The sequence below is a fragment of the Ideonella sp. FW305-24 genome, assembly GCF_058788035.1.
This window is the reverse complement of the sequence record NZ_JBYTAI010000001.1, coordinates 1,227,570-1,284,785: the sequence shown is the minus strand read 5'-3', so window position 1 is coordinate 1,284,785 and position 57,216 is coordinate 1,227,570. Positions and strand designations below refer to the sequence as shown.

Genomic DNA, 57,216 nt, shown 5'->3' with positions numbered 1-57,216 from the left:
CCACCGGCTTGATGGCGACCTCCACCACCCGACGTGCCAAGCCACTCACCAGGGCGTAGCCCAGCAAAACGTGCAGCACGATCACCACCATCAGCCCCACAGGGTGCTTGCGGGGGCTGCGCTGCGATTCAGCGAAATCCACTCATTCCTCCAGTCGCCCTCGAAGGACGCTGTCTTTCTCATCGGCAACGGCCTTTTGGGCCGCGAAAAACGCCACTATAGCGGGCAATTTCTGCCTGCCATTACAGGCTTGACCCTAATGATTCACGGCAAAACCGGCTTCAGCCCTTGTAACCAGCCGGTTGAAAGGGCTGTTTGCCGAGTGTTGCAGTGCTTCAGTCGCGGTCAGCCGCAGCACTTGGACAAAGCGGATCCTGGAAGCGATTTTTGTGCCAGTGCTCCTTCCCAACCGGGCACCAACTTGGCGCATTTGCCGCTTTGACTCGGGACAAGAGGCAAACCGCGTGCCGCGGCGCGTGGCGCAGAAAGGGAATTCCCCCTGCAGGTGCAAGGAGGCGTGACCAGACGCGGCTGCGCGCTAAATTGCCTGATCGTCGCCAACGGCGCCGGAAGAGTTTGACAGCCTCGAACCACAGCAGGCCCGGCCTGGCCATGCAGGCTGCCGCCAGCAGCGCCGCAGTAGCGGGCGCCGAGAACGAGAGTGGTCCGCTGTAGGCGGTAATGGGCATACGGTACCCAGTACCGCGAGCGTGCCCGTCACGACCCGGCCGAACCGGCGCTTGGACGCGGCGTTGCCGAGCATGGCACGCGCACCCAGACCCTGGCGCCCGCATGCACCGCGAGCAAGGGCAGCCACATCGGTTCAGATGCCACCTCGCGTGCCGGCTTCAGCACGCTGCGCAGCTTGCGCACCGCTGATTCGTTCGGCCCGTCGCGGGCCAGGCGCAGGCGAGCCTTGGCCTCCCTCAGCCGGTCGTCACCGACGGGCCAGTTGCCGCCTGCGTTCGGGATCGGCGGCGAAGACGCGGCGGGTCACTTCACAAGCACGACAGGCATTTCGGCGGTCGCCAGCACGCGCTGCGCGGCCGAGCCGAGCAGCAGGTCGGCGACGGCACCGCGGCCTTTTGCGCCAAGCGCAATCAGGTCGAACTTGCCCGCCATCGCGCAATGCACGATTTCCTGTGCGACGTGGCCGGTGCGCACTTCCATGTCGTGCTTGATGCCGGCCGCATCGAGCAGCTTCCTGGCCGGCTTGAGTTCCTTCTCGCTGAGTTCACGCAAGTAGTCGGCCACGGCCTCCTTGCCCACGAAGGCCTTGGCATGCCGCAGCCCGACATCGTCGTGCACGCTGATCAGGGTGACGGTGTTGCTGGTGGACGAGAGCGACTGCAGCAACTTGATGGCGTACTTGACGGCATGCAAGGCGGGCTTCGAGCCATCGGTGGCGACGAGAATTTTCATGCGGGCATCCTGTCTGATGCGGCACCGTCCTGCTCATCGAGGGGGGCGTGCGCCGCAAGGGCTTGTTGGACAACGTGGTGAGGAAGCAGCCCTGGCTGGCAAACGGGTCGGCAGGCAGCCAGTGCTGTGTCGACCCGAGTTCAACACCGCCGCACCGGCGGTCGCTTGATCCAACGCAAACCAGCCGGCTGGTTGCGCGCAGACGCGCGAACCGCCCAAATAGCGGATGCGTCGGTCTTGGTTTCGACAGGTAGCTGGACCCTGGTGGTTGGGCCCAGACGGGACACACGGGCCGGCCATGACGGCGCCTCGGTGGTTCCAGGGGGCTTGCCGGATTCACGCTGAATCCTGGCGGAGCAGTGGTGGAGATGAGGAGGATCGAACTCCTGACCTTCGCATTGCGAACGCGACGCTCTCCCAGCTGAGCTACACCCCCACTGCAATTCAGTATAGCAGCGCGAAATTGGGCCGCAGAGGCGTGAATCTCAGCACTTTCACCGGGTCAGGCGCGAATCGAGCGCAGGTAGTCCAGCACCCTGGCGGTGCGCCATTCGGCGTCAAGCTGACAGCTCGCTGCACGGGCGCGCCGGCAGGCTTGCACGGCCTCTTGCCGCGTGTCCGTGGTCCAGGGGCGCAGGTCGGCCGGGAGGTCTGGCAACTGCAGTTCCGGTGGTGGCGCCGGGCCATCGCGCAGCCAGGCTTCGGCCTGCTGGAAAGCGTCGCGGCGCATCAGGTCGATCATGTAGTCGCAGGCCGACTGCAGCCCTGGCCGCAGCTTGCCGGCGCTGACCGTGATGATGGGCAGCAAGGGGGCGAGCGTCGGCACCAGGTGGTTGGCGTAGACCGTCGCGTGCCAGTAGCGCTCGGCCGTCTGGCGGAAGTGCGCCAGGTCGCGCACCGGCACCAAACCGGACTGTTCGATGGGCAGGATCTCGATCTGCGGTTTGGTGACGAACACCGTGTCGTTGGACACGTCCACGTACAGCGCGCCGAACTGGATCGCGTTCTGGAAATACTGCTCGCGCAGCACGCCCCAGATGCTGCGCACCACGCCCCCTTGGGCGACGAAGTCGTGCAATGCCTGCGTGACCGGATCGGCCGGCTTTGCCAGGCGTTGCGCCAGCCGGGCGTACAGGTCCTGCGTGATCTCCTCGCAGCGGCCGTATGGGTAGGCCTTGCCGCCGGCCGGCGGGAGGCGCTGCGCCAGCACCGCGTCCGTTTCGGCACGCAGGGCCAGGAAGTAAGGCATCAACTGATCGGTCAACGGTCCCAGGCATTGGGCGGTCAGCGCCACCTGGGCGGCGTCCACGGGCACGATTTCCTGGGGCAGGCATGGCTTCACACAGTCGATTCTGCAACGCATCCGCGCCGCCGGGCCGATGGGCGGTCGCCAGAGACAGAGGTGTTTCGCCCCGCTTCTGTGCACCCTTGCTTGCGCCCAGCCTTCCTATGCTGCGAGCTCGGTCTCACACGCTTTGCGCACGGCCCTGCGGCGCTTCGAACTTCCTACAAGAATCACCATGCTTGCATTTGCCAAGACCTTGCTCGTGGCTGCCGCGGCGCTCGCCCTGAGTGCCTGCGCCTCGCTGCAGCCGCAGCCGCTGGCCGGCGCCGAGATCAGCGACATCACCCAGGCCGACAAGCTCGCGCTGCAGCAGAACGCCGCGCCGTTGGACGGCCCGTTGAGCCTCGAAGCCGCCATTGCCCGGGCCCTCAAGTACAACGCCGAGCGCCGCGTGCGCCGCATGGAAGAGGTGGTGGCCTTTGGCGGGCTGGACGTGGCCAACCTGGACATGCTGCCGCGCCTGGTGGCTTCGGCCGGCTACCGCAACCGCGACAACGACCTGCTGGTGCTCAGCAAGGACCTGGCCACCGGCACCGTGATTGGCGGCCAGACGATTTCCTCCAGCCGCGAAGCCACCGGCGTGGACCTCTCCTTCTCGTGGAGCTTGCTGGACTTCGGCCAGAGCTACTACGCGGCCCGCCAGAGCGCGGACCGTTTCCTGATCGCCACCGAACGCAGCCGCCGCGCCCAGCACCTGCTGGTGCAGGACGTGCGCACCGCGTTCTGGCGCGTCGCCGCGGCGCAGAAGCTCAGCGGCGAACTGCAGGCCACCACGCAGGTGGCCGAGCAGGCGCTGGCAGACGCCCGCAAGATCGAGCAGGAAGGCCTGCGCTCGCCGCTGGAGCCGCTGCGCTACCAGCGCCAGTTGCTGGAGAACCTGCGCCTGCTGGAACTGGTGGACCAGGAACTGAACAGCGCGCGCATCGAACTCGCGCAGCTGATCGGCGCGCCCGGCGGCCAGGCCATCACCGTGGTCGAGCCGGCTGCTGCACCGGCCACTGCCTGGCTGAACCAGCCGGTGGAGCAACTGGAAACCTACGCGCTGTCGCAGAACGCCGAGCTGCGCGAGAGCATCTACAGCAGCCGCATCGCCCAGGCCGAAACCCGCAAGGCCATGCTGAAGATGTTCCCCGGCCTGTCGTTCAACTACGCGCTGCGCTCCAGCAATGACCAGTACCTGATCAACCAGTCCTGGAACGAGACCGGGCTGCAGCTGTCGTTCAACCTGCTGGGCGTGCTCTCGGCGATCTCGCAAACCAGGATGGCCGAAGCCGGCGTGCAACTGGCCGACCAGAAGCGCATGAGCACGCAGATGGCGGTGATCTCGCAGCTGCACCTGGCGCGCCTGCAATACGGCAACGCGGTGCGCCAGTACGAGCGCGCCGACGCCATCGCCCAGGTCGACAGCCGCATTGCCAAGCATGTGGCGAACCAGGAGGCCGCCGCGCGCCAGACTCAGCAGGAACGCGTGGCCCAGCAGACGGCCGCCATCCTCTCGCAGCTGCGCCGTTACCAGGCCTTGTCCAACGTGCAGGCCGCCGCCTCGAAGCTGCAGGCCACGCTGGGTCTGGAGCCGCGCCTCACCGCACCTGAAGCCATGTCGTTGACCGACCTGACGCTGGCCGTCGCGGGCGTGCTGAAAGCCTGGGATGTCGGCACGCTGCCCGCAGAACCGGCCGTGTCGGCTGAGACCCCCAAGGCGGTGCCGTGATGCGCGCGATTGTTTTCTGCACCACCATTGCCACGCTGTCGTTTGCAGCGCTGGTCAGCTTCGGCACCGAAGCCGCCGAGCCCGCGCGGCCCGAACTGCGCGAGGTCCGCGCCCAGCTCACGCCCAAGCGCTTCACCACGCTGGCGGCCGAAGTCGGTGCCAAGGTCCAGAGCCTGCCGGTGCCCGAAGGTGGCGCCTTCAAGGCCGGACAGACGCTGGTGCAGTTCGATTGCTCGCTGCAGCAGGCGCAGCTGCAGAAGTCCAAGGCCGTGCTCGCCGCGGCCGACGCGACGCTGCAGTCCACCACGCGGCTCTCCGAGCTGAACTCGGCCGGCAAGCTGGAGCTGGAGATCGCGGGGACCGAAGCCGCCAAGGCCCGGGCCGACCTCTCGTACAACAACATCCTGCTCGGCAAATGCCACATCGCCGCGCCGTTTGCCGGCCGCGTCTCGGAGCAGAAGGTGCGCGAGCAGCAGTACGTGCAGCCCGGCCAGACGCTGCTGGAGATCATGGACGACTCCACGCTGGAGCTGGAGTTCATTGCGCCCTCGCACTGGATGGCCTTCCTGAAGGTCAACTCGCCGTTCGAGATTCGCATTGACGAGACCGGCAAGACCTACCCGGCAGGCGTGGTGCGCACGGCGGCCAAGGTTGACCCGGTCAGCCAGTCGGTCAAGTTCACCGCGCAGATCCGCGGGCGTTTTCCCGAGCTGGTCGCCGGCATGAGCGGGCGCGTCATCGTCGACGTGCCAGCTCGCTGAGCGTCTCAGTCTTTCCTCTTTCGGCAGCGCCTGTGCTGCCTCCGGGCCACCGCTCGCCGAACCGACATCACGCCGCATGAACCGCTTTCCCCGCAGCATCTGGAATGACGTCGTTCGCCGACTTGGCGCATTGACGGGTAGCAGGCTTGAAGCACCGCCGCCGCCACGCGCCATCGTGCGCCCGATGGTGTTGGAGCCTCGGCTGATGTTCGACGCCGCCGCGGTCACCGCCGCCGCCGAAGCGCTGCATCACGAGGCGCCTGCCGCCATGCCAGAGGCCAGCCACGGCGCCGCGTTGGCCGACGCCGCTGCGCGGCTTGCAGACGCCGTTCCCACCGCCGTCGCCGTGCACGAACAGGACAAGTCGACCAAGCACGACATCGTCTTCATCGACACCAGCATCCAAGGTTGGCAGGCGCTGCGCGACGGCGTGCTGCCGGGCGCGGAAGTCGTGCTGCTGGACCCGGCGCAGGACGGCCTGACGCAAATGCTCAGCGCACTGCAAGGCCGCAGTGGACTGGACTCTATCCAGGTGCTGAGCCACGGCGCCGAAGGCCAGGTGTACCTGGGTTCGCTCACGCTGGACGCGAGCACCGTTGCCAGCCGGTCCGCCGATCTCGCAACGCTCGGCGCCGCCCTGAACACTGGTGGCGACCTGCTGCTCTACGGCTGCCGCGTCGCCAGCGGCACCGGCGAAAACTTCATCCACGCGCTGGCCACCGCGACCGGCGCCGACGTCGCCGCGTCCAACGACAACACAGGCTCGGCCCAAGGCGGCAGCGACTGGACGCTGGAGGTCTCGACCGGCACCATCGAAAGCCGCCTGGCGCTGAGCAGCGCCGCCCAGCAAGCCTTCTCCGGTCACCTGGCCACGCTGATCGTCACCACCAGCGAAGACACCAGCGGCGGCGCCGACACCAGCTTCGGCGCCAACCTGGCCGACGACGAAAACGACGGCACCGGCCTGTCGCTGCGCGAGGCCATGCACTGGGCCCAGGACGGCGACACGCTGCAGTTCGGCAGCGTCGGCACGCCCAACCTGCTCGGTGGGCAGACGATTGCGCTGAGCAGCAACCTCACGGTGCTCGACGGCATCGTTTTCGACATCGACCCGACCGATACGCTGACCATCACCGGCGCTGACCTTGAACTCAACGGCGCGCTGAACGTGGCCGGCGGCGGCGGTGACAGCCTGGCCATCGCATCCAACATCAGCGGCGCCAGCGGCAGCCTCACGGTAGACAACGTCACGTTGACGCTCTCGGGCGCCAACACCTACGCCGCGGGCACGATGGTGCGCAACGCCCTGCTGACGGTGTACGACGGCAGCCAGCTTGGCGGCGGCACGCTGTCTCTGAACGGCGGCACGCTGAGCGTCACAGCGGGCGGTGCGGACATTGCCAACGACCTCGACATCGTCGCGCAGTACGGCGAAGTCTCGGTGGCCAACGGCGTCAGCATCGCGCTGACCGGCCAGTTGAGTGGCGCCGACATGCTGCTGAAATTCGGCGACGGCACGCTGGTGCTGGCCAACGCCGGCAATGCCGGCAGCTTCAGTGGCGACACGCTGTTACGCGAAGGCACGATTGCCATCGACCAGAACGGCGAACTGGGCAGCGGCGCGCTGTCGCTCAACGGCGGCACGCTGTCCCTCACCGGCACCAGCACCATCGGCCACGACATCAGCCTGGGCGGCAATGGCGGCACGGTCGACAACAGCGGTGCCGTCACGCTGTCCGGTGCGATTTCCGGCAGCGGCGACCTGGTCAAGACCGGTGCTGGTCAGGTCACGCTCAGCGGCAGCAACAGCTTCACCGGCGCTGTCACCGTCGCCGAGGGCACGCTGGCGCTGTCCGGCGGCGCGGCGCTTGCCGACAGCGTCGCGGTCACGATCAACGACGGCACGCTGAGCCTGATCGCGGACGAAACCATCGGCTCGCTGGCCGGCAGCGCCAACGTGGCACTGGACTCCTACACGCTGACCACCGGCGGCAACAACGCCTCCACCACCTTCAGCGGCGTGATCTATGGCAGCGGCGGCCTGGTCAAGGCCGGCAGCGGCACGCTGTCGCTCTCTGGCGCCAATACGCACACCGGGGCGACCACGATCTCGGCCGGCGGCCTCAGCCTCAGTGGCGGCAGCTCGATTGCCAACACTGGCGCTGTGACCGTGGCCAGCGGCGCCACCCTCACGCTGGCTGGCGGCAACGAGACCATCGGCTCGCTGGCCGGCGCCGGCAACGTTGTGCTCGGCTACAGGCTGACCACTGGCGGCGACAACACAAGCACCACTTTCTCAGGCGTCATCTCGTCCAGCGGCAGCAACGGCATCACCAAGGCCGGCAGCGGCACGTTCACGCTCAGCGGCGCCAACACCTACACCGGCAGCACCACTGTTTCGGCCGGCACGCTGGCGCTTGCCGGCGGCCTGGCGCTGGCCGACACCAGTGCCGTCACCGTCTCGTCTGGCGCCACCCTCAGCCTGGCTGCCAGCGAAGCCATCGGCTCGCTGGCCGGCAGCGGCAGCGTGGCCATGGGCAGCTTCTCGCTGACCACCGGCGGCGCCAACACCAGCACCAACTTCTCCGGCACGCTCAGCGGCAGCGGCCAGCTGTACAAAACCGGCAGCGGCAGCTTCACGCTCTCGGGCAGCAATTCGGGCAGCTTCAGCGGTGGCATCCGGGTCTACGTCGGCACGCTCAGCGTGGCGGGCGACGCCAATCTTGGCGCCGGCACGCTGACGCTGAACGGCGGCGCGCTGAGCGTCACCGGCAGCACCACGATAGACAACGCCATCGCGCTCAACACCAGTGGCAACCTGACCGTCAGCAGCGGCAGCGTGACGCTCAGCGGCGCACTCTCCGGCAGCGCCACGCTGAGCAAGTTCGGCAGCGGCACGCTGGTGCTGGCCAACAGCGGCAACTCCGGCACGCACAGCGGCCAGACGCGCCTCTACGAAGGCACCCTCAGCGTCGCCAGCGACAGCAACCTGGGCAGTGGCACCGTCACGCTCAACGGCGGCAGCCTCAGCATCACCGGCGCGACGACGATAGACAACGCAATCTCGCTGGCCATCGACTCCGCCATCAGCAGCAGCGCGGCGGCCACGCTCAGCGGCGTGATCAGCGGTGGCGGCGCCTTGAGCACCCAAGGCAGCGGCAAGCTCACGCTGAGCAACACCAACACCTACAGCGGCAGCACGACGGTGGCCGGCGGCACGCTGAACCTCACCGGCAACCTGGCCAACACCAGCGTGCTGACGGTCGCCAGCGGCGGCACCCTGGCCGGCACCGGCACCGTCGCGGGCGTGGTCGTCGTGAATTCCGGCGGCACCATTGCTCCCGGCACCAGCGCTGGCAACGGCGCCGGCACGCTGACGCTGAACAGCGGCCTGGTGATGCAGGACGGCAGCACTTATGCGGCCGACGTGGCCGGTGTCACGCCAGGCAGCGGGCACGACCAGATCGTGGTGCACGGCAGCGTCACGCTCAATGGCGGCTCGCTCAGCCTGGCAGTGGTCAACGGGGCCGTGTCGGCGGGTGACAACCTCGTGCTGATCGCCAACGACGCCGCAGACGCCATCAACGGCAGCTTCGCCAACCTGGCCGACGGCGCCCGCTTCACCACCACCGACGGCCACCCGCTGCAGCTGGCGCAGGCCGGCGGCGACGGCAACGACCTGACGCTGGCCGCGCTGAACGCAGCGCCCACCGCCACCGGCATTGCCGCGCAAAACGCCACCGAAGGCAGCGCCTTCAGCTTCACGCTGCCGGGCAACAGCTTTGCCGACGTGGACGTGGGCGACAACCTCACGCTCAGCGCCACGCTGGCCAGCGGTTCTCCGCTGCCGAGCTGGCTCAGCTTCAATGCCGGCACCGGCCAGTTCAGCGGCACGCCGGGGCAGGCCGATGCCGGCGCCATCAGCGTGCGTGTGACGGCCACCGACGGCAGTGGCGCCAGCGTCAGCAGCGACTTCAGCCTGGCCGTCGCCGGGTTGCACCACGCGCCGGTGCTCGCCGCGCCCGGCAGCATCCAGCTCGCCGACACGGCGGCCAGCGACAGCTTCGCCAATGTCAGCGGCCAGCTCTCGGCCAGCGGTGACCTTGGCCTCACGCTGCAGTTCAGCATGGCCGGCGGCAGTGCCGGCTCGGCCACCGTGGGCGGCCACAGTTACGACAGCTACAAAACCGGCAGCTTCGGCACGCTGTGGCTGAACAGCGCCAGCGGCTTGTACGTCTACGTGCCCGATGCCGCCGCGGTCAACGCCACGGCCGGCACCACGCAGGAAAGCTTCGCACTCACCGTGTCCGACGGCAGCCTGGCCGCGCACAGCAGCCTGGCGGTGCACATCGCCGGTGTGGACGACGCGCCGCAGGGCAGCGTCGCCCTCAGCGGCAACGTGGTCGTCGGCCAGGTGCTGACCGCTGCGCCCGCGCTGACCGATGCCGAAGGCGTGGCCGGCACCACGCTGCGCTGGCAGGTTCGGGATGGCAACGGCCAGTGGACCGACGTGGCAGGCGCAAGCGGCAGCACGCTGCTGCTCAGCGACGCGATGGCCGGCCTCGCAGTGCGTGCCGTCGCCACCGTCACTGACTCTCATGGCGCGGTGGTCGACGTGGCCTCGGATGCGTCCGCCACCGTCGTCGCGCCGCCACCCCCGCCACCCGCACCCGCACCCGCACCCGAGCCGGCGCCAGCACCTGAGCCAGCGCCCGCACCCGCACCGGAACCAGCGCCTGCGCCCGAGCCCCCTGCACCGGCGCCGGCACCCGAGCCGCCGGCGCCCGCACCCGCGCCGGAACCGCCCGCACCCGCACCCGAGCCGGCACCTGCACCGGCACCAACGCCCGCACCGACGCCTGAGCCGCCGCCCCCGCCACCCGCGCCGGCACCTGTGCCCACACCGGCACCATCGCCCGCACCCGCACCCGCACCCATCGCGCGGCCACCACAGCTGGTGAACCCCGACGCCGCGCCGGCCGTGCCGGTGACCTCACCTGCACCGGCGCCGGTCCCCATGCACGACGGGGCCTCGCTGATGCCCTTGCCGGCGGTCACCGCGCCGCCACGCGATTCGGCTACGGGTCTGTCCGCGCTTGCTTCGCGCGCCGGCACGGCATTCGAAGTCGCTGCCGTCGCCGAACCGGCTTCGCCCACGCCCCTGGCGGCCACGGTCGAGGTCGGCCGAGACGGCCTGGTGCAGTTCGCCATGCCGCCCGCCGCCGGAGATGCCAGCGCGGTGCAGGCCGCGCGCCTGGTGGATGGCCGGCCGCTGCCCGCATGGTTGAAGTTCGACCCGGTCAAAGGCACGCTGAGCGGTCAGGCGCCGCCCGGCTTCAAAGGCCTGCACGTCGTGCTGACCACGCGGGACGCCAACGGCAACGTGGTGCAGACGACAGTCGACATCGATGCAGCCGAGCCCGTTGCCGAGTCCGCGCCGGCCGGTCCTTCCTCCGAAGCCCCGCAAGGCGATGCCGCACCGCGCCTGGCCGCGCGCCCGGCGCTCAGCGAGCAACTGAAATCTGCTGGCCAACGCCACACGCTTGCAGCGCATGACACCCGCTTGCCCGGAGCCCGCAGTTGAACGACACCGCCAGCCCGCTGATTCCGCTGCTGTCGCTTGCCCACCAGGCACGCGAGGCATGCAGCAGCGAGGAGCTGGTGTTCCTGCTGGTCAACGACAGCCGCTCGCTGCTGCACTACCGGCAGGCCGCGCTGTGGCTGGCTGGCACCGGCGTGCGCGGGCTGTCCGGCGTCGTCGAGCCGGACCGCAACGCGCCGTATGCGCTGTGGGTGCAGCGCCTGTGCGCGCACCTGGCCGCGAATGCAGGGCAGGGCGTCGTGGACCGCGCGGCGCTGCCGGCCGGTCTCGCGGCCGAATGGTCCGAATGGCTGCCGGCGCAGGCGCTGTGGCTGCCATTGCCTGGCGCTGCGGCCGGTGGCTTGCTGCTGGCGTCTGACGAGCCCGTTTCCGAAGCCGCGTTGCCGCTGCTGCAGGAATGGCTGCATGTGTGGGCACACGCCTGGCAGGCGCTGCATCCGGCGCGCCGTTGGTGGCGCACTGCGAGTTCGCCCGAAGCCGCACCGCATGCCTGGTGGCGCCGCCGCACTGTGCAGGTCGCTGCGGCGCTGTTATTGCTGCTGATGGTGCCCGTGAGGCTCTCGGTGCTGGCGCCGGCCGAACTGGTCGCGGCAGACGCTTTGGTGGTGCGTGCGCCGCTGGACGGCGTGGTCGAGCGTTTCCAGGTCCAGCCCAACCAGGCCGTGACCGCCGGCCAACCGCTGTTCAGCTTCGACCAGGCGCCGATTGCCAGCCGGCTGGACGTGGCGCGCCAGGCGCTGGCCACCGCCGAAACCGAATACCGCCAGGCCGCGCAGCTCGCGCTGGCCGATCCGCATGCCAAAGGCCAGCTCGCTGCGGCGATGGGCAAGATCGAGGAAAAGCGCGCCGAGGCCGCCTTCCTCGAAGACCAGTTCGCTCGCTCGCGCGTGCTGTCGCCACGCGCCGGCATTGCCATCTTCGACGACCCTTCCGAATGGGAAGGCCGCCCCGTGCGCACCGGCGAGCGCATCCTGCGCGTGGTGGACCCGAAGCAGGTCGAAGTCGAAGCCTGGCTGCCGGTGGGTGACGCCTTGCCGCTGCCCGCGGGCGCCGAGCTGCGCCTCTACCTCGCCGCCACGCCGCTGGACCCGGTGCCCGCGACGCTGCGCTACCTCGCGCACGATCCGGTGCAGCGCCCCGACGGCAACTACGCCTACCGCGTGCGCGCCCAGCTCAGCGAGGCGACCGAACACCGCATCGGCCTCAAGGGCACCGCGCGACTGCAGGCCGGCTGGGTGCCGCTGGGCTACTGGGTGCTGCGCCGCCCACTGGCCATGGCCAGGCAGTACATGGCGCTATGACCAGCCTGGCTGTCCTGCGCGAAGAGTTGGGCCTGTACCCGGCACCGCGGTTGGCTGACGGCCAGCCGGCCTGGACGCTGCACGACCCGGTCAAGAACCAGTTTTTCCAGCTCGACTGGCCCAGCTTCGAGATCCTCAGCCGCTGGCACTTGCGCCAGCCGGCCGAGATTGCCGCGGCCGTGTCGCAAGACACCACGCTCACGCTGGCCGAGGCCGACGTGCTGCGACTGCAGGACTTCCTGCAGCAGAACCAGCTGCTGCAACCCGCCGCAGGCCAGGCGCGCGAACTGGCCGCCCGGCTGCAGCGCCAGCGCGGCAGCGTGTGGACCTGGCTGCTGCACCACTACCTGTTTTTCCGCGTGCCGCTGCTGCGGGCCGACCGCCTGCTGGGCTGGCTCGCCCCGCGCCTTTCCGCGCTGTTCTCGCGCCGTTTCCTGGGGCTGACGCTCATCGTCGGCCTGCTGGGCCTGGCCGGCGTGCTGCGCAATGCCGAGGCCTACGCCGGCACGCTGGTCGACCTGTTCAGCTGGCAAGGCCTGGCCGCCTACGGGCTGACGCTGGCCGCCGTGAAGCTGGCCCACGAGCTGTCGCACGGGCTGGTGGCCAAGCGCTTCGGCTGCCGCGTGCCCACCATGGGCGTGGCGCTGATGGTGCTGTGGCCGGTGGCCTACACCGACACGACGGAGGTCTGGAAACTGCCGCATGCGCGCCAGCGCCTGGCCGTGGCCGGCGCCGGCATTGGCGCCGAGCTGGTGATCGCCGCCTGGGCCACCGCGGCCTGGCTGTGGCTGCCCGAGGGCGGTTTGAAGACGGCCGCCTTCCTGCTCTCCAGCACCACCTGGATCTCGACGCTGCTGGTCAACGCCAGCCCCTTCATGCGCTTCGACGGCTACTTCCTGCTGTCCGACGCCGTCAACATGCCCAACCTGCACGCACGCGCGTTTGCGCTGGCACGCTGGCATTTGCGCGAGATGCTGTTCGCCTTGAGCGAGCCGGCGCCCGAAGCCTTCTCGCGCCGCAAGACGCTGGCGCTGGTCGCCTTTGCCTGGGGCACCTGGCTGTACCGCCTAGGCCTGTTCCTGGGCGTGGCGCTGCTGGTCTATCACTTCTTCATCAAGGCGGTCGGCATCGCCTTGTTCGGCATCGAGCTGGTGTGGTTCATTGCCGCGCCGGTGGCCAGCGAGCTGAAGGTCTGGTGGGCGTGGCGCGAGCGCATTCGCCCTCGGCGCGGCCTGCTGCTGGCCTTGCCGCTGCTGGCGCTGGTGTCGCTGTTCGTGCTGCCCTTGCCGGGCCGTGTCACCGGCATGGGCCTGCTGCAGCCCGCAGAGCAGCTGACGCTGTACGCGCCAGCTGGCGCGCGGGTCACGGCCTTGCCGCACCGGCATGGCGACGCAGTGCGCCAGGGCGAGCCGCTGTTCGCCATCGAGTCGCCCGCGCTGCAACTGCGCGCGCTGCAGGCCCAGGCCCGCGCCGCTGGCGTGCAAGGCCTCGCGGCAGCCTCTGCTTTCGACGCGCAGCAGCGCCGTGACTGGCAACTGGCGGCAGAGCAGATGCAGGCCACGAAGGCCGAGGCCCGCACCGTCTCGGCGGATGCACAACGCTACGCACCCACCGCGCCGTTCACCGGCCGCTTCTACGACCTGGACCCGGACCTGCACGAGGGTGACTGGGTGGCGCAGAACGAAGTGCTGGGCCGGCTGGTCGCCACCGGCCCACGCCAGGTCGTCACCTATGCAGACGAGCAGGAAGTGCGGCGCCTCGCAGTGGGCGACGAAGGCCTGTTCATCGTCGACGCGCTGCGCGGCCCCGCGCTGCAGTTGAAAGTTCGCAGCATCGAGCGCGACGCCGCCCGCACGCTGAACGAAAAGCTGCTCGCCAGCCCGATGGGCGGCCAATTGCAGGTGCGCCAGCAAGGCGAAGTGTTCTACCCCGAAACGGCGCTGTACCGCGTGACGCTGGACGTGGCCGGCGGCAATGACGATCCAGAGCAGAGCTGGCGCGGCCTGGTCAGCATCCATGCGCGCGCCGAGCCACTCGCCAAGCGCATGGCGCGGCACGTGCTCAGCGTTTTTTGGCGCGAAGCCGGCTTTTGAAGGCCCAAGGACAGGTTTCCGTGGCGGACCTATCTGTGGGCTGTACGTCGCCGGCTGTGAGTCAGCAACTTGGCGGCCATCGGCGAGCCGACGCTGAGCCTGCTTTTCATCCAAAGCTGATCTTTTGGCCGTTTGTTTCATTCAAGACTGAACTTTTCCCGTGGGAAACCGCTTCAGTTGGGTGGCCGCTTGGCCGGATGCGGCCGGTCAAATTTCTGAGGCGAATGTCGGCGGGTGCCGAAACCTGCCGCTCAATGTTCGCCGCGCCGGTCGGCTGCTTCGCTCAGAAAGCCGGAGATCGTGGGGCTTCCCGTGCCTGAGCGAGAGCCAGCTAGATCGAGCGTGACCGTATGGCTCCGCATAGGATGAGGGGTCAACTTCGCGGATAGTGCTGCAGAGCCGCGAGGCATCGTCCGTTGCTGGCCTGCTCCCGAGGACGGGGCCGCATCACGGATGCGCTGTATGGGGTAGCATTTCCAAGTACATCGTCGCGATCCACCGCGATGGAGAGGAGATCATGGACCAGTCAATTTCGATGAAGTGTCGGTTTTGCGGCTTCTTCGCCGAGCAGGCGTCGGAGTCGGTTGATTCTCCGTGGCTCAAGGAGGATGCGTATTGCGCGATGGCTTCCAAAGGCGCAATGGTGCCGGGTTGGTCGCTTGTCTGTCCCCTTGAGCATGGTTACAGTCTATCCGAGCACTACAAGCACGCTGAATTTTGGGCGTTCGCCGAGCGTGCTGCGTCACTTGTCGGCAAACGGTATGGGAACGTTGCCGTGTTTGAGCATGGAGCAGGGTACGCTGGCTCACCGACGGGCTGCGGCACTGATCACGCGCACATGCACCTAGTGCCGTTGGACTTCAGTCTGACAACGGAAGCATTGAGGTTCGATTCTGAGTTGACCTGGAGCAGGTGTTCCGTTGCAGAAATTGCGGATCTTGCGCATGGCCGCGAATACCTCTTTGCTGCGGACAAATTGGAAGGTCTCGAAACCGGCGGCCTTGTCTGCGTCCTGAAGAAGCCGATGTCGCAGTTCTTCCGCCGCGTGATCGCGTCGCGGATTGGGCTGCGTGAGTTCTTTGACTACAAGACTCACCCAATGCTCGAAATTGCGTCGAGCACTGCGCGTACTCTGCGAGCTGATGCCATTGCGGGAGCTGGCGTTGGCGGCCGCTGATACGGAGAGCGTAGCAGGCGATTCGTCGACAAGTGCTGGAGCGACCACGCTGGGTCCGCAGACTCCGGCGCATGGGTCGTCATCGGCACTTGATGCCGAAAACGTGGCTGTGGTACCGAAGGTCGAGACGCCCAACGAAGTGGATGGCGTCAACACAGATGGCCGTCTTCGTCATGATTGGATGACGAAGTACCAAGATGGCGCGCCGAAACTGATTCGCCAAGACGCTTGGTACGTTGCGATCCTGCTTGGGCTGGCGTTGGGATTGATATTCCTGACTTGGCGTGGGACTACATTCCTGGTGCTGACAGACGGCTGCACCTCCTGCAACGAAGTTGTGTTCAAGAAGTACTCCTACTTTTTCCTAGGGGGCTTTCTCGGGGGGGTGCTGTTCGCGATCAAGTACTTGTACAAGGTCGTAGCTCGCGGCTACTGGAATGTTGATCGGCGGCTATGGCGAATCTTCTCGCCATTCCTGTCGGGGGGCCTAGCGCTCGTAGTCGGGGCGATGATCGACTCGGGCGTGCTGGGTCTCACGACCAAAATTGCGTCCGGTGCCGCCTATTTCTCGTACGGCTTCATTACAGGCTATTTTGCTGATCGCGCAATCGACAAGATGCAAGAGGTTGCCGAAACCGTCTTTGGTGCGCCGGGACGAAAAGACGCAATCAAAGCCCCCGCGAAAGGCGCCAAGCCTAGCGAAGACGCAGTTGACGCTTCCGTGATGACGTAGGCCGTCGGTCAGGCGACAGCTTAGACGGAAAGGTTGAATCAGCGAGATGGGAACGCGTGCGAAGGCATCGAAGCGCATGATGCGCCCGCTTCAACCGGACTCCCCTGTCGTGGTTGTTGATGGAGACAGCGCTACTGAGCTTCTTGCGCATCTTGTGACTACGCAAAACGTGGGCCACAAGGCGTTCGGCCTGGCCTCGTTGCCTAGTGCTTGGACGAAGCCGTTCTTCGTTGTCAGTGGCGATTCGGTGCCGCCGCAGGCGCTGCTGCAAAGAGCTTTATCAATGCGCGGTATCCCAGTGCATACTAGGCTTTTTGTACGCTCAAGTGGCGCCTCCGAAACGATTGAAAGTCGCGGCGAACTGCAGTCAGCGGAATGCAGCGTTGAGGGACTGCGCGCTGAACTGGAGCGACTTCAAAGCGAAACGCGCACTGAGGAAGTTGTCCATTGGGTCATACAAGAATTTGCTCCTGTTAGCCTCAAGGGGCACCTGTCGAATGAGCGCCGTGTAGCGGAAGACAAGCGGGACTGGATGTCTGAAATCGAGGCCGGCGCGTCTCGTGCATCAGAGATTCATCGAATCCCGCTGAGGGATTGGCGGGACAAGAGACTGCCTCATGAGACGTCGTTGGTCTGCGCGCATAGGGAGGCAATCGTCGATCGCCTTGCTGAGGTTGCGAGGTGGACCTACGAGCGACTGCTGCGCGTGCACTTTGAGTGGGTCTGGGACGGCCAGGCCGTTTACCTTGTCCAGGCAGATCCGTGCGAGTCCCTACAAGTAGGTAGAGCGCCGCATACGTTAGTAAAGGCGGTGACAGCCGATCCTGTCAACATTAGTGAACTCGAGATTTTTAGGACTGCGACGACAGACGATTTCGCGCGCTATCGAAAACTTGCGAACGTCAAGGTTTATGGGGCGTTGGGGTATGAGGTTGTACCGTTCTTCGTTTTGGATCTTGAGGGTGTTCTGAGAGAAATCGTAGAGGCAGGTGCATGCAGTGATGCGCTCCAGCGCGACCTGGAACGATTGACACATCAACCATTGGTAATTCGGACTGATGGCGCTGATGTTCCGTCGCACTTGAGGGAAATGCTTCCTCGGAGTGACGAGCTACGTTCCGGAAGCGCTGCTGTGGCGTGGTTGTTAGGTGACTTCAAGAAGAAGGTTTGTGAGCGTACTGAAGATGGCGAATCGTTGTCGGGTTCGAAGCTTTGCCTCATCGCTCACCACTTCGTTCCCGCCTGTGCCGCCGCCTGGTGCCAAGCTTCTCCCAATCAACGTAAGGTACGCATTGAGTCGCTGTGGGGCATTCCGGAGGGGCTGTATTGGTATGCGTACGACGTCTTCGATGTCGATACGCAATCACCGTCAAATCCTCAGATCGAATCTATGCCCACGGACATTTCGTTTCGCGAGAAGCGCCGCTATAAAGAGCACTTCATAGCCCCTGACGAGTACGGCGCGTGGGTGGTTCATCGAACGTCTGACGCGGCTGATTGGGTAAGAAGCATCAAGCGCAAGGAATGGATTTATGAAATCGCATGGACGTCGCGATGCATCGCGGCGGCTGAAGGGAAGCCCGTCGTCGTGATGTGGCTCATCGATACCGCTCGCGGCGCGACATCACATCATGTGCTTCCCTGGTTTCATATGGAGTGGAAACAGGAAGGGCCAGTCCACAAAGCCGCTCCACGTAAGAAACTCCGAGAGTCGGCGGAGGTGGTACTACGCACTCGGAGAGACTGGGACGACCTGAAGGCGGCGGTGGCCGGAGGGAGCTCAGTGGCGAGGATTCGGGTGGATCCTCGCGAGCCAGAAATGGTCCGAGATCAGAAGTTTGTTGAGGATCTCGGCAGCGTCGCCAAACATCACGGCATCGTCGTTGAGCTAAGCGGCGGCATCCTGTCGCACGCCTACTACATGCTTTCCAGGGCAGGCTGTGACGTCGAATGCGCCGACCTAGACGACTTCGCGGTCGACGACGAGGCTGTTGAATTCAACAAGTTGGTTCGGGATGGCATTCCCGCGGCAATCGTCGCGAGAGGCGAGAGCGTAGCTCTCATGCAAGTGAAGGGCGAAGCGCTTATCGCTTCGCTTCGTCGCAAGCTTGTAGAAGAGGCACTGGAGGTTCTTGATGCTAGGTCGAACGATCAAATTGCGGAAGAACTGGCAGATGTCGCGGAGGTAGTTCGGGCGTTGATGACGGAGTTGGGCATCGCCGAATCTACAGTGGAGACTGCGAGGCGGGAGAAGTCGAAGAAGAGAGGGGCCTTCAAGAGCGGCATCATGCTGGGCAAAACTGCAATTGCGTCGCCGCTAAGCGCACGCTTGAGTCATGGCTGCGAATTGCTTCCGCCGACGTTGGATATGCCGACGAAGACGATCACGAGGTCGATCGAAATTCCATCCACGGTGCCGAACGACATACATGTGGATCTGCGGCACGATGCCCAGGGAGCAGCCGAGCGACAGCTCACAGTGCAACTCCCCGTCCACGCCGAAGGACTCGCGCCTCCTCGTGTCGCTTTCAATCTTCCGACGCTGCAGGGCGAACCGCACGAGATGTCTGTTGAAGTCAACCTGGAACGAACAAATGGGGATCTCCGTGTCCGCCTTAGGCTTCGGAACGCGCCCGAACAACTGAGTCTGGATTTCGACGACCCAGCTTAGGGCTGTGGTTGGGCCGCGTTACGCGCCTGTCAAAAGCTCCGAACGGATCTTCAACCCAGGTCGAGCAAAGATCAGTTCGCGCCCTTTCCGGGTTGAACTGGCGCTGTAGCGCAGCATGTAGCTAGTTCTGTGCGTGGCGCTGTAGAGACGTCTAATCTGAGGAACGTCGTCGTATGAGACGAGCCAGGGCAGACGCAGTTCGTTCCGCACGACGTGGGCTAAGGTGGCATGGTCGCCTTCTTCGTAAGCATTCATGTAGAGCTCTTGTCCCTTCACGAAGTACGGAGGGTCGAGGTACACGAGGCTCTTCGTGGGAGGCAGCGTCGAGCTACGGCGCCTCGTGAACGTCAGTGCATCGAGACGTGTCACATGAATTTGCGACCGATGCCTTGCGACCCGCTGCAGACGTTCAATCAAATTGGCCTTGTTGAAGCGTGCATCAAGCTTCCAAGGGCCAAGCTGATCTTTGCCACCAATCACACCAGCTGTAAGAATTCCGCTTCGATTCGTTCTGTTCAGAAAGAACGTGGAGAAGCCAAGATCAACGATTGACGCGGTTTTCTTTTGCGCCTGAACATCGCGCTGAGCCTTCCATTCGTCAATCGTGAGCTTGGCCGCGCGGACTCGCTCGATCAACTCTGCAGAGTGTTCGGTGGCGCATTTCCAGAACGCCCATACAGACCGATCGAAGTCGTTGAGATGGATCTCTGAGACTGAGCCGCGGTACATCAACGAAAGCGCCAGGCTGGCTCCGCCCGCATACGGCTCGGCGTAGTGTCCAGTTGCGAGACAATTGTCTTGAAGCAGCGCCTCGACGAAGCCATCGAGGCGCCACTTTGCTCCGGGGTATCTCAGCGGGCTGACTGCGTACATTTCATTCAAGCGTGTAACCGTTTGGCGCGAAAGACTGTGCGCGCCGAATCAACTTTGACCACCCCTACCGATTGATTGTTGACCAGAGGCGGAAGGCCGGACTGACGCCGGCCAAGTGTGGATAAGTCTACGTCGTTGACCCGGGCTCCTGAGAGGATGGTTGTGGTTTTCGGGAGTTCTCCCGCGCCTTGATCCTGGTCTTGGCTGTCTCGGTGCTGTGCCGGGAGCGGTAGCTTTCGTAGCAGGTTTCGCGATCAGTTGCGACCCCATAGGGTCGACTCGTGCCAGCCAGGCTCAGGAGCACCGGTCGCTCGCGGTCCGCCGTTGTACGGCAGCGTCACGTTTATCAGGATTGCCAACGCAATGCTGACGTTCACGGGCTCGATGGCCACTGAGCCGAATGGCAGCTTCATGGCGATGAGCAGGCATCCGTGGGTCACCGACGACCGGCTGTTCACGCTGCAAAGCGTTCTGTCAGCGAGGGCGCGGGCAAGCCTGGGCGCTGCGCTTTGCTGAGGCCATGGGTCGAGTGCAAGCTTGAGTGAAAAAAGTTCAGCCTTGAATGAAAACCGGCATGCCGTCTCAGACCGCCTGCAGCCGCACCTGCCGCCGTTGCCACAGCGTCTCGGCGCTGTACAGCATCAGCGCCCCCCAGATCAGCGCAAAGCCGATCAGGCGGGCCGGTTGCATGGGCTCGCGGAAGATCAGCACGCCGAGCAGGAACTGCAGGCTGGGGCTGACGTATTGCAGCAGGCCCAGCGTGGCCATCGAGATGCGCTGCGCGCCGTAGCTGAACAGCAGCAGCGGCACGGCGGTGATGGGGCCGGCCAGCAGCAGCCAGACCCAGGTCATCGCGTCGGCCTGCGCGGTGTCGCCGCCGTGTGTGCCCAGCCACAGCAGGGCCGGGATGGCGACCGGGGCCATCAGCAGGGTCTCGGTCGTCAGCCCTTCGAGCGCACCCAGTGGCGCGGTTTTCTTCAGCAGGCCGTAGGCACCGAAGCTGGCGGCCAGGCCGAGTGCGATCCACGGCAGCGAGCCGGCCACCGCGCCCAGCCAGGCCACGCCTGCGGCGGCTACCGCCAGCGCGGCCCACTGCAGGCGCCGCGGCCGCTCGTGCAGCACCAGCACGCCCAGCAGCACATTGACCAGCGGGTTGATGAAATAGCCCAGCGCCGCCTCGACCACGTGGCCGTTGTGCACCGACCAGACGTACAGCACCCAGTTGATGGACAGCAGGAAGGCGCTGGCCGCGTAGGTCGCCACGGTGCGCGGCGAGCGCAGTGCAGGCCCCAGCCAGGCCCACTGGCGCCGCACGCCGAGCACCAGCAGCATGCACAGCAGCGCCCAGACCGAGCGGTGGAAGATCAGCTCGACGGCGCTAATCTGCGACAGGCGGTGGAAGTACAGCGGAAACAGGCCCCAGCAGACATAGGCCAGGCCGGCGGCGTAGACGCCAGGATTCATGGAGCGCTTGGGTTTGGCAGGTCGCCGGGCTGGCGATTGTCCCCAGCCTGCAATCCCCCCATGGCCCCGATGGCACGCACTGCCTCCGAGCCTTCGTCCCACTGCCACTCGCCACGCGCGAACAGCGCTTGCCAGGCCGCATCCGGCGGCGCGTGCAAGGCCAGCGGCTGGCCGGTGCTCGGGTGCGGCAGCGTCAGGTCCAGCGCATGCAGCCACAGCCGGCCGTGGCCCAGCCACTGCGCCACCGCGCGGTTGTGCGGGCCCTTGCCATGTGTTGCATCGCCGACGATGGGGTGGCCCAGGTGCTTCAGGTGGCGGCGGATCTGATGGCGCCGGCCTTGCTGCGGTTGGGCCTCGACCAGCGCATAGCGGCTGCTGGCATGCCGGCCGTCGACCTGAAACGGCCACTCGATGCGCGCCAGCCGGCGGAATTCGGTGCAGGCCGGCAACTGCGGCTGGCCGGTGCTGGGCAGCTCGGGGTCGCGTGCCAGCGGGTGTTCGCAGCGCTGCTCGGGCGCAGGCCAGCCGCGCACCAGTGCGAGGTAGCGCTTTTCCACCAAGCCCTGCTCGAAGGCCGCCGCCAGCGCTTGCGCCGCCTCGGTCTGGCAGGCGAAGACCAGCAGACCAGAGGTGCCCTTGTCCAGCCGGTGCGCGGGTGCCAGCAGCGCCGGTGCGTCAGCGCCGAGTTGCGCAGGCAGTTGCTGGCGCAGGCGCTCGACGACGGTGTCGAACTCGTGCGCGTCCAGCGCGGTGCGGTGCACCAGCAGGCCGGGTGGCTTGTCGACCACGAGCAGTGAAGCGTCGCGGTACAGCAGCACCAGCGGCGCTGTGTCGAAGGTGTCGGTCATGCAGGGGAGGGCGAAGGCGGCGGTTTGCCGCATCGTCAGCTGTGAGGAAGGGATGAGCGTGTCGCCCCCCAAAGAGGGAATGACGGCGGGCGGGCTGTGCCCAACAATGTGAATTCTTGCCGCCCTGCTCGCGCCACCTCCTGGCGCCGTACGCATCGGGCGTCTTCAGACCCCCGAAAGCCTCCGAAAGCACGCCGTGCAGCAAATCCATTATCTGGGAAGTCATTCGCGTTCCCGCTTCGTCACGCTCACTTCGTGGCTGTGCATCGTCGTCGCGGCCTGCCTGTGCAGCCTGGGCCTGATGCCCGAGGAGCTGGACGCGCAGTCCGCCCCTTCGTGGCTGGCCGGCCCGTTGCCAGGCGTGGTCGGCTCGCGGGTGTTGGGCGGCATGCTGCTGCTGGCCGTGTGCGCATTGACCGGCGCCGTGGGCCTGCTGCTGCGTCAGGAATGGGCGCGCCGGGTCTTCATCGGCCTGCTGGGTCTGGTGATGCTGGCCAGCGTGGCGGGGCTGTGGTTGCAGCACCTGGTGCTGCAGTCGCTGCTGCAGTCCATGGCCCAGGCTGCGCCGCGCCAGCCGCTGCCGGCTGAGCTGACCGGGCTGGCCACCGTGGCGCAAGTGATGGCGGGCCTGGTCACGCTGCTGATCTGCGCCGGACTGGGCTGGATGATCGTGCGGTTGCGCTCACCCGTGGTGCGCCAGGAATTCGCGAATTGACCCCGGCCGCGGCTCAGTCCGCCAAGGCGTCCATGTAGAACCAGCGTCCCGCCGCGCCGCGTTCGAAGCGGCTTTTTTCATGCAGGCGCTGCGCGCGCCCGTTCAGCTTGCAGCGGGCGACGAACTCGACCATCGCGTGCGTCTCGTCCAGCGCTCGGTGCTGTCGCACCTCCAGCCCCAGCCATTGCAGGCCGGGCTCGTCAGGCGCAAGTTCGGCCGGTCGGGTGTCGGGGTGCCAGGTCTGCAGCAGGTAGTCGTGCAGGCCCAGCACAAACCCGCTGTAGCGCGAGCGCATCAGGCTTTCTGCATCCGGCGCCTGCAGGTGCAGCGGGCCGGCGTGCCAGCGGCCGCAGCAGTCGCCGTAAGCCAGGGGCTTCGGCGGCTTGCGGACTGCCGCCGCAGCGGTCCGGCCGCAAGGGCAGGGCGCGGCGGCGTGCATGGTTTCAGCCGTTCCCGCGTGCCACGCGGCGGATCTCGTCCAGCACCAGGCAGATGGCGCCCAGCGTGATGGCGCTGTCGGCCAGGTTGAAGGACGGGAAGGCCCGGCCGTCGTAGTGCACCTGGATGAAGTCGACCACGTAGCCGTGCATCAACCGGTCGATCACGTTGCCCAGCGCACCGCCCAGGATCATCGAGACCGAGAAGCAGAACAGCGTCTGCTTCGGGTAGCGGCGCAGCATCCAGACGATGAAGCCGGATGCCACGATGCCCAGCACCACGAAGAACCAGCGCTGCCAGCCCGAGGCACCGGCCAGGAACGAGAACGCCGCGCCGGTGTTGTGCACACGGACCACGTTGAAAAACGAGGTCACGAACTTGCTGTCACCGAGCTGGAAGTTGCCCAGGATCAGCACCTTGGTGAACTGGTCCAGCAGGATGACCACGACGGCCAGGCCCAGCCAGACGGCCAGGCCGGCACCGGGGGACGAGGAGCTGAGCGCGCCGAAGCGGCGTTGGTTTGCACGGGCCATGTTGTGGGGGGTCTCAGGCAATCAGCCGGGTTTCGCCCGCGCCGTAAAGGTTGCTCTCGCAGCGGCCGCACAGGCCGGCGTGTTCCGGGTTGATGCCCACGTCGTCGCGGTAGTGCCAGCAGCGCTCGCACTTGGTCGCGCTGCTGGGCGTCACGGCAACGGCCAGCTCGGCGCCGTCCACCACGGCCGCTGCCGAGGTGATGGTGACGAACTTCAGGTCCTCGCCCAGCGAGCGCAGCAGCGCGGCGTCGTCCAGCCCTGCGGTGATCAGCACGGTGGCCTGCAGCGAGGCGCCGACCTGGCCGGCCGTGCGCACCGCTTCGATCTCCTTGTTGACCACGTCGCGGATGGCGCGCACGCGGCCCCACTTGGCCAGCAGCGCTTCGTCCGGCACGGCCGAGACCTCGGGGAAGGTCCAGTAGTGTTCGGTGAACAGCGTGCCGCTGGTGGTCTTCGCGGCGAACACGGCCCAGGCTTCCTCGGCGGTGAAGCTGAGGAAAGGCGCCATCCAGCGCAGCATCGCGTTCGTGATGTGCCACAGCGCGGTCTGCGCCGAGCGTCGGGCCAGGCTGTTCTCGGCTGTTGTGTACAGCCTGTCCTTCAGCACGTCCAGGTAGAACGCGCCCAGGTCTTCCGAGCAATACACCTGCAGCTTGGCGACGACCGGGTGGAACTCGTAGGCCGTGAAGTGCTTCAGGATGTCGGCCTGCAACTCGGCGGCGCGGGCCAGCGCGTAACGGTCCACTTCCAGCATCTGCTCGAACGGCACGGCCTGCGTGGCCGGGTCGAAGTCCGAGGTGTTGGCCATCAGGAAGCGCAGCGTGTTGCGGATGCGGCGGTAGGCATCCACCACGCGGGCGAGGATCTTGTCGTCGATGTTCAGGTCGCCCGAATAGTCGGTGGACGCGACCCACAGGCGCACGATCTCCGCACCGAGCTTGTTCGTGACCGACTGCGGCTCGACCGTGTTGCCCAGGCTCTTGCTCATCTTGCGGCCCTGGCCGTCGGTGGCGAAGCCGTGGGTCAGCAGGCCGCGGTAAGGCGCGCGGTCATACAGCGCGCAGCCCAGCAGCAGCGAGCTGTGGAACCAGCCGCGGTGCTGGTCATGGCCTTCCAGGTACAGGTCGGCCTCCGGGCCTTCCGAATGGAAGTCGCCGTTTGCATAAGCGTGCGCATGGCTGCCGCGCAGCACGTGCTGGAAGGTGGAGCCGGAGTCGAACCACACCTCCAGGATGTCGGTGCTCTTGGTGTAGAGCGGCGCGTCCGTAGCGCCAAGGATCTCCTCGGTCGTCACGCGGCTCCAGGCCTCGATGCCGCCCTTCTCGACGATGTCGGCCGCCTGGTCCAGGATCTCCATCGTGCGCGGGTGCAGCTCGCCCGAATCCACGTGCAGGAAAAACGGGATGGGCACGCCCCAGCTGCGCTGGCGCGAGATGCACCAGTCCGGCCGGTTGGCGATCATGTCGCGCAGCCGGGCCTTGCCGTTCTCCGGGTAGAACTGGGTGTGGTCGATCGCGTCCAGCGCGAGCTGGCGCAGCGTCTTGCCGGCCTTGTCCTTCGTGAAGACGCCTTCGCCCTCGTCCATGCGCACGAACCACTGCGCCGCGGCGCGGTAGATCACCGGCGTCTTGTGGCGCCAGCAGTGCGGGTAGCTGTGGGTGATGGTCTTGGTGGCCATCAGCCGGCCGGCGTTGCTCAGCGCCTCCAGGATGACCGGCACGGCCTTCCAGATGTGCAGGCCGCCGAACAGCGGGAAGTCCGCCGCGTAGGTGCCGTTGCCGGTGACCGGGTTCAGGATGTCCTTCAGCGGCAGGCCGTGGGCCACGCAGGAGTTGAAGTCGTCCAGGCCGTAGGCGGGAGACGAGTGCACGAGGCCGGTGCCGTCTGTTGCGCTCACGTAGTCGGCCAGGTAGACCGGCGACAGGCGGCGGTAGCCGGCGTCCACGTCGTACAGCGGGTGGCGGAACTCAAGCCCGCCGAGCTGCTTGCCGGGCGCGGTGGCGATGACAGTGCCTTCCAGGCCGAAGCGCTGCAGGCAGCTCTCCACCAGGTCTTCGGCCAGCACCAGGCAGCCCTTGGGCGTGTCGACCAGCGCGTAGCTCAGCTCCGGGTTGGCGTTCAGCGCCTGGTTGGCCGGGATGGTCCAGGCGGTGGTGGTCCAGATGACGGCGAAGCCGGTCTTGCCTGCGGGCAGCGAAGCCAAGCCGAAGGCCGTGGCGAGCGCGCCGGCGTCGTTGGCCTCGAAGGCCACGTCCAGCGTGTCGCTCTTCTTGTCGGCGTATTCGATCTCGAACTCGGCCAGCGAGGAGGCGCAGTCGAAGCACCAGTAGACGGGTTTGAGGCCACGGTAGACGAAGCCACGCTCGATCACGCGCTTGAAGGCGCGGATCTCGCCCGCCTCGTTGGCCGGGTCCATCGTGCGGTACGGGCGCTCCCAGTCGCCCAGCACGCCCAGGCGCTTGAAGTCCTCGCGCTGCTGGACGATCTGCTCGGTCGCGTAGGCGCGGCTCTTGGCCTGCATCTCGTCACGGCTCAGGTTGCGGCCGAACAGCTTCTCGATCGCGTTTTCGATCGGCAGGCCGTGGCAGTCCCAGCCGGGGATGTACTGCGCATCGAACCCGCCCAGCTGCTTGGACTTGACGATCATGTCCTTGAGCACCTTGTTCAGCGCGTGGCCGATGTGCAGCTTGCCGTTGGCGTACGGCGGGCCGTCGTGCAGCACAAACAGCGGTGCGCCGTGGCGCGCGTCGCGCAGGCGCTTGTACAGGCCGCCGTCGGCGCGGCTGGTGTCGTTCCAGTCCTTGATCCAGGCCGGCTCGCGCTTGGGCAGGTCGCCGCGCATCGCGAACGGCGTGTCGGGCATGTTCAGCGTGTCGCGGTAGGCGCTGGGGGCCGGCGTCTTGGAGGTCGGGGCAGTCGAATCGGTCATGGCGTTGGGCGCCGCATCGGCGAGCGCGTCCGAAAGTTCAGGCAGAGGGGTGGCGGCGCGCGCAGGAAGAGGCGAGGCGCCGCGGCGGCTGGCAGGCGTGCCTTGTTTCAGGCAGCGCCGAGCTGAATTCGATCGCGCGTGGTCTGGCGGCGCGTGGCGACGAGGTCGCCGCGCGCTGCGCCGGTGGGGAGGGTAGGCAGCCGCATCCCGTCGATTCTACCGGTCTGCCCCGGCGCAGGCCCTGGGCAGGGTCACCGGCGAAGCCCGCGGCCGTCCGCCGTGCTGTCCGGGTGTCCGGCCGGCTGTCCACGCGGCTGTCCGCGGACACCGCCGGTGAGCCCGGTCTTCTTGGCAAGTCATTGATGTAAAAGGGATTTTACCGAAATCAAGGCGTGGCACGGCGGTTGCAAATGTCAACGCATTGCTTCTGAGTGCCCCTGCGTTTTCTTGAGAAAGCCGACCCGATGATCCGTGACACCGCCGCCCAAGACCGCATGCTCGCCACCGAGTTGCCCACCCGCCGCCGCCCGCTGTGGTGGGCCGCCGCAGGGCTGCTGCTGGTCGGCGCCGGCCTCTGGCTGTTTGGCGGCAAGCTGGCCGGCATGTGGCGCGAAGGCAGCGGCGGCGTGGCGTCCGTCAGCATGAGCCGGCTGACGCTGGCCGACGTGCAGCGCGGCCCGCTGGTGCGGGACCTGGCCGCCGAAGGCAAGGTCGTCGCCGCGCAAAGCCCCACGCTGTACGCGCCGGGCACCGGCACCGTGACGCTGAAGGTGCACGCGGGTGATGCGGTGCAGAAGGGCCAGGTGCTGGCCAGCATCGACAGCCCGGCGCTGGCCAGCCGCGTGGCGCAGGAACAGTCCCAGGCCGACGCATTGCAGGCCGACGCCAAGCGCGCCGAGGTGCAGCTGCGCCAGCAGCGCTCGGTGCTGCAAAGCGCCTGGGAAAACGCCCGCATTGACGCGCAGACGGCCGAGAACGACCTGGTGCGCCAGCAAAAGGCCTTCGAGGCCGGCGCCGCCTCGGGCATGCAGGTCGAACATGCCAAGGACACGCTGGACAAGGCCAGGATCACGCTGTCGCATGCCAGGGAAGGCATGGGCCTGAACGACGACAGCCTGCAGTTCGACCTCAAGGCCAAGCAGCTCGCCTTCGAGCGCCAGCGCCTGATGGTGACCGAGCTGCAGCGCCAGCAGAGCGAGCTGCAGGTGCGCTCGCCGGTGGACGGCCAGGTCGGCCAGCTTTTCGTGGCCGAGCGCGCCACCGTGGCGCAGGACGCGCAGCTGCTGTCGGTGATCGACCTCTCGGCGCTGGAAGTGCAGATGCAGGTCGCCGAGAGTTATGCGCGTGAACTGTCGGTTGGCATGCCGGGCGAGGTCGCCGGCAACGGCAAGACCTGGCGCGCCGAGGTCAGCGCGGTGTCGCCCGAAGTCGTCAACAACGAGGTCGCCGCGCGGCTGCGTTTCGTCGGCGAGCCGCCCAGCGCGCTGCGCCAGAACCAGCGCCTGTCGGTGCGCGTGCTGCTGGACAAGCGCGACAGCGTGCTCACCGTGCGCCGCGGCAATTTCGTCGAACAGCTCGGCGGCCAGTTTGCCTACGTGGTGCGCGACGGCGTGGCCATCAAGCAGCCGGTGCGCCTGGGCGCGCGCGGCATCGACCAGATCGAGATCACGCAGGGCCTGAACGTGGGCGACCGCGTGATCGTCTCCGGCACCGACGCGCTGCAAGGCGCCGAGCGCGTGCCACTTTCTCCCTGATTCCTTTCACCCTTTTCCTTCAATCCCATCAGGAGCCCGCATGCTGAAGATGACTGGTTTGTCCAAGGTCTATCGCACCGACATGGTCGAGACCTATGCCCTGCGTGACTTCAACCTCGAGGTCAAGGCCGGCGAGTTCGTCGCCGTCACCGGTCCGTCCGGCTCGGGCAAGACCACCTTCCTGACGATTGCCGGCCTGCTGGAAGCCTTCAGCGGCGGCCGCTACGAGCTGGACGGCGTGGACGTGAGCAAGATGGGCGACGATGCCCGCTCGCAGATCCGCAACCAGAAGATCGGCTTCATCTTCCAGGCCTTCAACCTGATCCCGGACCTGCGCGTGGCGGACAACGTGGAAGTGCCGCTGCGCTACCGCGGCCTGCCCGCGGCCGAGCGCAAGCAGCGTGTGATGCAGGCACTGGAGCGCGTGGGCCTGGCCTCTCGCGCCCGCCACTACCCGGCCGAACTTTCCGGCGGCCAGCAGCAGCGCGTGGCGATTGCCCGTGCGCTGGCCGGCAGCCCGCGCCTGTTGCTGGCCGACGAGCCCACCGGCAACCTCGACAGCCAGATGGCCCGCGGCGTGATGGAGTTGCTCGAAGAACTGCACCGCGAGGGCGCCACCATCGTGATGGTCACCCACGACCCGCAGCTCGCCGCCCGCGCTCAGCGCCATGTGCACGTGATGGACGGCCAGGTGCTGGACCTGACGCTGGCGCGCGAGGCAGGCCTGGAGCCCGGCCGCGCCGCCGCGGCATTGGCTTGAACGGACACCACAATGCCTCGTTCGTTTCGCCTCGCTGCCGTCTGCCTGGCCGCCTGGGCGCTGACCACCGCAGCGCTGCCAGCCTCGGCCGCCGACCTGCTGGCGATCTACCAGCAGGCGCTGGCGGCCGACCCGACGCTGTCTGCCGCGCAGGCCCACCTCGGCGCGGTGCAGGAGGGCGTGGCCCAGGCCCAGGCGCCGCTGCTGCCGCAGCTGGCCGCCACCGGCAGCCTCACGCATGACGACGCCGCCGGCCAGCCGCGGGGCCGCGTGCAGAGCTGGGGCGCCAGCCTGAACCAGGTGCTGTTCGACGGCAGCCAGTTCGCCACGCTGCAGAAAGCCCAGGCCGAGGCCGGCGCCGAAGCCGCTCGGCTGCAGGCCGCGCAGCAGGCGCTGTGCGTGCGCGTGGCGCAGGCCTATTTCGGCGTGCTGGGCGCGGTGGACGCGCTGGCCAATGCGCGGGCCAACCAGCAGGCTTTCGAGCTGCAGGTCAGCCAGTCCGAGCACCGCGTGCGCCAGGGCCTGATCGCCCAGCTGGACCTGGACCAGGCACGTGCGTATGCGGGGGCCGCCGTCACGCAGACGCTGGCCGCCGAGAGCGCACTGGAAGACGCCCGCGAAGCGCTGCGCCAGCTCACCGGCCAGCCGGTGCCGGCGCTGCAGCCGCTGGTCACGCCGCTGCCGCTGGCGCTGCCCGAGCCGGCCGATGCGCAGGCCTGGGTGCAGGCCGCGCTGGCGCGCAACCCGCTGTTGGCCGCGCAGTCCGGCTCGCTGGAAGCGGCCGAGCAGGCCATCACCAGCGCCCGCCGCCAGCACTGGCCCACGCTGTCGGCCGGCGTGGACCTGGCGCGCACCCGCGAGCCCGGTGCCGACGCCGCGACCGAACACACCTGGGCGTTGACGCTGAAGGTGCCGCTGTTCAGCGGCGGCATCACCCAGTCCCAGGTGCGCCAGGCGGCCTACCAGCGCGACGAGGCGCGCGACGGCCTCGAAGCCCTGCGCCGCCAGCTGGCCCGCGACACGCTGGCTCACTACCGCGGCGTGGTCGCCGGGGCTGCGCAAGTGCGCGCCGCCGAACTGGCGCGTGACGCAGCCGAGCGTGCGCTGGCGGCCACCCGCGTCGGCCAGGAACTGGGCACTCGCACGATGACCGACCTGCTGCTGGCCATCCAGACGCAAACCTCCACCCAGGGCAGCTACTCGCAGCTGCGCCACCAGTTCGTGCTGGAGCACCTGCTGCTCAAGCAGGCCGGTGGGGCATTGAGCGAAGCCGACCTGGGCGCGCTGAACACCTTGCTGGCCCCGCTCGCGGCGGCCAGTGCGCGCTGACTGTTCCTCCCCTTTTCAGGAGACCCACGATGTTTGCCTATTACCTCGCCCTGGCGCTGCGCGGCATGCGCCGCAGCCGGGTGCTGACCGGCCTGATGGTGCTGGCCCTCGGGCTGGGCATTGGCGCCTGCATGACCACGCTGACGGTCTACCGCGTGATGTCCGGCGACCCGATCCCCGGCAAGAGCCACAAGCTGTTCACGCCGCAGCTCGACAGTGACCCAATGAAGGGCTACACGCCCGACGATGAGCTGCCCGAACAGGTGACCCGCTTCGATGCCGAGGCCTTGCTGCGCGAGCACCACGGCGTGCAGCAGGCGGTGATGACCGGGGGTGGCGTGGCCATCGTGCCGGACCAGCCCGACCTGCTGCCGTTTTATGTCGACGCGCGCTACACCTCGGCCGACTTCTTCAGCATGTTCGACGCGCCGTTCGCCGCCGGCCAGGGCTGGACTGCGGCCGACGACGAGGCCCGCGGCCGCGTGGCCGTCATCACCGCCGAGCTGGCCGATAAAGTGTTTGGCAAGCAGCCGGCCGTGGGCCGCGACATCCGCATCGACGAGCAGGTCTACCGCGTGGCCGGGGTGCTGAAGCCGTGGCAGCTCACGCCGCACTTCTACGACCTCAACACCAGCCGTTTCGGCAACAGCGAGCAGGTTTACCTGCCGTTTTCGACTTCGCGCGAACTCAAGCTCGGCCGAAATGGTTCGATGACCTGCCACTCCGAAAAATCCGCCGATCAGGCTTCTCTGGCCTCGATGTGCACCTGGGTGCAGTACTGGGTGCAACTGGACACGGCAGCCCAGGTGAGCGACTACCGCCAGTACCTGCAGGGCTATGCGGAGCGCCAGCATGCCGCAGGGCGTTTCGAGCGCCCGGCCCGCACTGCGCTGCACGACGTGATGGGTTGGTTGACCTTGAAGAAAGTCGTGCCCACCGATGCCGAGTTGGAGGTCCGCGTGGCCTTTGCGTTCCTGTTGCTGTGCCTCGTCAACACCATCGGCCTGCTGCTGGCCAAGTGCCTCCGGCGTGCGCCGGAGATCGGCGTGCGGCGGGCGCTGGGCGCCTCGCGGCGGTCCATCTTCCTGCAGTTCCTGGTCGAGGCCGGTGTCATCGGCCTGCTGGGCGGCGCGCTCGGCTTGCTGCTGTCGATCGGCGGGCTGGCGCTGGTGCGCAACAGCCCCAGCGGCGTGGCCAAGCTGGCCGAGCTGGACATGACGATGCTGGCGCTGAACTTCGGCCTGGGCCTGGCCGCCAGCGTGCTGGCCGGGCTGCTGCCCGCCTGGCGCGCCTGCCAGATCACGCCCGCGCTGCAACTCAAATCCTCTTGAAAGCACACACCATGTCGAACTTCTGGATGGACCTTCGCCCGGTGCTGTCGTCGCTGAGCCGGCACAAGACCGCGGCCTTCCTGATCGTGCTGGAGATCGCGCTGAGCTGCGCGCTGATCTGCAACGCGGTATTCGTGATCGGCCAGCGGCGCGAGCTGATGAACGTGTCGACCGCGGTGGCAGAAAACGAGCTGGTGCGGGTGCAGACCATCGGCCTGCGCAAGGACGAGAACCCGGATGTGCGCACCCGCGAGGACATGGTCCTGCTGCGCAGCATTGCCGGCGTGCGCGATGTGACCATTTCCAGCCAGGTGCCGTTCGGCAACTCGGCCTGGAACACCGGCTACTCGCTGCGCAAGGACCAGGAAAAGCCCACCGCGCACCTGTCGCTCTACATGGTCGGCGAGCGCTTCCTGGAGACCACGGGGCTGCGCCTGATCGAAGGGCGGGACTTCCTGCCCGAGGAATACCAGTCGATGGCCGTGCTGTCCAAGATCGAGGGCGACACGCCGATGCCGTCGGTGCTGATGAACCACGCTGCGGCCGAAAAGTTGTTCCCGGGCGAATCCGCGCTGGGCAAGGAGGTCTGGAACAGCGATGTCGCCAGCCGTGTCGTTGGCATCGTCGACGACATCCTGCCGCCCAACCCTCGCCAGGGCAACAAGCCAGCGGTGCTGCAGCCCATCCGTTTCAACTACGCCAACGGTGGCAGCTACCTGCTGCGCGTGGCGCCCGAGGACCGTGACCGTGTGCTGAAGGAAGCCGGCGTGCTGCTGGACAAGGCCATGCACGAGCGCATCATCTTCAAGCTTGAGCGCATGGACGAGATGCGCAGCAAGTACTTCCGCGAAGACCGCGCGCTGGCCTGGCTGCTGGGCATCGTCAGCGTGGCGATGCTGCTGATCACGGCGCTGGGCATCGTCGGCCTGGCCAGCTTCTGGGTGCAGCAGCGCACGCAGATGATCGGCGTGCGCCGCGCGCTGGGTGCCACGCGGCACCAGATCCTGCGCTACTTCCAGCTGGAAAACCTGCTGCTGTCCAGCGCCGGCATTGCGCTGGGCATGCTGGCCGCCTATGCGATCAACTACGTGCTGATGAAGCAGCACGAGCTGGCGCCGATGCCGCTGTGGTACCTGCCGGTGGGCACGCTGGGGCTGTGGGCGCTGGGCCAGCTGGCGGTGCTCGGGCCGGCCATGCGCGCAGCCGCGGTACCGCCTGTCGTGGCCACTCGTGGGCTAGCATGAGCGCCCGCTGAGACCACCTGCCATGCGCCGCGTCCTGATCATTGACGACCACCCCGCCGTTGGCGAAGCCTTGTCGCTGCTGCTGTCGCTGCACGACATCGCCCCGCGCGTGGCCCACGGCCCGGCCGAAGGCCTGGCCTGGCTGGCGCGCGAGCCGGTGGACCTGGTGATCCAGGACATGAACTTCAGCGCCGACACCACCTCCGGCCAGGAAGGCCAGGCGCTGTTCCGGGCGCTGCGCGAGGCCCAGCCCGACCTGCCGGTGATCCTGCTCACCGCATGGACCCGGCTGGAGAGCGCGGTCGAGCTGGTGAAGGCGGGTGCCGCGGACTACCTCGCCAAGCCCTGGGACGATGCCAAGCTGCTGGCCACGGTGGAGAACCTGCTGGAGCTGGCCGAGTCGCAGCGCGAGCTGGGCGAGGCGCGCCAGGCGCGGGCCCGGCGCCGCGCGGCGCTGGCCGAGAAGGTGGACCTGCGCGGCGCGGTGTTCGCGTCGGACGCGATGGCCCAGGTGCTGGAAATGGCTGGCCAGGTCGCGCGCTCTGCGGTGCCGGTGCTGATCACCGGCCCGAACGGCGCCGGCAAGGAACGCGTGGCCGAGATCATCCATGCCAACTCGGCCGTGCGCGATGGGCCGCTGATCGCGGTCAACTGCGGCGCGCTGCCGGGCGAGCTGATTGAGGCCGAGCTGTTTGGGGCCGACAGCGGCGCCTACACCGGGGCCACCAAGGCCCGCGAAGGCCGCTTCGAACAGGCCGACGGCGGCACGCTGTTCCTCGACGAGATCGGCAACCTGCCGCTGGCTGGCCAGGTCAAGCTGCTGCGGGTGCTGGAGACTGGCCGATTCGAGCGCCTGGGCGGTGGCCGCACGCGGCAGGTGGCGGTGCGCGTGCTGAGCGCCACCAATTCGGACCTCGCGGCGATGGTGCGTGCCGGCAGCTTTCGAGAAGACTTGTACTACCGGCTCAACGTGATCGAGCTGCGGCTGCCGCCGCTGGCCGAGCGGCGAGACGACATCCTGCCGCTGGCCGAATTTTTCCTGCAGCGCCGCGCCCGCCTCAGCGAGCCTGCGCGCGAAGCGCTGCTGGCACATGCCTGGCCGGGCAATGTGCGCGAGCTGAAAAACGCCATCGAGCGTGCGGTGCTGATGGCGGCCGACAGTGGTGCCGCCATCCAGCCGGCGCAGCTTGGCCTGGGGCCTGCGCAGGTCGGTGCCGCGCTCGCCGCCGCGCACCGCAACCTGGACGAACCCAGCCGTGAAGCGGTGGTCGCAGCGCTGGAGCGGGCCGACGGCGTGGTCAGCCGTGCCGCGCAGTCGCTGGGCCTGTCGCGCCAGGCCTTGTACCGGCGCATGGAGCGCTATGGATTGGCGGCGCCGTGATGGCCGAGCAGGACACCGCTTCAACACGGCCCGCGCCGCCGCGGCTGCAACACCGTCTGATTGCCGCCGGCATGGTCTGCGCCGTCGGCGGTGCCTTGATCTACCACGGCCTGACCGACTGGCCTTTGCCGCTGTTGCTGGAAGAAGGCCAGGATTTGCTGGAGCTGGAGGAGGCCGACCGCATCGTTGGCCCTGCGCCGGGCAGCCTGCTGGCACTGGTCGCCAGCGCGGTGCTGCTGCTGCCCTTGATCGCCTGGCTGGCCGCCTGGGCGCTGGCACCGCTGCGCACGCTGAACCGCGCGCTGGACAACCTGGTGCAAAGCTACCGCGACGGCGACTTCAGCCGCGCGCTGGCGGCCGACGACGTGTTCGCCAACTCGCTGCGCGAAGGCGAGGGCAAGCGCGGCCCGTTCCAGGGCTATGGCGAGCTGGCCGAACTGGTCAAGCAGCACCAGGTGCTGGGCCAGGCCCTGCGCGAACAGCGCCAGCACCTGGTGCAGCGCGAGCTGCTTCTGGACACCGTGTTGCAGCACAGTCCGCTGGCGCTGGTGCTGACGAGCGTGCATCCGGTGGCTCATGAAAGGGTGGTGCTGGCCAACCTGGCGGCGCGCCAGCTGCTGGGCGAAGGCCGCAGCCTGCAGGACCAGGACTTCCAGGTGCTGCTGGCCGCTGCACCCGTTGCACTGCAAGAGGCCGTGGCCGCGGGTGAAGACGCCTTGTTCACGCTGGTGCAGGAAGGTGGCGACGAGACCTTCCACCTGTCGCAGCGCCATGTGCAACTGCAGGGCCGGCCGCACCGGCTGCGGCTGTTCCGCCGCATGACGCGCGAACTTTCGCGCCAGGAAGTGGCGACCTGGAAACGCGTGATCCGCGTGCTGAGCCACGAGCTGAACAACTCGCTGGCACCGATCTCGTCGCTGGCCCATTCGGGTGCCGAACTGGCCCGGCGCGGCGAGCTGGCCCGCCTGCCGGCCGTGTTCGCCAGCCTCGGGGAGCGAGCGCGCCACCTGCACGAATTCCTGGAGGGATATGCGCGTTTTGCGCGCCTGCCGGCACCGCGGCCGGCGCCGGTCGTCTGGTCGCTGTGGGCCGAAAGCCTGGCCGCGCACTGCAGCTTCGCGCTGCTCGGCGAGCTGCCCACCGCGCCCGGCGTGTTCGATGCCGGCCAGATGGAACAGGCGCTGATCAACCTGCTGAAAAACGCCCACGAAGCCGGCGGCCCGCCCGAGGCCGTGACGCTGAGCATCCAGGAAGTGCCGCTGCTGCTGCCCGCCGAAGGCGCGGAGCCGGCGGTTGCGCAGCCAGGCTGGCGCATCGACGTGGCAGACCGTGGCCCAGGCATGAGCGACACCGTGCTGTCGCAAGCCTTGCTGCCGTTCTATTCCACCAAGCGCGCCGGCACCGGCCTGGGCCTGGCGCTGGCCCGCGAAATCGCCGAAGCCCACGGCGGCCGCATCACGCTGGCCAACCGCGAAGGTGGTGGCTTGCGGGTCAGCATCCAGTTGCCGGGGGCGAGGGCCGGCTGAGCGTGGCCCTCGCCTTGCCCGAACTGTCTACACGCGCATACCCATTTGGGTAGCTGGTCGGCCTGCAAGCATGCAGATAGCATCGGCGCCTTGACCATTGTCCGATCAGGAGTCTTTGATGAAATTCTCCCGTGCGCTTGCCCCATTGTTGGCATCGGTGTTCTTGTCAAGCTGGTTGCCGGGCGTCGCCTCTGCGGCATCCGCGCCTCAGGGCTACTCGGGCATCTTCGGCGGCGGCCCGCTGTACATCACCTCCAAGGGCGCCTCCCAGAACATCACCGAGCTGGCGAACTCCGGCTTCACCGAGATCATCGTCTGGAGTGTGGAGGTCAAACCCAATGGCGACCTCAACCTGAACGGCGAGTTCCCGTTGACCTCCGAGGGGGTCTACATCGGCGACCAGACCTACCCTGACTTTGCATCCGACATGGCCCGGCTCAAGCAGGGCAAGGTCAAGCGCGTGACCTTCAGCATCGGCTCGTCCAACTTCGGGGACTGGCAGGACATCGCCGCGCTCGTGCAGAGCCAGGGCACCGGCCCCGACAGCATCCTCTATAAGACCTTCGCAGCACTCAAGGCCGCGATCCCGGCGATCGACGCCATCGATTTCGACGACGAGAACAGCTTCGATCTGGCCAGCACGGTGAAGTTCGGCGTCATGCTGGGCAAGCTGGGCTTCCATGTGGTGCCCGACCCTTACTTCAACGCCTCGTACTGGACGCAGGTCGCCGCGAAGATCAACAAGCAACTGCCCGGCACCGTGGACGGCGTGCACCTGCAAGCGTATGCAGGCGGCACCGGCAACAGCCCCTGCGAGGGCTGGGACTTCGGCGACGTGCCCGTCTTCCCGTTCCTGTGGGACGCCGACGACAGCCCGCGGCAAGTGGGCCGCCAGATGCAAAGCTGGCACACCGAGTGCGGCATCGTCGGCGGCGGCCTCTGGCTGTATGACGACCTCGTCGGTACCGGGAAAACCGCGAAGTACGCCAGGGCCATCAACGCCAGCGTGAAGTAGCGGCGTTACCTGCTGGCCCCATCGAGGGTCAGGCGCGCATCTGTGCGTGCTTGACCCATCAATTTGGCGGCCGGTGTTGGTGAGGTGGCAAACCGGCATGCACCGCTGTGACTTGCGCATGCAGGCGAGGCAGGTCGCTGTGAATCGTCTTCCAGACGATTTCAAAATCCACCTTGAAGTAGCCGTGTGCCACGGCGTTGCGCATCTGGTACGCAAATGCCAGGGGCAGTTCAGGGTGTTCCGCCGCGAACTTGGGGTAGTGCTTCTCGATGTTGTTGCTGGCCTCGCCGATGATCTCGAAGTTTCGAATCACGGCGTCTTGTACCAATTGGCTGGCCAGGAATTGCAGTTCGGCCATGTCTTCGGTGTAGCGGTCAATCCGCTCGATGGCTTCGAGGATGTGCGCGAGGTAGTCGGCAAGCCGTTGCTGTTCGTGGCTCATACCGGGCGGGCCTCGGCGAGCACTAACGCCCTGAACTTGTCCGGCAAAGCGTTGGGTGTCAGCACATCCACCGGCACACCGAGCAGCTTGCGCAGTTCGTGACGGATCGCGCCGATGTCGAACAGCGTGGTCTCCGGCGTCGGGTCGATCAAGATGTCCAAGTCGCTGGTATCCGTGTCCCGGCCGTGCAGCACCGAGCCGAACACCCGGGCGTTGCAGGCCCGGTGAGACTCGACCACCAGTCGGATTGCAGCCCGGTTCGAGAGCAGTGCTTCAGAAGGTTTCATGCGCCTGTCCCATAGTGAAATCCGGTTGGATGCGGCCGTGCTGGAGATGCATGGCGTCAGCGATGCGCCAACCACCAGGCCTTGGCGTCGACCACGTCCTGCTCAATGCCCGCCCGTAGCGCGTCCAGCGACTCGTACTTGCGTTCGTCGTGCAGCTTGTGCATCAGGTCGACCTGCAGGATGCGGGCGTAGCCGCCTTCGATGGCGACGTCGGCGGGCCAGTCCAGGCAGTGGACCTCAAGCAGCACGCGGCCGGCGTCTTCAATGGTGGGGCGCACGCCCAGGCTGGCCACGCCGGGCAGCGGCTGGGCGCCCAGGCCGTGCACGCGCACGACGAAGATGCCTTGGGCTGCGGGGCGGTGCGACGGGAAGCGCAGGTTCAGGGTGCGAAAGCCCAGGTCGCGGCCGAGCTTGCGGCCGTGCACCACATGGCCGCTGATGCTGTAGGGCCGGCCCAGCAGCGCGGCGGCGCGCTCCATCGCGCCTTCGGACAAGGCTTCGCGCACGGCCGAGCTGGACACCCGCATGCCGTGCACTTCGTAGCTGAGCATGCGGGCCACGTCGAAGCCCAGCGCGTTACCGGCGTTGTCCAGCATCGCGTAGTCGCCGGCGCGCTTGGCGCCGAAGCGGAAATCGTCGCCCACCAGCACGTAGCGGGCGTTCAGCTGCTGGACCAGCACCTGCTCGATGAAGTCCTGAGGCGTCTGGCTGGCAAGGCGGCGGTCGAAGCGCATCAGCACCACGTCGTCCACGCCGCAGCGCTCCAGTTCCTGCAGCTTGTCGCGCAGCGTGGCAATGCGCAGCGGGGCCAGTTCGGGCTTGCCGGCCTGTTGGGCAAACCAGTCGCGCGGGTGGGGTTCGAAGGTCATCACGCAGCTGCGCAAGCCCCGGTGCTTCGCTTCGTTGTTGAGCAGCGCCAGCATGGCCTGGTGGCCCCGGTGCACGCCGTCGAAGTTGCCGATGGTCAGCGCGCAGCCTTGCGGGCCCTGGGCAGACGGAGGAATGTGGCCGCGGAAGACTCTCATGAGGAAAACGATTATCCGGCCTGTGCCGGCAGGTCCTGGTGCGGCCGGCCCAGTTCGGTCAGCGACCAGCCGTCGATCCAGCACCATTGGCCGGCCGCCAGGGTCCCGGGGATGTGCAGCGGGCCAAACGAACTGCGGTGCAGCGTCTCGACCCGGTTGCCCACCGCAGCCAGCATGCGCTTGACCTGGTGGTACTTGCCTTCGGTCAACGTGAGCCGCAGGTGGGTTTCGCTGACGGCCTCGCAGGCGGCGGCGCGCACGGGGGCAGGGTCGTCATCCAGCACCACGCCAGCCAGCAGGCGTTCGACCTGGCTGGCATCGACGGGATGCTTGCACCCCACCTCGTAGACCTTGGGCACATGGTGCTTGGGCGAGGTCAGGCGGTGGATCAGCGTGCCGTCGTCGGTCAGCAGCAGCAGGCCGGTGGTGTCTTCGTCCAGCCGGCCAATGGGCTGGACCTCGCGCTGGCGCAGCGGCGCCGGCAGCAGCGTCATGACGCTGGGGTGGTGCTTGGGCTTGCGCGAGCATTCGTAGCCCGCAGGCTTGTGCAGCAGCACCAGGGCCTTGGCGTGGTAAGGCCAGCGCTTGCCTTCGACCGTCAGCACCAGGCCTTCGGTCGGCAGGTCTTCGTTCGGGTCGTCCAGCTCGCGCCCATCCAGGTGTACCAACCCCGCATCGACCATGCCGGCGCAGACGCGCCGGGTGCCGAAGCCTTGGGAAAACAGGATCTGGCTGAGTTTCATGGGGGCCGATTGTCCGTCAGCGCGTGCGCGCCGCGATCTCCGTGCTCAACCAGGCGTTGCTGCACCCGGCCGCGCCCGGCACTGCGCTCAGTCACTGGCGCCTGGCCACGCAAGGGCTGGACTACGCCTCGCGCGGCGCCTGCCCTGCGCTGCAGGCGGACGGCCTGTGCCGCGTGCACGTCGAGCGCCAGCCCGGCGCATGCTGCGCGGTGCCGCTGGAGCCGCTGTGGCCGGACCGGCTGCAGCAGGTGGTGGTGCTGCAGCGGCGCGAAGAAGCCGGTTTCCTCGGCGCCGACTGCCTGACGCTGGCCGATGAAGGCCTGCGCGAGGACTTGCTGTGCGACGGCCAGTCCTTGCCCCGCGACGCCGACCGCCGCGCGCTCGCCGACCAGCGCGCCGACTTGCTGGCTGACCGGCTGCATTGGGGCGACGCGGTGTTCGCCGACCTGGGGCCGGCACTGGGCCGGCAAGGTGCACCCACGGCCGGCTACCTCACCTTGCCGATGGTGCCTGTGCTGATGGCGCTGGCTGTTGTTTCGCCGCGCTGCCGCGCGCGTTGCCAGCGCTATGCGCGGCGCCAGCGGGTGCTGATCGAAACGCAGGTGACGCTGGCACTGGCGTGCCGCTGCAGCGAGGACCGCGCGACCACCGAGGAACTGCGCCGCTTCGTGCGAGCCTACGAGGCCTTCGGCGCCTGGGCCAGCCAGTCTCGGGACACGGCAGGTGTGAACGCTGCCGCCACCGAGGCCTATCTCGGGCTGGCGGTCTGAAGCGGACCGCTGCTCACTGCCGGGCGACCGTCATGCCGCTGGCTTCCCATTCGGGCAGGCCGCCGCGGAACCAGTACACCGTTTTCATGCCCTTGCTGATCGCCGCGCGGCTGGCCTTGTACGACTTCCAGCATTCCGGGCCGTTGCAGGCGAAGATGGTGGGCTTGCTCAGGTCCAGCTTGGCCAGGCCGGAGAAGTCGTCCTGCTTGGCGTCGAAGGCAATGTCCTTCAGGCTTTTCTCGACATAGGGAATCAGCACCGCGCCGGGGATGTGCTTGGCGCCGTATTCCTTGTCGTTGCGGGCGTCCACCAGCACGGCGCCCTGGGCCACCAATTCCTGTACCTCATTGGCGTGCACCAGCGTTGCGCCGGGCAGCGACAGCGGCGTGAACACGCCCAGCTCGGCCACCGATTTGTATTCCCTCAGGTCGTCATGCACGGTGACCGGCTTCAGCCCCATGGCCGGCGCGCTGTTCGCAAACCAGGCCGTCATCTTGGTGCGCATCTCCGGCGGCAGCTCCTTCTTCACCACCACCGACAGGCCGCCGGGCACCGGCGTCGAGGTGGCCAGCACCTTGGCCATGCCGGGGTTGCCATTGGCCCATTCGTCCCAGTCGCTCTGGCGCACCACCGTCAGGTCGGACGCGCCGATGGCCAGCGCCGTCAGCCCTGCCTGCGGATAGCGCTCGTAGCGCACGTCGGACAGGTCCTTCAGCGACAGGCCGTTGGCATTCAGCATGCCGCGCGCCATGTAGGTGTAGATCGAATCCTGCTGCGGCAGGTAGATGCGGGCGCCGCGCGCGTTCTTGGCAGAGGCCAGGCTGTTGCGGCCGACCAGCAGGTACTGCTCGGCCCGGTCGGTCGAGCCAACCAGCTCGTAGCCATGCTGCAGCGCCGACGCCGCAACCTGCGGCGGCGCGACGAAGACGTCGTAGCCGGCGCTGCGCGTGGCGCGCATCACGTCGGCCAGGTCTTCGCTGGCGCTGACCGTCACGGGGCTGCCGACCAGCTTGCCCAGGCTGGTTGCCATGCCGGTGCGCGACAGCATCATGCCGTCCTTCTTCGACGTGGGCTCCAGGGCAATGATGGCGGTGAGAGCAGGGGATTCAGCGGCCCTGACGGCGCCCGACAGGGCCAGCACGCAGACCGCAACCAACGACAGGATCTTGTTCATTCTTGAGTCACTTCCAGTGTCATGAGGGACGGCCCGGACCGGACTTCGCGGCGTTCCGTTCAGGCCGTGGCGATGAAACTCATATTCATAGGCGGAAGGATGTTAAGCGTAAGTTCCGTGTCATATTTCACGGAACCTAGGGGGCCGTGTCGGGATGAGGTGTTGGCGCCACGCCGGGCCCTTCAGGCCCGCAGGCGCCGGGTGCACGAGCCGCGCGGCCGGCCTGCTAGCATCGCCGACCGCCCTTGCGCCAGGCCGTGACCCGGCTGCGTGGGGTCAGAGGCCGGCTGCGACAGCCCGCCGACAAAAAGACAGGTGAGGCGGCCCATGAGGTCCTGGTGGAACAACTTTCGCGAGCGCCTGCGACTCGCGCCCGACGACTTGCTGCGAGACCGGATCTACCGCCGGCTCTGGTCCTCGATCCTGATCAGCTCGCTGGGCGGCCAGGTCACGATGCTGGCCCTGCCGCTGACGGCGGCGGTGCTGCTGCACGCCACGCCGACCCAGATGGGCACGCTGACGACGATGGAGCTGTTGCCCTTCATCCTGTTTTCGCTGCCCTCGGGCGTGTGGCTGGACCGGGTGCGCAAGCTGCCGGTCTACATCGCGGGTGAACTGACGCTGGCGGCCGCCGTGGCCACCGTGCCCATCGCCTGGTGGCTGGGCTGGCTGGGCATGCCCTGGATGTACATGGTGGGGTTTTTCATCGGCCTGGTGCACACGACGGCGGGCTCGGCCTCGCAGATCGTGCTGACCCAGGTCGTGCCGCGCGAGCGCCTGGTCGAAGCGCACGCCAAGAACGCGCTGGCCAGCTCAGGCGCCGAAGTCGCGGGACCGGGCGTGGCGGGGGCCTTGATCCGCGTGCTGGGCGCGCCGGTGGCCTTGCTGGTGGACGCCGTGCTGCTGGTCGGCTCGTCGTGGATCCTGCGGGGCCTGAAGGTCGAGGAGCAGCGCGGCAGCACGCCGCCTGGCCGCTTCTGGGCCGACCTGCGCGCCGGCCTGCAGTTCGTCTGGCGCCAGCGTTTGCTGATCACGCTGGCCAGCTGCGTGGGCCTGTGGCAGATGTGCCATCAGGCGGCGACGGTGGTGCAGATCCTGTTCGCCACCCGCACGCTGGGCATGAGCGAGCATGCGGTGGGCCTGAGCTACGTGGGCCTGGGCGTGGGCACGGTCACCGCCAGCCTGCTGGGCGGGCGCATCAGCCAGAAGCTGGGGCCTGGGCCCTGCCTGGTGACCGGTTTTGCCGGCACCGCGGCCGGCTGGCTGCTGCTGGCGGTGGCACCGGTCGGGCCCTGGGGCGTGGCGTGTTTCGCGCTGATGCTGAGCTGCTTTGGCGTCGGCGCGATCCTGATCTTCATCAACTTCATCTCGCTGCGCCAGGCCGTGACGCCCGAGCCGCTGCTGGGCCGCATGACCAGCACCATGCGCTGGCTGATCCTGCTGCCCGCAGCACCGGGCGCAATGATCGGCGGCTGGCTGGGCGAGCACATGGGTTTGCGCTGGTCGCTGGGCTTTGCCGGCATCGGCTGCTCGCTGCTGGCGCTGGTCGCCTGGCAGCTGCCCATCATCCGCGGCGTGCGGGAGCTGCCGCGGGCGGTGCACGTGTCAGGCACCGAGGCGGTGGAGGAGGGCACCGTCTGAAGGCGGCGCCCTCGCTCGTCACGGCACGATGCGGAACACCGTGCCGGAGGTGCCGGCCGGGCCGTGCCAGGTGGTGCCGTAGAGGCTGCCATCGGGCGCGGGGGTAAGCCGGTCGTAAGGGGCGTAGCCGGCCGGGCTGGTGGTGTCGAAGCTGTGCAGCTGGGTGAAGCTGCCGTCCAGCGCCACGCGGTAGACCGTGCCCACGTCGGCGCTGCCACCTGTGCCGCCGTGCAGCGTGACGCCGTACAGCGCGCCGTCTGCCCCTTGCGCCAGCCCACCGTTGGGCCAGGCGCCGTCGCTCGCCGCGCCCGAGAAGGCATGCAGCAGCGTGAACTGGCCGGCCGGCGTGTAGCGGTAGACGGTGCCGCCGCCCAGCGGCCCGCCCTGCGTGGTCACGCCGTAGAAGTTGCCGTCGGCCGCCAGCAGCAGTTCGCCGGTCGGGAACGCACCGTGCGTGGCGCGCTGGAAGCCCAGCAGGCGCTGGTAGCCGCTGCCGTCCTGCCGGATGCGAAACAGCGTGCCTTCGTTGCCGGCGGTGTCCGAGCTGATGCCGCTGTTGGCGGTGCCGTAGAGCAGGCCGTCGGCGCCCAGCGTGAGGCCGGCGGTGGGGAAGACAGCGTCGCGCGGGCTGCGGAAGGTGATGACCTTGACCAGGCCGGCGCCGGCGCCGTAGCGGAACAGCGTGCCGCGGCCGCCCCGGCCGCCGCCCTGGTTGGTGATGCCGTAGAAGCTGCCGTCGGCGGTCTGCAGCAGCGGGCTGGGAAAGACGCCGGTGGCATCGGCGCTGAAGACGGCGTTGAGCTGGAAGCCGCTGCCGTCGGTGCCGATGCTGTAGAGCGCGCCGCTGCTGTTTTCGCCGCCGCCGCCGCTGGCGCTGCCCCAGATCCGGCCATCACTGGCCAGCATGGGGCCCGGGCCGGGCTCGGAGGCGTCGGTCGCGCTGACGTAGCCGAACTCGTGCAGCAGGCTGAAAGCCCCATCCGGTGCCAACCGGTAGAGGATGCCGGCGCGGTTGGCGCCGCCGCTGAAGCAGGTGCCGTAGAGGCTGCCGTCAGCGGTGCGCAGCAGCGAGCCTTGCGGCAGGTTGCACTGGCCTGCGTCGAAGCTGTGGGCCACGCTGAGCGTGGCGGCCGGCGCTGCGGCCGAGCACAGCACGGCGAGCATGGCCGCGCCGAATTTGAAGCAAGCGTGAGACATGGGGTCTCTCAAGGGACGATGCGGAAGATCGCGCCACCGGCGTATTCGTCGCTGGCTGAGTGGTTGGTGACGCCGTACAAGGCGCCATCAGCCCCCAGCGTCAACCCGCCGGTGGGCTCGAAGCCCACCGCATCGGTGGCGTTGAAACTGCGCACCAGGCTGAAGCTGCCGTCCAGCGCCATGCGGTAGACGGTGCCGCCGTTGCTGGTGCGGTTGGTGCCGCCGAAGCGGCTGGTGCCGTAGAGCGCGCCGTCGGCGCCCTGTGTCAGCGAGCTGTTGGCTTGTTCGGCATCGCCGGTGCCGCCGGTGAAGGTGTGCATCACCGTCAGCCCGTCGCTGCTGCGCCAGCGGTAGATCACGCCTTTGCCGGCCGCGCCGTCGGTGGTGTTGACGCCATAGACCGTGCCGTCGGCCAGCACCGTGACGCCATAGCGCGGCTGTGCGCCCGAGGTGGTGCGCTTGAACAGGGCCAGCTGCTCGAAGCCGCTGCCGTCGCGGTTCATGCGGAAAAGCTCGCCGTTGCCGCCGCGGTGCGGGTCGGCAGCCGCACCATACAGCATGCCGTCCGGGCCCAGGGTCAGGCCGTTGGTGGGGCTGATCGGGCCCAGCGCGGTGGTGTAGCGCGCCAGCGTGGTCTGCGTGCCGCTGCTGGTGCTGAAGCTGTACGCGGTGCCGTGGCTCTTGCCTCCGCCGCCTTCGTAGTTGTTGCCATAGAGCACGCCAGCGCTGTCGATCGCCAGGTTACCCTCCGGGCCGCTGCCTGTGGTCGGCGTGTCGAAGCTGAAAGCCAGCGCGAAAGTGCCGCCGGTGGTGAGTGAGTAGACCGTCCCGACGCCCAGTTCGCCGCCTTCGTGGGTGGCGCCCCACAGCTTGCCATCCGGCGCCATCACCAGGGTGCTGATGGGCAGCTTGCCGTCCTCCGACTGAAACGAATTGTCGAACTCGTGCAGGAGGATGAACTGGCCATCCGGGTTGAGCCGGTAGGCGATGCCGGAGCCATTCACGCCGCCGCCGTAGCAGGTGCCATACAGCGTGCCGTCTGGTTGCCGCAGCGGGTTGCCCAAGGGCTGGTTGCAGGTGCCTGGCACGAATGCGTGCAGGACCTCGATGGTGGCCGCCTGGGCCAGCGGCGCGGTGAGCACAGCGCACAGCGCGGCCACGGCTGTCAGGGGAGATGCGAGGCGGAGCGTTGGAGTCTTGGACATGTTGCCTTCCTGGGGCTTGGGTGCGGACGCCGAGGGCGTCTCAAGGAAGGCCGCGCAGGCAAGGCGGTTGCAGGGCGGCCGAAGGGGGCTGCTGCCGGCCTGAACAAGCGCGTGGCATTGGCGGTGAGTCAATGCGCAGGCTTGTGTTTGTCTCCTGGCGCATTTGGTTATGAGCTTGATGCTCGCAAGCTTGCGCCGCGCCCGCAAGCGCCCTGCGGCCTTCAGTCAGGGGATTGCGCGTCGGGATTCGTCAATCGGATTGACGATCTTTCGGGCCCAAACGGTCGACCGCATCCGTCACCAGGCTGTCCAGCCCCACAGCAAAAAGCTCGGACGCACGCGCCGCGTCGTTCACCGTGTAGACCATTGCCGCCCAGCCGGCTTCGTGCAGCTGCGCGACCAGGGCTGGCGTCATCAGCTTGTGGTTGATGATGACGGCGCAGCAGCCCAGCGCGCGGGCGGTGTCGGCCCAGCCGGCCCAGAGTTCATCCAGCAGCAGGCCACGCGGCAGGTGTGGAGCGGTTTGCATCGCACCTTCCAGCGCGGGCACCTCGAACGAGCTGAGCAGAAGCTGGCCCGGGTGCGCGGCCCACAGCTTGGTGGCCTCGGCGGCCACGGCGCGGCCGGTGGCCAGCTCGGTACCGGGGCTGGGCTTGATCTCCAGGTCCAGCCATGCGCCATGCGCCTGCAGCAGCGTGGCGACCTGGGCCAGCGTGGGCAGCGGCTCACCGGCGAAGGGCGCGCTGTGCCAGCTGCCGGCGTCCAGCGCCTGCAGTTGTGCCCAGGGCAGTTCGCCGGCCACGCCGCGGCCGTTGCTGGTGCGTTCCAGCGTGTCGTCGTGCAGCAGGAAGGCGGTTCCGTCAGAGGAAAGCTTGACGTCGCATTCGAAGGCCCGCCAGCCGTGCGCCAGGCCGTCGCGGAAGGCGGCCAGTGTGTTCTCGGGCGCCAGCTTGCCGGCACCGCGGTGGGCAATCCAGCGGGGGAAGGCGGGAAAACGGGGCAGGGCGGCTGGGTCTGCAGGGTGTGGCATGGGGCGCCAGCATGCCATGGCCAGGCAAGCAGCCATGCGCAAACGACGAAGGCTGGGGCGGTTTGCCGCGCCCGTGTCGCCCCTGCGGCTTCTGTTGGACTGCAATAATCCGGTTCCACGTGCCCCAGCCAGGCGCGGGGCGGCCCGCCGGTCGCTTCGCGATGCCTGCCCGCCATGAACGCGCCGCTCCCCCTTTCCTCAGTTCCTACCGTGCCTGCCGCGCATCATCCCGATGCGGCCGCCCCCCGCCTGCGCGAGATCCCGTACAACTACACCTCGCTGTCCGACCGGGAAATCGTCTTGCGCCTGCTGGGCGCCCGCGCCTGGGAGGTGCTCAACAGGCTGCGCGAAGAGCGCCGCACCGGCCGCTCCGCCCGCATGCTGTACGAGGTGCTGGGCGACATCTGGGTGGTGCAGCGCAACCCCTACCTGGAAGACGACCTGCTGGACAACGCCAAGCGGCGGGGCCTGCTGATCGCGGCCCTGCACCACCGGCTGACCGAGGTCGAAAAGCGCCGCACGCCGGACGCGGACGCGACGCGCGATGCCTTTGTCGGCGAACTGCTGGCGCAGGCGCGCGAGGCGGTGGACCGGTTCGCGCAGCGCTTCGACCATGTCGGCGCCTTGCGCATCCGCAGCCGCAAGCTGTTGGGCCGCCACACCGCCAAGGACAACATCAAGTTCGATGGCCTGTCGCGCGTGTCCCATGTGACCGACGCGACCGACTGGCGCGTCGAATATCCGTTCGTGGTGCTGACGCCTGACACCGAGGCCGAAATGGCCGGGCTGGTGGCCAGCTGCGTCGAACTGGGCCTGACCATCATCCCGCGCGGCGGTGGCACAGGCTACACCGGCGGTGCCGTGCCGCTGACCTGGAAGAGCGCGGTGATCAACACCGAGAAGCTCGAACAGATGACCGAGGTCGAGCTGGTGCCGCTGCCCGGGCTGGCGCAGCCGGTGGCCACCGTCTGGACCGGGGCCGGCGTGGTCACGCAGCGCGTGGCCGATGCGGCCGAGCGCGCGGGCTATGTGTTCGCGGTCGACCCGACCTCGGCCGAGGCCTCCTGCGTGGGCGGCAACGTGGCGATGAACGCCGGCGGCAAGAAGGCCGTGCTGTGGGGCACTGCGCTGGACAACCTGGCCTCCTGGCGCATGGTCACGCCGGACGCCAAGTGGCTGGAAGTGATCCGCCTGGACCACAACCTCGGCAAGATCCACGACGTGCCGGTCGCGCGCTTCGAGCTGCGTTATTTCGAGGCCGACGGCAAGACGCCGATCCGCACCGAGCTGCTGGAAATTCCCGGCCGCATCTTCCGCAAGGAAGGCCTGGGCAAGGACGTCACCGACAAGTTCCTGGCCGGCCTGCCCGGCATCCAGAAGGAAGGCTGCGACGGCCTGATCACCAGCGCGCGCTGGATCGTGCACCGCATGCCGGCGCATGTGCGCACCGTCTGCCTGGAGTTCTTCGGCAACCCGATCCAATGCGTGCCGTCCATCGTCGAGATCAAGGACTTCATGTTCGGCGAGATGGCGCGCCCGGGTGGGGCCATCCTGGCGGGCCTGGAGCACCTGGACGACCGCTACCTGAAGGCGGTGGGCTACGCCACCAAGAGCAAGCGCGGCGGCCTGCCGAAGATGGTGCTGGTCGGCGACATCGTCGGCGACGACGCGGACGCCGTGGCGCGTGCCACCAGCGAGGTGATCCGCCTGGCCAACGGCCGTTCGGGCGAAGGCTTCGTCGCGGTGAGCGCCGATGCACGCAAGAAGTTCTGGCTGGACCGCAAGCGCACGGCCGCCATCTCCAAGCACACCAACGCGTTCAAGGTGAACGAGGACGTGGTGATTCCGCTGGAGCGCATGGGCGAATACACGCTGGGCATCGAGCGCATCAACATCGAGCTCAGCCTGCGCAACAAGATCGCGCTGGCCGACAAGCTCGAAGACTTCTTCGCCGCCGGCAACCTGCCGCTGGGCAAGACCGACGACGCCAGCGAGATCCCCAGCGCCGAGTTGCTGGAAGACCGCGTGCAGCAGGCGCTGACGCTGATCCGCGAAGTGCGCGCGCAGTGGGCGCACTGGATGCAGAACCTGGACGCGCCGCAGGAAGGCGGCCGCTCGTTTTTCGACCAGCTGCAGGATCATTCGCTGCGCGCTTCGTGGAAGACGCAGATCTTCAAGCCATTGCAAGACGCCTTCGGCGGTGCGGCCTTTGGCGCCATCCTCGACGAGTGCAAGCGCATCCACAAGGAAGTGCTGCGCGGCCGCACCTGGGTGGCCCTGCACATGCATGCCGGCGACGGCAATGTGCACACCAACATCCCCGTCAACTCCGACAACTACGAGATGCTGCAGACCGCGCATGAGGCGGTGGCCCGCATCATGGTGCTGGCGCGCAGCCTCAATGGTGTGATCTCGGGTGAACATGGCATCGGCATCACCAAGCTGGAGTTCCTGACCGACGACGAGCTGGCCAATTTCACCGCTTACAAGCAGCGCGTGGACCCGGAAGGCCGCTTCAACAAGGGCAAGCTGCTGCGCGGCGATGCGCTGACGCGCCTGGGCCCGGATGTGCACGCGGCCGACCTGTCGCATGCCTACACGCCCAGCTTCGGGCTGATGGGCCACGAGTCGCTGATCATGCAGCAGAGCGACATTGGCGAGATCGCCAACTCGGTCAAGGACTGCCTGCGCTGCGGCAAGTGCAAGCCGGTCTGTGCCACGCACGTGCCGCGCGCCAACCTGCTGTACAGCCCGCGCAACAAGATCCTCGCGACCTCGCTGCTGGTCGAGGCCTTCCTGTACGAGGAGCAGACGCGCCGCGGCGTGTCCATCAAGCACTGGGAAGAGTTCGAGGACGTGGCCGACCACTGCACCGTCTGCCACAAGTGCCTGACGCCTTGCCCGGTCAACATCGACTTCGGCGACGTGTCGATGAACATGCGCAACCTGCTGCGCAAGATGGGCCAGAAGACCTTCCGGCCCGGCAACGCCGCGGCCATGTTCATGCTCAATGCGACCAACCCGCAGACCATCAAGCTGGCCCGCAGCGCGATGGTGGGCGTGGGCATGAAGGCCCAGCGCCTGGCACATGACGTGCTGAAGCTGGCTGCCCGCAAGCAGACCAACGCGCCGCCGGCATCGGTGGGCACAGCTCCGATCAAGGAGCAGGTGATCCACTTCATCAACAAGAAGATGCCGGGCAACCTGCCCAAGAAGACGGCGCGCGCGCTGCTGGACATCGAAAACGCCGACTACGTGCCCATCATCCGCAACCCGGTGACGACCACGCAGGAAACCGAGGCGGTGTTCTATTTCCCGGGCTGTGGCTCGGAGCGCTTGTTCAGCCAGGTCGGCCTGGCCACGCAGGCCATGCTCTGGCATGCCGGCGTGCAGACTGTGCTGCCGCCGGGCTACCTGTGCTGCGGCTACCCGCAGCGCGGCTCGGGCCAGTTCGACAAGGCCGAGAAGATCATCACCGACAACCGGGTGCTGTTCCACCGCGTGGCCAACACGCTGAACTACCTGGACATCAAGACTGTGGTGGTCTCCTGCGGCACCTGCTATGACCAGCTGCAGGGCTACCAGTTCGACAAGATCTTCCCCGGCTGCCGCATCATCGACATCCACGAATTCCTGCTGGAAAAGGGCATCCGGCTGGACACCTCCACTGGCGCCGGCTACCTCTACCACGACCCCTGCCACAGCCCGATGAAGCTGCAGGAGCCGATGAAGACGGTCAAGGCGCTTGTCGGCAACCAGGCGGTCAAGAGCGATCGCTGCTGCGGCGAGAGCGGCACGCTGGGCGTGAGCCGGCCGGACATCTCGACCCAGGTGCGCTTCCGCAAGGAAGAAGAGATCCGCAAGGTCGAGACCCAGCTGCGGGCCGACGGCACCGTGACGGCGGACCAGAACCTGAAGATCCTGACCTCCTGCCCGAGCTGCCTGCAAGGCTTGAGCCGTTACGGCGACGACCTGAAGAGCGGCCTGCTGGAAGCCGACTACATCGTCGTGGAGATGGCCCGCAAGATCCTCGGTGAAGACTGGATGCCCCAGTACGTGGCACGCGCCAACGCCGGTGGCATCGAGCGGGTGCTGGTGTGACCGCCGCGACGCCGGCGCTGTTCCGCCACCCCGGCTGCGCGCTGTGCGAGCCGGCGCCCGCCGGCACTGCGCTGCGCATCGCCGAAGACGCAAGGCTGCACGTCATCCGCGTGCTGGATGCGCCGGATTTCCCGGCCTTCTACCGGGTGATCTGGCACAGCCACGTCGCCGAATTCAGTGGCCTCAATTCGGCCGACCGCTTGCATTGCATGGACGTGGTCGCTGCAGTGGAACAGGCCTTGATCGAGGCGCTGGCGCCGACCAAGGTCAACCTGGCTGCTTTGGGCAACATGGTGCCGCACCTGCACTGGCATGTGATCGCCCGCTTCGACTGGGACGCGCAGTTTCCGCAGCCGATCTGGGGCGTGAAGCAGCGCGAGGTGGCGGATGCCGCGGCGCGTCTGGCCGTGCCGCTGGCGACGCTGGACGAGCGCGTGCGCGCGGCAGTCGCGCCGCTGCTCGGCCGCTGATCAGCCCCGCTGGCCCATCTCGGCCAGCACCGCCAGCACCTGCCGTGTGGCGGCATCCAGCCGCTCCGGCACGCGGTGGGCCACGCCGAGGTGGCGCGTCAGCGGCGGGTCCAGCGGGCGCAGCTGCATCAGCTCGGGCGCGGGCAACGGCGTGTCGGCGCTGCGTTCCAGCGGCAGCACCGCCGCGCCATAACCGGCGCTGACCAGGCTCTTCATCGCCTCGGTGTAGTTCAGCTCGATGCGGGCCCGCGGCGCCAACCCGGCCGCGCCGAACCAGCCGGCCACCAAGCCGTGCATCATCGTCGTCTTGTCGTTGGCGACCAGCGGCTGCGTGGCGAGCCAGGCGGGTGTGACGACTTCCGGCACCGGCCAGCGCGGCGGCAGGAAAGCCATCATCGGGTCGCTGCGCCAGGGCTGCAGCAGCAACTCGGGCAGCTCGGCTTGCGGCAGCGCCACGATGCCGATGTCCAGCGTGCGCGCCGCCAGCCTGTCCATCGTGTCGAGCGAGCCGAGGATGGCGACCTCCACGTCTATGCCTGGATGCCGCTCGTTCAGCACCGCCAGCACGCGCGGCAGCAAATGCACCAGCACGCCGGTGGACGTGCCCAGCCGCACCTTGCCTTCGCGGCCTTCGGCAAAGCGCCGCACCTGGTCGACCGCATCGTCCGCCTCCTTCAGCAACTGCCGGCCGCGCTCGATCAAGGCCGCACCAGCCGCGCTCATGCGCACCTGCTTGCCGCCGCGCTCCAGCAGCGGCGCGCCCAGCCTCGCCTCCAGTTCGCTGACATGCAGGCTCACGGTGGGCGCGGCCAGGTGCAGCGCCTGCGCCGCAGCGGCGAAGGTGCCGAGGTCGGCAATGGTGACCAGCGTGCGCAGCTGGTCCAGGTTCAGGCTTCGCATCAGATTTCCTGAATAGTTTGCTCAGTTCTTTCAACTTTTCAAATCTTAAGCCCGCCGCGAGCATGGTGAGCCGGCCTTCAAAGGCTTTTCAACGGAGCTCACCATGTCCACGCAGGCTTCCCGCATTGCCACTCAACCGTCCTTGATCGAGGCCTTGCGGCGGCGTGTGGCCGCGCTCTGGCGCCGGGCCCGGCAGCGGGCAGAAGCCGCCCGGGCCCATGCGCTGCTGCGGCAGATGAGCGCGCGCGATCTGGCCGATCTCGGCATCGGGGCAGACCAGGTCGACTGGTTCTGCCATGGCCAGGATCGCTGAAGGCCGGCTACCCGGTTCTCACCGCCGCTGCTGGGCGGTGCGTGATTGCCCTTGCATTGCGGGTTTCCACTGGCAAGCAAACGTTTGCGCAAACGTTTGCTTTCGGTACGATGGCGTCCGCTGACGATCCTGCACCGCCAGACCCCTGGGCGGACGGGCGATCAGCCAGGCACACCGAACATCGACCAAGGAGACACCATGTCCTTCACTCGCCGCTCCCTCCACATTGCCGCGGCCCTGGCCGTCACCGGCCTGCTCGCATCGCCCGCGATGGCGCAGGACAAGCCCAAGGTCGCGCTGGTCATGAAGTCGCTGGCCAACGAGTTCTTCCGCACCATGGAAGACGGCGCCAAGGCGCACCAGAAGGCCCATGCCGGCGAGTACACGCTGGTGACCAACGGCATCAAGAACGAGACCGACACGGCCGCGCAGATCAAGATGGTCGAGCAGGCCGTGGCCCAGAAGGTCAGCGCCATCGTCATCGCGCCGGCCGATTCCAAGGCCCTGGTGCCGGCCATCAAGGCCGCGGTGGACAAGGGCATCCTGGTCGTCAACATCGACAACCGGCTGGACACCGATGCGCTGAAGGAAAAGAGCCTGAACGTGCCTTTCGTGGGCCCGGACAACCGCATGGGCGCCAAGCTGGTGGGCGACTTCCTGGCCAAGTCGCTGAAGGCGGGCGACAAGGTCGGCATCGTCGAAGGCGTGTCCACCACCTTCAATGCCCAGCAGCGCACGCTGGGCTTCCAGGACGCGATGAAGGCCGCCAACATCACCGTGGTCGGCGTGCAGTCCGGCCAGTGGGAGATCGAGAAGGGCAACACCGTGGCCGCAGGCATGCTGCGCGAGCACCCGGACCTGACGGCGCTGCTGGCCGGCAACGACAGCATGGCGCTGGGCGTGGTGGCCGCGGTGAAGGCCGCGGGCAAGACCGGCAAGGTGCAGGTGGTCGGCTACGACAACATCACCGCGGTCAAGCCGATGCTGGCCGACGGCCGCATGCTGGCCACGGCCGACCAGTACGCCGCCAAGCAGGCGGTGTTCGGCATCGAGCTGGCGCTGAAGGCGCTGGCCGCCAAGACGCCGCAGGCCCAGCTGCCCGCCGAGGCCAAGACCGAAGTGGTGCTGGTCACCAAGGGCAGCAAGTAAGCCAGCATTCCCTGCCATGTCCCAAGCGCCATCCACCATCGCCCCGCTGCTCGAGATCGACGGCGTCGGCAAGGCCTACGGCGGCACACCGGTGCTGCACGCCTTGAGCCTCTCGCTGCATGCCGGCGAGGTGCTGGCGCTGACCGGCGAAAACGGTGCCGGCAAGAGCACCTTGTCCAAGCTGATCTGCGGGCTGGAGCGGCCCACGCTGGGCAGCCTGCGCCTGGCCGGCCAGCCCTATGCGCCGGCCACGCGGCAGGAGGCCGAGCGCCTGGGTGTGCGCATGGTGATGCAGGAGCTGGGCCTGGTCAGCACGCTGACCGTGGCCGAAAACCTGTTTCTCGGCCGCATGCCCAGCCGCGCCGGCTGGCTGCGCCGAGGCGCGCTGCATGCGGCGGCCAGGCAGCAGCTGGCCAAGATCGGGCTGGACGACATCGACCCGGCCACGCCGGTCTCGCGCCTGGGCATTGGCCAGCAGCAGATGGTGGAGATCGCCCGCAACCTGCAGGACGACACCCGCGTGCTGGTGCTGGACGAGCCGACCGCAATGCTCACGCCGCGCGAGACCAGCCGGCTGTTCGAGCAGATCGCGCGGCTCACCGCGCGTGGCGTTGCCATCGTCTACGTTTCTCACCGGCTCGAGGAACTGCGCCGCATTGCCGACCGTGTCGCCGTGCTGCGCGACGGCCGGTTGGTGGACTTGCGGGCCATGGTCGGCCTCAGCGAGGCCGACCTGGTGCAGCGCATGGTCGGCCGCTCGGTCAGCGAACTGGAGCACCGGCCGCGCCGCAGGGCTGGCGCTGTGCTGCTGCGCGCCGAAGGCCTGGGCCGCGGCACGGTGGTGCAGGACGTGAGCCTGGAAGTGCGCGCCGGCGAGGTGTTCGGCATTGCCGGGCTGGTCGGCTCCGGCCGCACCGAGCTGCTGCGGCTGCTGTTTGGCGCCGACCGCGCGGACAGCGGCACGCTGGTGCTGAATGACGATGCGGGCGAGGTCCAGCGCCGCATTCCGCGCGGCTTTGCGTCGCCGGTGCAGGCGATTGCGGCCGGCATTGGCCTGGTCGCCGAAGACCGCAAGTCGCAAGGCCTGCTGCTGTCGCAGTCGATCCGCATCAACGCGACGCTGTCGGACCTGGCTGCCGTCTCGCGCGGCGGCTGGCTGCGCAGTGCGCACGAACACACGCTGGTGCGCGGCTTCATCGAGCGGCTGCGCGTGCGCTGCCGCGGCAGCGAGCAGCCGGTGGGCCAGCTCTCGGGTGGCAACCAGCAGAAGGTGGTGTTCGCCCGCTGGTTGCATCGCAGCACCCGCGTGCTGCTGCTGGACGAACCGACGCGTGGCGTGGACGTGGGCGCCCGTGCCGACCTCTACGCCGAGCTGGACCAGATGGCCTGCGACGGGCGCGGGCTGCTGATGGTCTCGTCCGACCTGCGCGAACTGATGGCCATGGCCGACCGCATCGGCGTGATGAGCGCCGGGCGCCTGGTGGCCGTGTTCGAACGTGGCGAATGGACCGAATCCTTGCTGCTCTCGGCCGCTTTCTCCAAGTCTTCCGAGCCCGGCAAGGCCGTGGCCACAGAATCCCCTGCTTCATGAACACCTCTGTGACTTCCCAAGCCGCCGCCGCCCCTGTCTGGCGCACCCAGCTGGGCACCTTCATCGGCCTGGCCGCGGTGCTGGTCGGCATGGTGGCGCTGTTCTCCTGGCTGTCCGAATACTTCTGGAGCCGCGAGACCTTTGTCACCATTGCCAACGAGATCCCGGCGCTGGCGGTCATGGCGGTGGGCATGACCTTCGTGCTGATCATTGCCGGCATCGACCTGTCGGTGGGCTCTGTGATGGCCTTGTCGGCCGCCACCTCGGCCGCCGCCATCCTGCAATGGCACTGGAGCGTGCCGGCCGCTGCGGTGCTGGCGCTGGCCACCGGGCTGCTGTGCGGCGCGGTCACCGGCGCGGTGTCGGTCGCCTGGCGGCTGCCGTCCTTCATCGTCTCGCTGGGCATGCTGGAGGCGGTGCGCGGCAGTGCCTACCTGGTGACGGACTCGCGCACGCAGTACGTGGGCGATGCGATTTCCTGGCTGGCCGCGCCCGTGCTCGACGGCGTGTCGTCTGCCTTCGTGCTGGCGGTGCTGATCGTCATCGTCGCGCAGCTGGTGCTGTCGCGCACGGTGTTCGGCCGCAGCATGGTCGGCATCGGCACCAACGAAGAGGCGATGCGCCTGGCTGGCGTGGACCCGCGGCCCATCCGCATCGCGGTGTTCGCGCTGATCGGCCTTTTGGCGGGTCTGGCGGGGCTGATGCAGTCGGCCCGGCTGGAAGCGGCGGACCCGAATGCCGGCACAGGCGTGGAGCTGCAGGTCATTGCCGCGGTGGTGATCGGCGGCACCAGCCTGATGGGCGGGCGCGGCTCGGTCATCACCACCGCCTTTGGCGTGCTGATCATCGCGGTGCTGGAGGCAGGGCTGGCGCAGGTCGGCGCCAGCGAACCGAGCAAGCGCATCATCACCGGCGCGGTGATCGTGGCCGCCGTCATCGTCGACACGCTGCGGCAGCGCCGCGGTGCTGCCTGAACGGCCATGGCGACCATCAAGGACGTCGCCCGCCAGGCCCAGGTCTCGGTGACCACGGTGTCGCACGTCGTCAACGGCACGCGGCATGTCAGCCCCGAGAGCCGCGAGCGCGTGGAAGCAGCGATCCGCGAGCAGGGCTACGTGCCCAGCGCCATTGCGCGCAGCCTGAAGAGCAACAACACGCGCACGCTGGGCATGCTGATCCCGAACAGCTCGAACCCGTATTTCGCCGAGGTGGTGCACAGCGTGGAAGACCGCTGCTTTGGTGCCGGCTACAACCTGATCCTCTGCAACACCAAGGACGAGGCAAACCGCCAGGGCAGCTACCTGCAGGTGCTGGCCGAACGCCGCATCGACGGGCTGATCGTCGTCTCCACCGGCCGCGATGCGTCGCTGGCCCAGCAGCTCGCCGGGCTGTCCATTCCCACGGTGCTGGTGGACCGTGAGATCGAGGTCGCCGAACAGCCGTGCGACCTGGTCGAGACGGCGCACCGCCAGGGCGGGCTGCTGGCCACGCAGCACCTGCTGGACCTGGGCCACCGGCGCATTGCCTGCATTGGCGGGCCCGAGGGCCTGGTGTCCAGCGAGCAGCGCATTGCCGGCTGGCGCGAGGCGCTGGCGCAGGCCGGCCTGGCCGCGCCCGAACTGCTCACGCACGGCCAGTTCACCAGCCAGGGCGGCTTCGAGGCCATGCAGGCGCTGCTGGCGCTGACGGCGCCGCCGAGCGCGGTGTTCGTCTGCAACGACCTGATGGCAATGGGCGCGCTGTGCGCCGCGCACGAGCGGCACCTGCGCGTGCCGGAGGCGCTGTCCATCGTCGGCTTCGACGACATCGAACTCGCCGCCTTCACCAGCCCGCCGCTGACCACCGTCTCGCAGCCCAAGCAGCGCATCGGCGCGCTGGCGGTGGACATGCTGCTGGAGCGCATCCACGGCAAGCGGCGCGAGCCGCGCAAGGTGCTGTTGCAGCCCGAGCTGCGGCTGCGCGGCTCGACGGCGGCCTTTCAGAATTCGGAATCCTTGACTGCATGAATGACGCTTTGACGAATCGACCTCGCATCGTGGTGGTCGGTAGCTTGAACATGGACCTGGTGCTGCGCGTGGCGCGGGCACCCGAGGCCGGTGAAACCGTGATGGCCGAGTCGCTGCACCACCTGCCCGGTGGCAAGGGCGGCAACCAGGCGGTGGCCTGCGCGCGGCTGGGGGGCGAGGTGCAGCTGTTCGGCCGCCTGGGGAACGACGGCCATG

The 57,216-nt window shown here is 67.8% G+C and carries 46 protein-coding genes and 1 tRNA gene (2 of these 47 running past the window's edge); 28 read left to right on the top strand and 19 right to left on the bottom strand.

The genetic code is table 11. The annotated features are described in order from the left end of the window. The 4 genes from AC3WR5_RS05720 to AC3WR5_RS05705 all read right to left on the bottom strand — a co-directional run. Positions 1-142: the beginning of a TonB family protein gene (locus AC3WR5_RS05720; protein ID WP_231012716.1), read on the bottom strand. The gene continues 536 nt to the left of window position 1, outside the view; 142 of the gene's 678 nt are visible here — the first part of the coding sequence; the start codon lies at positions 140-142; the stop codon falls past the left edge of the window. 851 nt (positions 143-993) lie between these two features. Further along, positions 994-1,422: a universal stress protein gene (locus AC3WR5_RS05715; protein ID WP_492482556.1), complete on the bottom strand. Its 429-nt coding sequence runs from the start codon at positions 1,420-1,422 to the stop codon at positions 994-996. A 360-nt stretch (positions 1,423-1,782) separates the two neighbouring features. Beyond that, positions 1,783-1,858 (bottom strand) — tRNA-Ala (locus AC3WR5_RS05710). 66 nt (positions 1,859-1,924) lie between these two features. Further along, positions 1,925-2,731 carry a hypothetical protein gene (locus tag AC3WR5_RS05705; protein ID WP_492482554.1) on the bottom strand — a complete coding sequence of 269 codons (807 nt, stop codon included), beginning with the start codon at positions 2,729-2,731 and terminating at the stop codon, positions 1,925-1,927. 211 nt (positions 2,732-2,942) lie between these two features. Here AC3WR5_RS05705 and AC3WR5_RS05700 point away from each other — a divergent pair, with 211 nt between their 5' ends. The 8 genes from AC3WR5_RS05700 (at position 2,943) to AC3WR5_RS05665 (ending at position 18,816) form a co-directional block, all read left to right on the top strand. Further along, positions 2,943-4,478, top strand: a complete 1,536-nt coding sequence (locus tag AC3WR5_RS05700) for a TolC family protein (protein ID WP_492482552.1) — start codon at positions 2,943-2,945, stop codon at positions 4,476-4,478. Further along, a complete protein-coding gene (locus AC3WR5_RS05695; protein WP_492482550.1) occupies positions 4,478-5,239 on the top strand; it encodes an efflux RND transporter periplasmic adaptor subunit in 762 nt (253 codons plus the stop codon). The genes AC3WR5_RS05700 and AC3WR5_RS05695 overlap by 1 nt, the downstream gene beginning before the upstream one ends. 184 nt (positions 5,240-5,423) lie before the next feature. Further along, a complete protein-coding gene (locus tag AC3WR5_RS05690) occupies positions 5,424-10,823 on the top strand; it encodes a DUF4347 domain-containing protein (RefSeq protein ID WP_492482548.1) in 5,400 nt (1,799 codons plus the stop codon). Next, positions 10,820-12,142 (top strand): efflux RND transporter periplasmic adaptor subunit, encoded by a 1,323-nt coding sequence (locus AC3WR5_RS05685; RefSeq protein WP_492482546.1) that lies wholly within the window; start codon positions 10,820-10,822, stop codon positions 12,140-12,142. Before AC3WR5_RS05690 ends, AC3WR5_RS05685 begins: the two co-directional genes overlap by 4 nt. Continuing rightward, positions 12,139-14,235 (top strand): site-2 protease family protein, encoded by a 2,097-nt coding sequence (locus AC3WR5_RS05680; protein ID WP_492482544.1) that lies wholly within the window; start codon positions 12,139-12,141, stop codon positions 14,233-14,235. Before AC3WR5_RS05685 ends, AC3WR5_RS05680 begins: the two co-directional genes overlap by 4 nt. Before the next feature lie 517 nt (positions 14,236-14,752). Then, positions 14,753-15,412: an HIT family protein gene (locus AC3WR5_RS05675; RefSeq protein ID WP_492482541.1), complete on the top strand. Its 660-nt coding sequence runs from the start codon at positions 14,753-14,755 to the stop codon at positions 15,410-15,412. Then, on the top strand, positions 15,399-16,145 hold the full coding sequence (locus AC3WR5_RS05670; protein ID WP_492482539.1) for a hypothetical protein: 747 nt from the start codon (positions 15,399-15,401) through the stop codon (positions 16,143-16,145). Before AC3WR5_RS05675 ends, AC3WR5_RS05670 begins: the two co-directional genes overlap by 14 nt. Positions 16,146-16,191: 46 nt before the next feature. Next, complete coding sequence (locus AC3WR5_RS05665) at positions 16,192-18,816, top strand: nucleoside triphosphate pyrophosphohydrolase (RefSeq protein ID WP_492482537.1); 2,625 nt, start codon at positions 16,192-16,194, stop codon at positions 18,814-18,816. Between the two features lie 18 nt (positions 18,817-18,834). Here the strand turns inward: AC3WR5_RS05665 and AC3WR5_RS05660 are convergent, their stop codons facing one another. Further along, positions 18,835-19,689 (bottom strand): DNA adenine methylase, encoded by an 855-nt coding sequence (locus tag AC3WR5_RS05660; protein ID WP_492482632.1) that lies wholly within the window; start codon positions 19,687-19,689, stop codon positions 18,835-18,837. 363 nt (positions 19,690-20,052) lie between these two features. Here AC3WR5_RS05660 and AC3WR5_RS05655 point away from each other — a divergent pair, with 363 nt between their 5' ends. After that, entirely contained in the window at positions 20,053-20,205 is a 153-nt protein-coding gene (locus AC3WR5_RS05655; protein ID WP_492482535.1) for a hypothetical protein, read from the top strand. 66 nt (positions 20,206-20,271) lie between these two features. Here the strand turns inward: AC3WR5_RS05655 and rarD are convergent, their stop codons facing one another. Together rarD and AC3WR5_RS05645 are read right to left on the bottom strand one after the other, a co-directional pair. Then, positions 20,272-21,153 carry an EamA family transporter RarD gene (gene rarD / locus AC3WR5_RS05650; RefSeq protein ID WP_492482533.1) on the bottom strand — a complete coding sequence of 294 codons (882 nt, stop codon included), beginning with the start codon at positions 21,151-21,153 and terminating at the stop codon, positions 20,272-20,274. Next, a complete protein-coding gene (locus tag AC3WR5_RS05645) occupies positions 21,150-22,001 on the bottom strand; it encodes a pseudouridine synthase (RefSeq protein WP_492482531.1) in 852 nt (283 codons plus the stop codon). The genes rarD and AC3WR5_RS05645 overlap by 4 nt, the downstream gene beginning before the upstream one ends. Positions 22,002-22,197: 196 nt before the next feature. On the opposite strand from AC3WR5_RS05645, the gene AC3WR5_RS05640 reads away from it, so the two are divergent. Further along, positions 22,198-22,716 (top strand): hypothetical protein, encoded by a 519-nt coding sequence (locus tag AC3WR5_RS05640; RefSeq protein ID WP_492482529.1) that lies wholly within the window; start codon positions 22,198-22,200, stop codon positions 22,714-22,716. A gap of 13 nt (positions 22,717-22,729) precedes the next feature. Here the strand turns inward: AC3WR5_RS05640 and AC3WR5_RS05635 are convergent, their stop codons facing one another. From AC3WR5_RS05635 to ileS, 3 genes are read right to left on the bottom strand one after another with little or no spacing between them, the layout of a single operon-like run. Further along, entirely contained in the window at positions 22,730-23,155 is a 426-nt protein-coding gene (locus AC3WR5_RS05635) for a YchJ family protein (protein WP_492482527.1), read from the bottom strand. Between the two features lie 4 nt (positions 23,156-23,159). After that, entirely contained in the window at positions 23,160-23,687 is a 528-nt protein-coding gene (gene lspA, locus AC3WR5_RS05630; protein WP_141289715.1) for a signal peptidase II, read from the bottom strand. A 13-nt stretch (positions 23,688-23,700) separates the two neighbouring features. Further along, positions 23,701-26,616, bottom strand: coding sequence for an isoleucine--tRNA ligase (ileS, locus tag AC3WR5_RS05625; protein ID WP_492482525.1), 2,916 nt, complete (start codon positions 26,614-26,616; stop codon positions 23,701-23,703). Between the two features lie 464 nt (positions 26,617-27,080). Here ileS and AC3WR5_RS05620 point away from each other — a divergent pair, with 464 nt between their 5' ends. From AC3WR5_RS05620 to AC3WR5_RS05585, 8 genes are all read left to right on the top strand, one after another. Next, complete coding sequence (locus AC3WR5_RS05620; RefSeq protein WP_492482523.1) at positions 27,081-28,370, top strand: efflux RND transporter periplasmic adaptor subunit; 1,290 nt, start codon at positions 27,081-27,083, stop codon at positions 28,368-28,370. 40 nt (positions 28,371-28,410) lie between these two features. Then, positions 28,411-29,130, top strand: a complete 720-nt coding sequence (locus AC3WR5_RS05615) for an ABC transporter ATP-binding protein (protein WP_141291598.1) — start codon at positions 28,411-28,413, stop codon at positions 29,128-29,130. 12 nt (positions 29,131-29,142) lie between these two features. After that, entirely contained in the window at positions 29,143-30,459 is a 1,317-nt protein-coding gene (locus AC3WR5_RS05610; protein ID WP_492482520.1) for a TolC family outer membrane protein, read from the top strand. A gap of 29 nt (positions 30,460-30,488) precedes the next feature. Further along, positions 30,489-31,790 (top strand): ABC transporter permease, encoded by a 1,302-nt coding sequence (locus tag AC3WR5_RS05605; protein ID WP_492482519.1) that lies wholly within the window; start codon positions 30,489-30,491, stop codon positions 31,788-31,790. 11 nt (positions 31,791-31,801) lie between these two features. Next, positions 31,802-33,034, top strand: coding sequence for an ABC transporter permease (locus AC3WR5_RS05600; protein ID WP_492482517.1), 1,233 nt, complete (start codon positions 31,802-31,804; stop codon positions 33,032-33,034). Positions 33,035-33,056: 22 nt separating this feature from the next. Further along, positions 33,057-34,415 (top strand): sigma-54-dependent transcriptional regulator, encoded by a 1,359-nt coding sequence (locus AC3WR5_RS05595; protein WP_492482515.1) that lies wholly within the window; start codon positions 33,057-33,059, stop codon positions 34,413-34,415. Then, positions 34,415-35,941, top strand: coding sequence for a sensor histidine kinase (locus tag AC3WR5_RS05590; RefSeq protein WP_492482513.1), 1,527 nt, complete (start codon positions 34,415-34,417; stop codon positions 35,939-35,941). The genes AC3WR5_RS05595 and AC3WR5_RS05590 overlap by 1 nt, the downstream gene beginning before the upstream one ends. A 118-nt stretch (positions 35,942-36,059) precedes the next feature. Further along, on the top strand, positions 36,060-36,956 hold the full coding sequence (locus tag AC3WR5_RS05585; protein WP_492482511.1) for a hypothetical protein: 897 nt from the start codon (positions 36,060-36,062) through the stop codon (positions 36,954-36,956). A gap of 58 nt (positions 36,957-37,014) precedes the next feature. On the opposite strand, the gene AC3WR5_RS05580 is transcribed toward AC3WR5_RS05585, so the two are convergent. The 4 genes from AC3WR5_RS05580 to AC3WR5_RS05565 are packed head-to-tail and all read right to left on the bottom strand — an operon-like array spanning position 37,015 to position 39,453. Beyond that, positions 37,015-37,398, bottom strand: a complete 384-nt coding sequence (locus AC3WR5_RS05580; protein ID WP_492482509.1) for a HepT-like ribonuclease domain-containing protein — start codon at positions 37,396-37,398, stop codon at positions 37,015-37,017. Further along, positions 37,395-37,685: a nucleotidyltransferase family protein gene (locus AC3WR5_RS05575; RefSeq protein WP_492482507.1), complete on the bottom strand. Its 291-nt coding sequence runs from the start codon at positions 37,683-37,685 to the stop codon at positions 37,395-37,397. Before AC3WR5_RS05575 ends, AC3WR5_RS05580 begins: the two co-directional genes overlap by 4 nt. Positions 37,686-37,741: 56 nt before the next feature. Next, on the bottom strand, positions 37,742-38,710 hold the full coding sequence (locus AC3WR5_RS05570) for a bifunctional riboflavin kinase/FAD synthetase (protein WP_492482505.1): 969 nt from the start codon (positions 38,708-38,710) through the stop codon (positions 37,742-37,744). 11 nt (positions 38,711-38,721) lie between these two features. Next, a complete protein-coding gene (locus tag AC3WR5_RS05565) occupies positions 38,722-39,453 on the bottom strand; it encodes an RNA pseudouridine synthase (RefSeq protein ID WP_492482503.1) in 732 nt (243 codons plus the stop codon). A gap of 23 nt (positions 39,454-39,476) precedes the next feature. Between AC3WR5_RS05565 and AC3WR5_RS05560 the strand changes: the two genes are divergently transcribed. After that, positions 39,477-40,223 carry a flagellin N-methylase gene (locus tag AC3WR5_RS05560; protein WP_492482501.1) on the top strand — a complete coding sequence of 249 codons (747 nt, stop codon included), beginning with the start codon at positions 39,477-39,479 and terminating at the stop codon, positions 40,221-40,223. A gap of 13 nt (positions 40,224-40,236) precedes the next feature. Here the strand turns inward: AC3WR5_RS05560 and AC3WR5_RS05555 are convergent, their stop codons facing one another. Continuing rightward, on the bottom strand, positions 40,237-41,397 hold the full coding sequence (locus AC3WR5_RS05555; protein ID WP_492482499.1) for a rhodanese-like domain-containing protein: 1,161 nt from the start codon (positions 41,395-41,397) through the stop codon (positions 40,237-40,239). A gap of 327 nt (positions 41,398-41,724) precedes the next feature. Between AC3WR5_RS05555 and AC3WR5_RS05550 the strand changes: the two genes are divergently transcribed. After that, complete coding sequence (locus tag AC3WR5_RS05550; protein WP_492482497.1) at positions 41,725-43,038, top strand: MFS transporter; 1,314 nt, start codon at positions 41,725-41,727, stop codon at positions 43,036-43,038. Between the two features lie 18 nt (positions 43,039-43,056). Here the strand turns inward: AC3WR5_RS05550 and AC3WR5_RS05545 are convergent, their stop codons facing one another. From AC3WR5_RS05545 to ugpQ, 3 genes are all read right to left on the bottom strand, one after another. Beyond that, positions 43,057-44,235: a choice-of-anchor tandem repeat GloVer-containing protein gene (locus AC3WR5_RS05545; protein ID WP_492482495.1), complete on the bottom strand. Its 1,179-nt coding sequence runs from the start codon at positions 44,233-44,235 to the stop codon at positions 43,057-43,059. Positions 44,236-44,243: 8 nt separating this feature from the next. Then, complete coding sequence (locus tag AC3WR5_RS05540; RefSeq protein WP_492482493.1) at positions 44,244-45,440, bottom strand: choice-of-anchor tandem repeat GloVer-containing protein; 1,197 nt, start codon at positions 45,438-45,440, stop codon at positions 44,244-44,246. A 250-nt stretch (positions 45,441-45,690) separates the two neighbouring features. Next, positions 45,691-46,470 carry a glycerophosphodiester phosphodiesterase gene (gene ugpQ / locus AC3WR5_RS05535; RefSeq protein WP_492482491.1) on the bottom strand — a complete coding sequence of 260 codons (780 nt, stop codon included), beginning with the start codon at positions 46,468-46,470 and terminating at the stop codon, positions 45,691-45,693. A 174-nt stretch (positions 46,471-46,644) separates the two neighbouring features. On the opposite strand from ugpQ, the gene AC3WR5_RS05530 reads away from it, so the two are divergent. Then, a complete protein-coding gene (locus AC3WR5_RS05530; protein ID WP_492482489.1) occupies positions 46,645-50,571 on the top strand; it encodes a DUF3683 domain-containing protein in 3,927 nt (1,308 codons plus the stop codon). After that, the gene (locus AC3WR5_RS05525; protein WP_492482487.1) at positions 50,568-51,041 is read left to right on the top strand and encodes an HIT family protein; all 474 of its coding nucleotides are present in this window, start codon (positions 50,568-50,570) and stop codon (positions 51,039-51,041) included. The genes AC3WR5_RS05530 and AC3WR5_RS05525 overlap by 4 nt, the downstream gene beginning before the upstream one ends. Here the strand turns inward: AC3WR5_RS05525 and AC3WR5_RS05520 are convergent, their stop codons facing one another. After that, the gene (locus AC3WR5_RS05520; RefSeq protein ID WP_492482485.1) at positions 51,042-51,941 is read right to left on the bottom strand and encodes a LysR family transcriptional regulator; all 900 of its coding nucleotides are present in this window, start codon (positions 51,939-51,941) and stop codon (positions 51,042-51,044) included. 103 nt (positions 51,942-52,044) lie between these two features. Between AC3WR5_RS05520 and AC3WR5_RS05515 the strand changes: the two genes are divergently transcribed. From AC3WR5_RS05515 to rbsK, 6 genes are all read left to right on the top strand, one after another. Beyond that, entirely contained in the window at positions 52,045-52,254 is a 210-nt protein-coding gene (locus AC3WR5_RS05515) for a hypothetical protein (RefSeq protein WP_492482483.1), read from the top strand. Positions 52,255-52,452: 198 nt separating this feature from the next. Beyond that, the gene (locus AC3WR5_RS05510) at positions 52,453-53,403 is read left to right on the top strand and encodes a sugar ABC transporter substrate-binding protein (RefSeq protein ID WP_141290895.1); all 951 of its coding nucleotides are present in this window, start codon (positions 52,453-52,455) and stop codon (positions 53,401-53,403) included. 16 nt (positions 53,404-53,419) lie between these two features. Beyond that, on the top strand, positions 53,420-54,994 hold the full coding sequence (locus AC3WR5_RS05505) for a sugar ABC transporter ATP-binding protein (protein ID WP_492482481.1): 1,575 nt from the start codon (positions 53,420-53,422) through the stop codon (positions 54,992-54,994). Then, positions 54,991-55,968, top strand: a complete 978-nt coding sequence (locus tag AC3WR5_RS05500; RefSeq protein ID WP_141291316.1) for an ABC transporter permease — start codon at positions 54,991-54,993, stop codon at positions 55,966-55,968. Before AC3WR5_RS05505 ends, AC3WR5_RS05500 begins: the two co-directional genes overlap by 4 nt. A 6-nt stretch (positions 55,969-55,974) precedes the next feature. Beyond that, the gene (locus tag AC3WR5_RS05495) at positions 55,975-57,000 is read left to right on the top strand and encodes a LacI family DNA-binding transcriptional regulator (RefSeq protein ID WP_492482479.1); all 1,026 of its coding nucleotides are present in this window, start codon (positions 55,975-55,977) and stop codon (positions 56,998-57,000) included. Next, a protein-coding gene (gene rbsK, locus AC3WR5_RS05490) for a ribokinase (protein WP_492482477.1) crosses the window boundary here: on the top strand, positions 56,997-57,216 show its 5' portion. 731 nt of this gene lie beyond the right edge of the window; 220 of the gene's 951 nt are visible here — the first part of the coding sequence; its start codon is at positions 56,997-56,999; its stop codon lies beyond the right edge, outside the window. Before AC3WR5_RS05495 ends, rbsK begins: the two co-directional genes overlap by 4 nt.

Excerpts from the sequence above, each read along its gene's own strand:
- AC3WR5_RS05715 (WP_492482556.1), bottom strand. The coding sequence starts at position 1,422 with ATGAAAATTCTCGTCGCCACCGATGGCTCGAAGCCCGCCTTGCATGCC.
- AC3WR5_RS05700 (WP_492482552.1), top strand. The coding sequence starts at position 2,943 with ATGCTTGCATTTGCCAAGACCTTGCTCGTGGCTGCCGCGGCGCTCGCC.
- AC3WR5_RS05695 (WP_492482550.1), top strand. The coding sequence starts at position 4,478 with ATGCGCGCGATTGTTTTCTGCACCACCATTGCCACGCTGTCGTTTGCA.
- AC3WR5_RS05690 (WP_492482548.1), top strand. The coding sequence starts at position 5,424 with ATGGTGTTGGAGCCTCGGCTGATGTTCGACGCCGCCGCGGTCACCGCC.
- AC3WR5_RS05680 (WP_492482544.1), top strand. The coding sequence starts at position 12,139 with ATGACCAGCCTGGCTGTCCTGCGCGAAGAGTTGGGCCTGTACCCGGCA.
- AC3WR5_RS05675 (WP_492482541.1), top strand. The coding sequence starts at position 14,753 with ATGGACCAGTCAATTTCGATGAAGTGTCGGTTTTGCGGCTTCTTCGCC.
- AC3WR5_RS05665 (WP_492482537.1), top strand. The coding sequence starts at position 16,192 with ATGGGAACGCGTGCGAAGGCATCGAAGCGCATGATGCGCCCGCTTCAA.
- AC3WR5_RS05660 (WP_492482632.1), bottom strand. The coding sequence starts at position 19,689 with ATGTACGCAGTCAGCCCGCTGAGATACCCCGGAGCAAAGTGGCGCCTC.
- AC3WR5_RS05655 (WP_492482535.1), top strand. The coding sequence starts at position 20,053 with ATGCTGACGTTCACGGGCTCGATGGCCACTGAGCCGAATGGCAGCTTC.
- rarD (WP_492482533.1), bottom strand. The coding sequence starts at position 21,153 with ATGAATCCTGGCGTCTACGCCGCCGGCCTGGCCTATGTCTGCTGGGGC.
- AC3WR5_RS05645 (WP_492482531.1), bottom strand. The coding sequence starts at position 22,001 with ATGACCGACACCTTCGACACAGCGCCGCTGGTGCTGCTGTACCGCGAC.
- AC3WR5_RS05635 (WP_492482527.1), bottom strand. The coding sequence starts at position 23,155 with ATGCACGCCGCCGCGCCCTGCCCTTGCGGCCGGACCGCTGCGGCGGCA.
- lspA (WP_141289715.1), bottom strand. The coding sequence starts at position 23,687 with ATGGCCCGTGCAAACCAACGCCGCTTCGGCGCGCTCAGCTCCTCGTCC.
- ileS (WP_492482525.1), bottom strand. The coding sequence starts at position 26,616 with ATGACCGATTCGACTGCCCCGACCTCCAAGACGCCGGCCCCCAGCGCC.
- AC3WR5_RS05620 (WP_492482523.1), top strand. The coding sequence starts at position 27,081 with ATGATCCGTGACACCGCCGCCCAAGACCGCATGCTCGCCACCGAGTTG.
- AC3WR5_RS05615 (WP_141291598.1), top strand. The coding sequence starts at position 28,411 with ATGCTGAAGATGACTGGTTTGTCCAAGGTCTATCGCACCGACATGGTC.
- AC3WR5_RS05610 (WP_492482520.1), top strand. The coding sequence starts at position 29,143 with ATGCCTCGTTCGTTTCGCCTCGCTGCCGTCTGCCTGGCCGCCTGGGCG.
- AC3WR5_RS05605 (WP_492482519.1), top strand. The coding sequence starts at position 30,489 with ATGTTTGCCTATTACCTCGCCCTGGCGCTGCGCGGCATGCGCCGCAGC.
- AC3WR5_RS05600 (WP_492482517.1), top strand. The coding sequence starts at position 31,802 with ATGTCGAACTTCTGGATGGACCTTCGCCCGGTGCTGTCGTCGCTGAGC.
- AC3WR5_RS05595 (WP_492482515.1), top strand. The coding sequence starts at position 33,057 with ATGCGCCGCGTCCTGATCATTGACGACCACCCCGCCGTTGGCGAAGCC.
- AC3WR5_RS05590 (WP_492482513.1), top strand. The coding sequence starts at position 34,415 with ATGGCCGAGCAGGACACCGCTTCAACACGGCCCGCGCCGCCGCGGCTG.
- AC3WR5_RS05585 (WP_492482511.1), top strand. The coding sequence starts at position 36,060 with ATGAAATTCTCCCGTGCGCTTGCCCCATTGTTGGCATCGGTGTTCTTG.
- AC3WR5_RS05580 (WP_492482509.1), bottom strand. The coding sequence starts at position 37,398 with ATGAGCCACGAACAGCAACGGCTTGCCGACTACCTCGCGCACATCCTC.
- AC3WR5_RS05575 (WP_492482507.1), bottom strand. The coding sequence starts at position 37,685 with ATGAAACCTTCTGAAGCACTGCTCTCGAACCGGGCTGCAATCCGACTG.
- AC3WR5_RS05570 (WP_492482505.1), bottom strand. The coding sequence starts at position 38,710 with ATGAGAGTCTTCCGCGGCCACATTCCTCCGTCTGCCCAGGGCCCGCAA.
- AC3WR5_RS05565 (WP_492482503.1), bottom strand. The coding sequence starts at position 39,453 with ATGAAACTCAGCCAGATCCTGTTTTCCCAAGGCTTCGGCACCCGGCGC.
- AC3WR5_RS05555 (WP_492482499.1), bottom strand. The coding sequence starts at position 41,397 with ATGAACAAGATCCTGTCGTTGGTTGCGGTCTGCGTGCTGGCCCTGTCG.
- AC3WR5_RS05550 (WP_492482497.1), top strand. The coding sequence starts at position 41,725 with ATGAGGTCCTGGTGGAACAACTTTCGCGAGCGCCTGCGACTCGCGCCC.
- AC3WR5_RS05545 (WP_492482495.1), bottom strand. The coding sequence starts at position 44,235 with ATGTCTCACGCTTGCTTCAAATTCGGCGCGGCCATGCTCGCCGTGCTG.
- AC3WR5_RS05540 (WP_492482493.1), bottom strand. The coding sequence starts at position 45,440 with ATGTCCAAGACTCCAACGCTCCGCCTCGCATCTCCCCTGACAGCCGTG.
- ugpQ (WP_492482491.1), bottom strand. The coding sequence starts at position 46,470 with ATGCCACACCCTGCAGACCCAGCCGCCCTGCCCCGTTTTCCCGCCTTC.
- AC3WR5_RS05530 (WP_492482489.1), top strand. The coding sequence starts at position 46,645 with ATGAACGCGCCGCTCCCCCTTTCCTCAGTTCCTACCGTGCCTGCCGCG.
- AC3WR5_RS05520 (WP_492482485.1), bottom strand. The coding sequence starts at position 51,941 with ATGCGAAGCCTGAACCTGGACCAGCTGCGCACGCTGGTCACCATTGCC.
- AC3WR5_RS05515 (WP_492482483.1), top strand. The coding sequence starts at position 52,045 with ATGTCCACGCAGGCTTCCCGCATTGCCACTCAACCGTCCTTGATCGAG.
- AC3WR5_RS05510 (WP_141290895.1), top strand. The coding sequence starts at position 52,453 with ATGTCCTTCACTCGCCGCTCCCTCCACATTGCCGCGGCCCTGGCCGTC.
- AC3WR5_RS05505 (WP_492482481.1), top strand. The coding sequence starts at position 53,420 with ATGTCCCAAGCGCCATCCACCATCGCCCCGCTGCTCGAGATCGACGGC.
- AC3WR5_RS05500 (WP_141291316.1), top strand. The coding sequence starts at position 54,991 with ATGAACACCTCTGTGACTTCCCAAGCCGCCGCCGCCCCTGTCTGGCGC.
- AC3WR5_RS05495 (WP_492482479.1), top strand. The coding sequence starts at position 55,975 with ATGGCGACCATCAAGGACGTCGCCCGCCAGGCCCAGGTCTCGGTGACC.